General features: G+C 63.2%; 42 protein-coding genes, 1 tRNA gene and 2 riboswitches (2 of these 45 running past the window's edge). Of the genes, 18 read left to right on the forward strand and 25 right to left on the reverse strand.

Annotation, left to right across the window (positions count from 1 at the left end):
• Nucleotides 1–158, forward strand: the 3' end of a protein-coding gene (locus H3T92_RS00735) for a metallopeptidase family protein (RefSeq protein WP_144085692.1). Its footprint begins 277 nt before the window's first position; the window shows 158 of its 435 coding nt (coding positions 278–435); its start codon lies beyond the left edge, outside the window; its stop codon occupies nt 156–158.
• A gap of 10 nt (nt 159–168) precedes the next feature.
• On the opposite strand, the gene H3T92_RS00740 is transcribed toward H3T92_RS00735, so the two are convergent.
• The 3 genes from H3T92_RS00740 to H3T92_RS00750 are packed head-to-tail and all read right to left on the reverse strand — an operon-like array spanning nt 169 to nt 5,145.
• Nucleotides 169–1,692: a DUF5719 family protein gene (locus H3T92_RS00740; RefSeq protein ID WP_144085693.1), complete on the reverse strand. Its 1,524-nt coding sequence runs from the start codon at nt 1,690–1,692 to the stop codon at nt 169–171.
• Nucleotides 1,689–4,829, reverse strand: a complete 3,141-nt coding sequence (locus H3T92_RS00745) for a glycosyltransferase (RefSeq protein WP_198189232.1) — start codon at nt 4,827–4,829, stop codon at nt 1,689–1,691. The genes H3T92_RS00740 and H3T92_RS00745 overlap by 4 nt, the downstream gene beginning before the upstream one ends.
• A gap of 58 nt (nt 4,830–4,887) precedes the next feature.
• The gene (locus H3T92_RS00750; protein ID WP_144085695.1) at nt 4,888–5,145 is read right to left on the reverse strand and encodes a WhiB family transcriptional regulator; all 258 of its coding nucleotides are present in this window, start codon (nt 5,143–5,145) and stop codon (nt 4,888–4,890) included.
• A 304-nt stretch (nt 5,146–5,449) separates the two neighbouring features.
• Here H3T92_RS00750 and H3T92_RS00755 point away from each other — a divergent pair, with 304 nt between their 5' ends.
• From H3T92_RS00755 to H3T92_RS00770, 4 genes are all read left to right on the forward strand, one after another.
• The gene (locus tag H3T92_RS00755; protein ID WP_144085696.1) at nt 5,450–6,904 is read left to right on the forward strand and encodes an LCP family protein; all 1,455 of its coding nucleotides are present in this window, start codon (nt 5,450–5,452) and stop codon (nt 6,902–6,904) included.
• Nucleotides 6,905–7,029: 125 nt separating this feature from the next.
• Entirely contained in the window at nt 7,030–8,217 is a 1,188-nt protein-coding gene (locus H3T92_RS00760) for an LCP family protein (RefSeq protein WP_144085697.1), read from the forward strand.
• 94 nt (nt 8,218–8,311) lie between these two features.
• Nucleotides 8,312–10,285, forward strand: a complete 1,974-nt coding sequence (locus H3T92_RS00765) for an FtsK/SpoIIIE domain-containing protein (RefSeq protein WP_198189233.1) — start codon at nt 8,312–8,314, stop codon at nt 10,283–10,285.
• Between the two features lie 77 nt (nt 10,286–10,362).
• On the forward strand, nt 10,363–10,641 hold the full coding sequence (locus tag H3T92_RS00770) for a WhiB family transcriptional regulator (protein WP_015021978.1): 279 nt from the start codon (nt 10,363–10,365) through the stop codon (nt 10,639–10,641).
• Nucleotides 10,642–10,721: 80 nt separating this feature from the next.
• Here H3T92_RS00770 and H3T92_RS00775 read toward each other — a convergent pair whose 3' ends face one another.
• Nucleotides 10,722–12,209, reverse strand: coding sequence for a sensor histidine kinase (locus H3T92_RS00775; RefSeq protein ID WP_144085699.1), 1,488 nt, complete (start codon nt 12,207–12,209; stop codon nt 10,722–10,724).
• A gap of 169 nt (nt 12,210–12,378) precedes the next feature.
• Between H3T92_RS00775 and trhA the strand changes: the two genes are divergently transcribed.
• Nucleotides 12,379–13,299, forward strand: a complete 921-nt coding sequence (trhA, locus tag H3T92_RS00780) for a PAQR family membrane homeostasis protein TrhA (protein WP_144085700.1) — start codon at nt 12,379–12,381, stop codon at nt 13,297–13,299.
• A gap of 131 nt (nt 13,300–13,430) precedes the next feature.
• Here the strand turns inward: trhA and H3T92_RS00785 are convergent, their stop codons facing one another.
• The 13 genes from H3T92_RS00785 to H3T92_RS00845 all read right to left on the reverse strand — a co-directional run bounded on the left by H3T92_RS00785 (nt 13,431) and on the right by H3T92_RS00845 (nt 28,144).
• A complete protein-coding gene (locus H3T92_RS00785) occupies nt 13,431–13,910 on the reverse strand; it encodes a GreA/GreB family elongation factor (RefSeq protein WP_024627331.1) in 480 nt (159 codons plus the stop codon).
• A gap of 105 nt (nt 13,911–14,015) precedes the next feature.
• Nucleotides 14,016–14,423: an FKBP-type peptidyl-prolyl cis-trans isomerase gene (locus tag H3T92_RS00790; protein WP_144085701.1), complete on the reverse strand. Its 408-nt coding sequence runs from the start codon at nt 14,421–14,423 to the stop codon at nt 14,016–14,018.
• A gap of 90 nt (nt 14,424–14,513) precedes the next feature.
• Nucleotides 14,514–14,599, reverse strand: a tRNA-Leu gene (locus tag H3T92_RS00795).
• A 24-nt stretch (nt 14,600–14,623) separates the two neighbouring features.
• The gene (locus H3T92_RS00800; protein ID WP_186279408.1) at nt 14,624–15,625 is read right to left on the reverse strand and encodes a Ppx/GppA phosphatase family protein; all 1,002 of its coding nucleotides are present in this window, start codon (nt 15,623–15,625) and stop codon (nt 14,624–14,626) included.
• 11 nt (nt 15,626–15,636) lie between these two features.
• Complete coding sequence (locus tag H3T92_RS00805; RefSeq protein ID WP_232341989.1) at nt 15,637–16,227, reverse strand: DUF501 domain-containing protein; 591 nt, start codon at nt 16,225–16,227, stop codon at nt 15,637–15,639.
• 154 nt (nt 16,228–16,381) lie between these two features.
• Complete coding sequence (locus tag H3T92_RS00810) at nt 16,382–16,936, reverse strand: FtsB family cell division protein (RefSeq protein ID WP_045924572.1); 555 nt, start codon at nt 16,934–16,936, stop codon at nt 16,382–16,384.
• A gap of 101 nt (nt 16,937–17,037) precedes the next feature.
• Nucleotides 17,038–18,333 carry a phosphopyruvate hydratase gene (gene eno / locus H3T92_RS00815; RefSeq protein WP_144085704.1) on the reverse strand — a complete coding sequence of 432 codons (1,296 nt, stop codon included), beginning with the start codon at nt 18,331–18,333 and terminating at the stop codon, nt 17,038–17,040.
• 43 nt (nt 18,334–18,376) lie between these two features.
• The gene (gene mfd / locus H3T92_RS00820; RefSeq protein WP_144085705.1) at nt 18,377–21,979 is read right to left on the reverse strand and encodes a transcription-repair coupling factor; all 3,603 of its coding nucleotides are present in this window, start codon (nt 21,977–21,979) and stop codon (nt 18,377–18,379) included.
• On the reverse strand, nt 21,969–22,568 hold the full coding sequence (pth, locus tag H3T92_RS00825) for an aminoacyl-tRNA hydrolase (RefSeq protein WP_144085706.1): 600 nt from the start codon (nt 22,566–22,568) through the stop codon (nt 21,969–21,971). Before pth ends, mfd begins: the two co-directional genes overlap by 11 nt.
• Before the next feature lie 40 nt (nt 22,569–22,608).
• A complete protein-coding gene (locus H3T92_RS00830) occupies nt 22,609–23,139 on the reverse strand; it encodes a GNAT family N-acetyltransferase (protein WP_144085707.1) in 531 nt (176 codons plus the stop codon).
• Nucleotides 23,136–26,342, reverse strand: coding sequence for a UPF0182 family membrane protein (locus H3T92_RS00835; RefSeq protein WP_198189234.1), 3,207 nt, complete (start codon nt 26,340–26,342; stop codon nt 23,136–23,138). The genes H3T92_RS00830 and H3T92_RS00835 overlap by 4 nt, the downstream gene beginning before the upstream one ends.
• 9 nt (nt 26,343–26,351) lie before the next feature.
• Nucleotides 26,352–27,515, reverse strand: coding sequence for a glycosyltransferase family 4 protein (locus H3T92_RS00840; protein ID WP_198189235.1), 1,164 nt, complete (start codon nt 27,513–27,515; stop codon nt 26,352–26,354).
• The gene (locus H3T92_RS00845) at nt 27,512–28,144 is read right to left on the reverse strand and encodes an NAD(P)H-dependent oxidoreductase (RefSeq protein WP_198189236.1); all 633 of its coding nucleotides are present in this window, start codon (nt 28,142–28,144) and stop codon (nt 27,512–27,514) included. Before H3T92_RS00845 ends, H3T92_RS00840 begins: the two co-directional genes overlap by 4 nt.
• A gap of 132 nt (nt 28,145–28,276) precedes the next feature.
• Nucleotides 28,277–28,435, forward strand: a riboswitch (M-box (ykoK) riboswitch).
• A gap of 97 nt (nt 28,436–28,532) precedes the next feature.
• Between H3T92_RS00845 and H3T92_RS00850 the strand changes: the two genes are divergently transcribed.
• The 4 genes from H3T92_RS00850 (at nt 28,533) to H3T92_RS00865 (ending at nt 32,668) form a co-directional block, all read left to right on the forward strand.
• Nucleotides 28,533–30,272: an ABC transporter permease gene (locus H3T92_RS00850; protein WP_198189411.1), complete on the forward strand. Its 1,740-nt coding sequence runs from the start codon at nt 28,533–28,535 to the stop codon at nt 30,270–30,272.
• A 20-nt stretch (nt 30,273–30,292) separates the two neighbouring features.
• Entirely contained in the window at nt 30,293–31,645 is a 1,353-nt protein-coding gene (locus H3T92_RS00855) for an ABC transporter ATP-binding protein (RefSeq protein WP_390458251.1), read from the forward strand.
• 46 nt (nt 31,646–31,691) lie between these two features.
• A riboswitch (Fluoride riboswitch) is annotated at nt 31,692–31,764 on the forward strand.
• An 89-nt stretch (nt 31,765–31,853) separates the two neighbouring features.
• A complete protein-coding gene (locus H3T92_RS00860) occupies nt 31,854–32,276 on the forward strand; it encodes a FluC/FEX family fluoride channel (RefSeq protein ID WP_183129784.1) in 423 nt (140 codons plus the stop codon).
• A gap of 11 nt (nt 32,277–32,287) precedes the next feature.
• Entirely contained in the window at nt 32,288–32,668 is a 381-nt protein-coding gene (locus tag H3T92_RS00865; RefSeq protein ID WP_198189238.1) for a fluoride efflux transporter FluC, read from the forward strand.
• Nucleotides 32,669–32,701: 33 nt separating this feature from the next.
• Here the strand turns inward: H3T92_RS00865 and H3T92_RS00870 are convergent, their stop codons facing one another.
• The 8 genes from H3T92_RS00870 to H3T92_RS00905 all read right to left on the reverse strand — a co-directional run bounded on the left by H3T92_RS00870 (nt 32,702) and on the right by H3T92_RS00905 (nt 41,590).
• Nucleotides 32,702–33,709: a bile acid:sodium symporter family protein gene (locus H3T92_RS00870; protein WP_045924581.1), complete on the reverse strand. Its 1,008-nt coding sequence runs from the start codon at nt 33,707–33,709 to the stop codon at nt 32,702–32,704.
• Between the two features lie 122 nt (nt 33,710–33,831).
• Nucleotides 33,832–34,080, reverse strand: a complete 249-nt coding sequence (locus tag H3T92_RS00875) for a L,D-transpeptidase (protein WP_198189239.1) — start codon at nt 34,078–34,080, stop codon at nt 33,832–33,834.
• Nucleotides 34,081–34,294: 214 nt separating this feature from the next.
• Nucleotides 34,295–36,043, reverse strand: coding sequence for a DUF6119 family protein (locus tag H3T92_RS00880; protein ID WP_198189240.1), 1,749 nt, complete (start codon nt 36,041–36,043; stop codon nt 34,295–34,297).
• A 552-nt stretch (nt 36,044–36,595) separates the two neighbouring features.
• Complete coding sequence (locus tag H3T92_RS00885) at nt 36,596–37,396, reverse strand: L,D-transpeptidase (protein WP_198189241.1); 801 nt, start codon at nt 37,394–37,396, stop codon at nt 36,596–36,598.
• Nucleotides 37,397–37,450: 54 nt separating this feature from the next.
• Complete coding sequence (locus H3T92_RS00890; protein ID WP_198189242.1) at nt 37,451–38,251, reverse strand: alpha/beta fold hydrolase; 801 nt, start codon at nt 38,249–38,251, stop codon at nt 37,451–37,453.
• Nucleotides 38,248–39,354, reverse strand: coding sequence for a redox-regulated ATPase YchF (ychF, locus tag H3T92_RS00895; protein WP_198189243.1), 1,107 nt, complete (start codon nt 39,352–39,354; stop codon nt 38,248–38,250). The genes H3T92_RS00890 and ychF overlap by 4 nt, the downstream gene beginning before the upstream one ends.
• Nucleotides 39,355–39,396: 42 nt before the next feature.
• Complete coding sequence (gene proC, locus H3T92_RS00900) at nt 39,397–40,200, reverse strand: pyrroline-5-carboxylate reductase (protein ID WP_198189244.1); 804 nt, start codon at nt 40,198–40,200, stop codon at nt 39,397–39,399.
• A gap of 10 nt (nt 40,201–40,210) precedes the next feature.
• Nucleotides 40,211–41,590 carry an alpha/beta fold hydrolase gene (locus H3T92_RS00905; protein ID WP_198189245.1) on the reverse strand — a complete coding sequence of 460 codons (1,380 nt, stop codon included), beginning with the start codon at nt 41,588–41,590 and terminating at the stop codon, nt 40,211–40,213.
• 230 nt (nt 41,591–41,820) lie between these two features.
• Between H3T92_RS00905 and H3T92_RS08165 the strand changes: the two genes are divergently transcribed.
• The 8 genes from H3T92_RS08165 to H3T92_RS00940 all read left to right on the forward strand — a co-directional run.
• Complete coding sequence (locus H3T92_RS08165; protein WP_232341978.1) at nt 41,821–41,967, forward strand: hypothetical protein; 147 nt, start codon at nt 41,821–41,823, stop codon at nt 41,965–41,967.
• A 190-nt stretch (nt 41,968–42,157) separates the two neighbouring features.
• Complete coding sequence (locus H3T92_RS00910; protein ID WP_332460641.1) at nt 42,158–45,406, forward strand: RCC1 domain-containing protein; 3,249 nt, start codon at nt 42,158–42,160, stop codon at nt 45,404–45,406.
• Between the two features lie 875 nt (nt 45,407–46,281).
• Nucleotides 46,282–49,041 carry an InlB B-repeat-containing protein gene (locus tag H3T92_RS00915; protein WP_332460640.1) on the forward strand — a complete coding sequence of 920 codons (2,760 nt, stop codon included), beginning with the start codon at nt 46,282–46,284 and terminating at the stop codon, nt 49,039–49,041.
• Nucleotides 49,042–49,271: 230 nt separating this feature from the next.
• Nucleotides 49,272–49,418 carry a hypothetical protein gene (locus H3T92_RS00920; RefSeq protein WP_198189246.1) on the forward strand — a complete coding sequence of 49 codons (147 nt, stop codon included), beginning with the start codon at nt 49,272–49,274 and terminating at the stop codon, nt 49,416–49,418.
• Between the two features lie 193 nt (nt 49,419–49,611).
• A complete protein-coding gene (locus H3T92_RS00925; protein WP_198189247.1) occupies nt 49,612–52,863 on the forward strand; it encodes an RCC1 domain-containing protein in 3,252 nt (1,083 codons plus the stop codon).
• 474 nt (nt 52,864–53,337) lie between these two features.
• Nucleotides 53,338–54,372 (forward strand): LacI family DNA-binding transcriptional regulator, encoded by a 1,035-nt coding sequence (locus tag H3T92_RS00930; protein WP_198189248.1) that lies wholly within the window; start codon nt 53,338–53,340, stop codon nt 54,370–54,372.
• A gap of 54 nt (nt 54,373–54,426) precedes the next feature.
• Entirely contained in the window at nt 54,427–55,410 is a 984-nt protein-coding gene (locus tag H3T92_RS00935) for a ribokinase (RefSeq protein WP_101432793.1), read from the forward strand.
• Between the two features lie 680 nt (nt 55,411–56,090).
• Nucleotides 56,091–57,671: the 5' portion of a DUF7134 domain-containing protein gene (locus H3T92_RS00940; RefSeq protein WP_442859986.1), read on the forward strand. It continues 1,098 nt past the right edge of the window; the window shows 1,581 of its 2,679 coding nt (coding positions 1–1,581); the start codon lies at nt 56,091–56,093; its stop codon lies beyond the right edge, outside the window.

The following is a 57,671-nucleotide window of genomic DNA, read 5'->3' on the forward strand; positions in this document are numbered from 1 at the left end:
GCATCCCCGCCAGAATCGTCCTCTACCGGCTGCCCATCCAGAGCAAGACCCGAGACCGCACCGAGCTGGAGCTGATGATCCGCGACGAACTGGTCCTGCAACTGGCAGACCTTTACGGGCGCGACCCCGAAGAAATCGACCCCATGTGGGGACGCTGACAGCGGACGTTCAGGGCAGGGCAGTGAAGTCGGGGCCGGAGCGGATCAGCGTGGTGGCAGGCATGAGCCCGTCAGGAGCCATGACGGCCAGACCGGCCAGGCCAGCCTGGTTGACCGCGTCCACGCTCAGGCGAGCATTCCAGATCAGTCGGGAGGAACCATGCCCGGAATCCTCGTTCAGCCGCACAGCGGCCACCTGGTCGCCCAGATCGCGGGCTGAAAGCTCATGGGCCCGACCCGGCTCAACAGTCAGTGAGCGCTCATCCAATTTTTTGCCCTTCTCATCGAACCCGACCAGTTCGGCCTTGATCGGCTCCGTCGATGGGTTGACCAGGGTCAGCGCAGCCTGGGCAGGCTGGGATATGGTCAGGGCCGAGGAGGCGGCAGCAGTACCCGCAGGAATGAGCGCCAGGTCGGACTGCGACTGATCCTGGCTGCCCTGGCCGGTCACCTGCAGGACCGCGCGGACAGGCTGGTCGGCATGCACCTGCAGAGCCAGCTTGCCATCAGGCACGCCGCCCAAGTCCACCGCAGTGGCCCTGGAACCCTGCAAATCCACCCGCCGCAAGGATTCCCGACCATCTTCATCCATCCAGGACAACTCCACCGCAGTGGCCTTGGAACCTTGCAGAAGCAGGGTGGCCTGGTCTGCCCCGCGCAGGCCGGGAATAACCAGATCACGGCCGGGTGCCGGCAGGGCTGTGACCTGATCTGACCCGCGTGGATCGAGTCCAGCCATGACATTGACCGAGACCGACATGGCCACTGGCGCCTGGGAGCTGCGAGCCCGGACATAGATGGCCTGCTGTCCGGGAGCCGCCGCAGACAGGTCATATGAGGCATGGCCGCCAGGCGCTACAGTCATGGTGTTCCCGGTCTCCAAGGACAGGTTGCCGGAGGAATGCGAACCCTGGATCTCAAGACTGATCACCGTAGCCTTGGATGACGGGTTGTAGGCCACCAGCCGCTGTGTGGACCCTCGGCCGGTGGCGGGCAACAGGAAGTCGGCATCCATGACGGCCCGAGGGCAGGCCGACGCCTGAATCCCTCGCAGATCGCCCTTGGTGGCCCACGAGACCATGCCGACAGCCGCCCCCGTGCCCGGCTGGGACTTGAGCATCCGGGAATCGAAGGCCGTGGCCGAGGCGCCTGGATCGAGCGATGCAGCCATGGTCTTCTGCCCGTCCAAGAGATCGGGATCAGCCATCACGGTGCGTCGCCCGCCGCCAAGCGGGGTCAGGCTGGCACTGCCGATGGCTCCAAAGGCGGCGGCTGTGACACGGGCGCTCAGATCGCCCTCCGAGGCCTTGAACTGGTCATCGCCGACTTTGTCCTCATCCGCTACCGTCATGCGAGCCGGGCAGTAGGACGCTGCCTCACGTTGGCTGACCCGGGTGGCAACGACTGCCGAGCCCTGGGCCCCGTCGGCCAAGGAGGCCGGAGGCGTCCATACCGTCAGAACAGCAATCAAAACCGCCACCAGAGGCGCCGTGACCAGAGCAGCCACCAGGGATCCCTTGCTTCGTGCACTCATAGTTGCTCCCCTCCAAAGTAGCCAGGACGCGGCAGAGCCACCAGGCAGTATCCCAGCAGGACCAAGCCCAGGGTCCAGAGCCAGACCCTCCTCCAGGTGCTGGCCGCCGCCTGACGGGCCCCGGCCATGTTGACCCCCACATCCCTGCCGGATTGCGAGCTCAACCGGAAATAGGTTCCCTGGGCACTGGTCGCCACCTGCTGGGCGCCATCGCTGGCGGTGATGTTGGATACCAGGTCATCGTTGGGCGTGGATCCCATGCCGCCTGCACCAGAATGGTCGGCAGGCACATAGATTCCTCCGAAGCCCAGGCCGGATACAGCCGCTACAGCCTTGGAGTCGGCATTGGCCATCAGAGCCGCCGCCGAACGCGAGAGGACATCCTGACCGGCCATCTTCCCGCCGTTCACCATCTGGGCGCGCAGGGCAGGCGAGGCATCGATCAGCTCGCCTCGTGAGGTGTGCAGACCCGTGTAGGCCACGCGGCCGTGTGAGGGCGAGGTCAGCACCAGCACCCGGTGGGACGGATCCTTGTTCAGATAGTCCACCGCCACTGCCGGAAGCTGCCGGTCATCAGCGGACAGGGGTCCTCCGACTGGCGCCGCCAGACCAGCCGCTGCCACGCCTGCCGTGACCAGGGTCAGGATCAAACCCAGCAGGAGCCTGAAAATCCGTCCTCCGCCATCAGCCGCAGCTGCAGAGGTTGAAGAGGACTGCGCAGGAGACAGGGGCGGACGATCACCATCGCCGTCTGGATCCTGATCGTGCCCGGGAGCAAGAGGCGAGAAGGGACGGACGGCCCGGCCAGCCAGGAGGCCCAGACAAGCCAGCAGTCCCATGAGTGCAAGCATCACGCCGGGCAGGACCGAACCGGCCACTGGACCGGTCTCGTCCAAGCCGGTGCAGACCGCCTGGGAGATCAGCGCCAGAATCAGGCCCAGCAGAACGGTAATCCAAAGAATCCTGGCAGTCTTGAGCGCCCGAGGCACAACCAAGGCGATAAAGGCCAGCAGGGCCACCACCAGCAGAGCGCAGGCCAGGGTGGTCGGGCGCCAGAGCTCAGGTCGCCACCTGAGGGGCCATTGGGCCGAAACGTCCAGGTCCAGCAGGCGGGCCAGCAGTTGCCCCAGGCTCCCGGTTCCGGGCTGACCGGTCAGGCCCGTCGAGGGGATCATAAGATCTGCGAAAAGCTGTCTCCAAAGCCCTTGATGAGCATGGTGCAAGGAATTGACCAGGGTGGGCGCCAGGGCCAGCGCCGAGGGCAGCGGCACCAGGAGCAGCATGACCCGATGGGAGGGCACCAGGCAGATCGCCATAATGAAGAGCGGAATCATGGCCAGCATGAGCTGAGGTTCGGCAGCCAGGACCGGCAGGAAGCAGATAGAGGCCAGAGCCGCCTGCTGCACCGAAGCCTTGGGATGCACGGGAGCCTCGGTCTGATACAGCCCCACAGCCTTGAAAACAAAAGCGAAGGCGGCAGGCATGAAGGCCATGACCGTCAGCATGGGCAGCTGCAGGCCATCCACTATGCCCAAGGCGAATGCCAGACAAGCCCAGAGCAACCCCAGCAGGACGCGGATGGGATTGGACCTGGTGACCACGCCGGCCAGAGCCCAGAAAGACAGAGCGGCCAGCCCCGTCTCCGCCAGGAGCATCAGAGCCATGGCTTGGGATACATGACCTCCGGTCAGCAGCGCGAAGGGCAGGAGCACCAGGAGGAAGGGGGCAGGAACTGCGGGCTGTCCCACGCCTCCGGCCATGGACCAGGAGGTGGTGGCCGCCGTCAGCAGCCGGGACCAATCGGCTCCTGAGGAGGGCAGGGAGGGCGCGTGGATGGCCCCTCCCGAGAAGACGGCGCGGCAGAGGGGCCAATGGGTGACCACCAAGGCCGCCAGAACCGCCAGGGTCATCCCTGAAGCCCAGGCCAGGCGACGCAGAAACTGCTGACGCAGATGAGCCAGGGCCAGGTGGCTGAGCATGGGATGCTCCCGCTGATCATGAAAGGCCTGCCTGCGCTGCCGCCACTGCCGGATCTGCTGGCTGTTGGCCTGAAGAATGTCCAACCGGCGGGGGCTGCCATGGCAGGCGGAGGTCAGACGGCGGCGCATGGTCAGCAGCGCTGCAGGCCGAGCCAGGATCCGCCAGGGCGCGCACAGACGGCAGAGGGCCCTGTAGGGCCGCTTGCCCATAAGATCAACCGCCATGAACCACACTGCCGCCAGAACTCGCCAGAGCCAGACCAGCAGCCACCAGGGCAGGGCAAAATCGGTCAGCAGGTAGCGTTCCCGAGCCAGTATGGGCCCCATGGAGGCATCCAAAGGGTGGTCGGGCTGCACCGCCCGCCCGTTCCGATCACGCAACCCGCTCATACGGGCGCAGGCATGGGCCATCCGGGCGCTGGGCACGATTACCACCCGTCCCCCTGACAGGCAGATACGGCGGCAGAGATCGTCGGCCTGACCGAAAGTGCCAGCCCAGGCGCCTGGTCCGCCCAAGTCCTTCATGGTCTGCATGGGCACCAGGGCGCCGGCCAGGCTCACCGCGAAGACATCCTGACGCGCGTCATACTGCTGCTGGTCGGGTTCGCTGTCCACCACCAGGCTCACCGTTCGGTGATGGTAGGCATACCGACCCACGTCACGCAGCCCCTCGCCCTGCCAGTCATACTGCTTGGCACCCAGCAGGGAGGCGGTGGGATTGCTGTGCCAGGTGTCCACCAGCTCGTCCAGGCAGTGAGTATCCAGAGGACGGCAGTCGTCGTGCAGAAGCCAAAGAGCGCGGATCCGACCAGGCAGGCGGGCATAGCCAAGCGCCTTGTCCAAGGCATCGCCGAAGGAGGAGGCACCGCGCGCGCGAACCACCTGCACTTCCACCCGCGCGGGCCCATCCACCGGAAACTGCGCATAGAGAGGCTCTGCAGTAGACCCCGAACAGTCCGCGATGACCAGGACCCGCGGCAAGAGGCTCTGCCGCAAGAGGGCACGCAGGGTGTCCTGCAGGTAGGTCAGATCATGCTCGACCGTGATCACCGCCGCCACGGCATCCTCCACATGAGGACTGGCGGCGGGCGAACATTCGTTCATGACTGCAGAGAGGACCTGCCGGACATCCTGGGCTTGAGGCGCGACGAAACTCATACGTTCCAGTCTACGCAAACCAGGTCACCGAATGCCTCGCTCGGGCATCTGCGGCGATTCAGACTTGATGCTGCGCGCGCATCCTCTTCTTGTAACGGCGGCGCTCCCGTTCACTCATGCCACCCCAGATGCCGAAGCGCTCGTCGTGCTCGACGGCCCAGTCCAGGCACTGCTTGCGGACGGTGCAGTCGGCGCAGACCCTCTTGGCCTCCTGGGTGGAGCCTCCCTTGCCCGGGAAGAATGCTTCCGGGTCGGTCTGCGCGCAGAGCGCCTCGCTTCGCCAGGATGGTCCGACGTTGACTTCGAACCACTGCATCAGCGGCGTCAACCTGTTTTTAGTTGTACTGCTATACCGAGTGTCAACAAATCCACTCATAGCGACCCCCCAGTCCCTAGTGTGTTTACACACTTTTATTACAGCTGCTGCAGGGGTCTTCTGTCAACCCCTAAATATCTGCGAGCGCAACTGAGCAACACATGGAGGGAGCCGTATCGCCCGAAGAGGAGCTGCGGATGGGGGTCAGACTATACTATGACTGGTTCAAGCACGCTTCACCGCCATCCCGGTTCTTCCCGCCGGAATGAGCCCTACAGCGACAGCCGATGAGGAAGGCATACCATTGACGTCCCCAACCAGAAAGATGGGTCTGCCCAACATCAAGGCGGGCAGGAACGGCAAGCCCCAGCACAGTGATGGGTTTCGCAGCAGCCACCGTCTGCGCACGGGCATCTGCCTGGCCCTTACCTTCGTTCTCTGCTTCGTGGCCTCGACAGTGGCGGCCTTCTGGACCGACATCAACGGTCACATGCACGTGCTCGAGCCCGTCAGCCTGACTCAAGCCCACAAGGCCCCGGAAGACATCTACAAGGGCAAAACCCTGAACGTCCTGGTGCTGGGCCAGGACACCCGGGACGGCGAGGGCAATGCCGAGGTGGGCGGCAGCGGTGACGGCCTGGAAGAGAACCACCAGTCGGACACGGCCATGGTGGTCCAGATCGCCGCCGACCGCTCCTATGTGAATGTGGTCTCCATCCCCAGGGACTCCATCGTGAACGCCCCGGCCTGCACCACCAGCAAGGGGGAGACCATCCCGGCCCGCCGCCAGGTCATGTTCAACTCCATCTTCGCCGAGGGCTACAACCAGGGCGGCGATGCGAATTCGGCCGCCAGCTGCTCCATGGCGGCGGTCCGCTCCCTGACCGGCCTGGACATTCAGCAGTTTGTGGTGGCTGACTTCAACGGCCTCAAGTCCATCATCGACGCCCTGGGCGGGGTCGACGTGTGCATCCCCAAGGACACCTGGGACGGCTACACCGGCATCAACCTGAAGCGCGGCCTGCAGCATCTGGACGGAACCCAGGCCACCGAGTACGCTCGCATGCGCCACGGAACCGGCGCCGACGGGTCGGATATCATGCGCACCACCCGCCAGCAGTACCTGATCAAGAGCTTGGTCAACGAGGCCAAGACCGTCAACATCTATTCCGATCTGCCCAAGGCCTACCGTCTGGCCACCACCTCCATGTCCACCCTGCAGCTGAGCGAGGGGCTGGGCAGCTTCCAGACCCTGCTGGGCCTGGGCAATTCGCTCAAGCACATAGACACCACGCATATCTACGCCCGAACCATACCTGTCGAAGAATGGTCCCAGGACAGCAACCGGGTGGTGTGGACGGACGAGGCCGAAACCATCTGGCATCTGCTGCGCGAGGGCAAGCCTTTGACCCAGGCCAATGAGGCTGCAGAGTCAGCTTCCTCATCAGGCAACCAGGCCGGCAATGGTCAGGATGCCCAGAACGCCCAAAACTCACAGAGTGCCGCTCAGACGGCTGGCAACGGCTCTGACACAGGGGACGGCACCCAATCCCCATCTGCATCCGCCGCCGCTGCTCCCAAACCCGATCCACGCACTGGACTTATCACCATGCCCGACAAGACCCTGGTCGATCCGAACACGGGCGGGACCGTCGATCCGGACGACGGAACCATCAAGGATGCAAATACCGGACAGTACATCGGCATGGCGGACCGCTACCTGTTTGCTACGGTCTGTGCGGTTCCGGCGCAGAGATAGCCGATTAAGCCCCTCTGGGTCGTTCAGGCATGCTATTGCTTACCTAGTCGGCCATAGCTACGGAGGTTAAGGGTATGCGGACTGGATCAGACCAAGGCGGACAAGGGCAGGAGCCTCCTAGCTTCATGCCTTCCGGGCATCACCGTCCCTCGGCCGACCCCCAAACCCCGGGTACCGGGGCTAGACACAGCCGCAGCCAGACGCCTCCCAGCTTCTCCCCCTCTGCCGGGGCCGGACATCAGAAAGCCCGACGCACCAGCGGCTCCTCGAAAACCACACCCAGACCAGCGGCTGCAGCTGCACCTGTTGAATACCACCGGAACAAGGGCCATAACCGCGACATGCGGAACGGCACGGCTCTCGTCCGCAGACATCCCTTGCGCAGGTTCGTGGCCATTCTGTTGCTGGTCCTGCTGCTGGCACTGGCTGTACTGGCAGGTGGGGGATGGTTCTGGATCAATGGCAAGCTCACCCGCGACAGAATGCTGACCGATGCCCCTGGCTCAGAAGCCACCACCTGGCTCCTGCTGGGATCGGACCAGCGCGACGGATCGCCGGGGGCAGGACAGGACACCAGCATCACCGGCTTCCGCACCGACACCATCCTGGTGCTGACCAAGCCCCGGCACGGGGCCGCCTCCTTGATTTCAGTCCCCCGGGATTCCCTGGTCAAGCAGGATGGGGAGTACATGAAGATCAACGCCGTGGCCTACACATCGGGCTACCGGGCCCTGACCGGCCAGATCGAGGACATCACCGGTCATAAGGTCGATCATGTGGCCCTGATCCGTTTCGGAGGCCTCAGCAAGGTAGTCGACGCCCTGGGCGGCGTCAGGCTTTGCTATGACGCAGACGTCAACGACCCCAACTCAGGCATGGTATGGTCCCGCGGCTGCCATCAGGCTGACGGTGGCATGGCCCTGGCCTTCACCCGCATGCGCTACTCGGATCCCAAGGGAGACTTTGGGCGTGCCGAACGCCAGCGTCAGGCCATCTCGGCCATCAGCGCCAAGGCCCTGCAGCCCTCTGTCATGCTCAACCCGTCCAGGGCCGGCAAGGTCCTTTCGTCAGGGCTGGATGCCCTGGTGGTGGATGAGCGGGCCAACCCCATAGACCTTATGCACATGGTCCTGGCCTTCCGCAGCGCCAGCAGCAGCAATGGGGTCACCGGAAGCGTCTACTGGACAGATCCCGACTACTACCCGGGCGGGGGCATCGGTTCCACCGTCCTGCTGGATCAAGCCCGCAACACCGACCTGTTCAACCAACTGGCCCAGGGCAGTCATGCCGCTGGAACGGTCGGCGGCATGTAGCGCCCGCTTTGCGCCCATCGCCAATCCCTTCCACATTTGACCACACGGCAGGTCCGCTCTAGCGCTCCTGCGTCGGGCGTCTCATGCTGAAGGCATGATCAAGGCCAATTCATCAGCACCTGTATTCCCCAAGTCCGCAGCTGGGCCGACAGTCCCGAGCAATGCTGCAGGCGGCAATCGGCACGCCGCCGGCACCAAAGAGGGGAAGGCCAAAAGGGGAAGCGCCCAGGTCATGCTCACCCTGGTTGCACAGACGGCTCCGGCCCTGGCCCAGGCGGGCATGATCTGGTACGTAGTCTGCCAGGGCCGCTGGATCTTGCTCCTCCTCCTGCTGCCCAGCCTGACAGGCACCCTGGCCATGGTGCTTCTGAGCCTGCTGCGAATGCATCGCCGGTCATCGTCCGCTCCGCCGGCAGGCGCTCAATCGGCATACGGCACAGTATCGGATCGTGCATCCCTCTCGACAACTACAGAGAACGAGACCTTGCAGGACCTGGCTAAACTGGCCTCTGACCCCGGCCCTCAGCTCGAGTCCCGGCTCTTGGAATCAGGGCCTTCGGGATCGCAAGGTCCGCCCTGGCAGGGCATCGTCCACGCATGGCTTGCCGCATCAGGAACGTCGGCACCGGCAGTCATCGGCATCCGGCCAGATCTTGGTCCGCTGGTCATCGATCTGCCCCGCGACGGACCCCACGCCTTGGTGGCAGGCACCACCGGTTCGGGCAAATCGGTCTTCCTGCAGACCTGGTGTCTGGCCCTGGCCGCCAGCCAGCCGCCAGACCGGCTCAATCTGGTCCTGCTGGACTTCAAGGGTGGCGCCGGCTTCGGCCTCTTGGCCCGACTGCCGCACACCGTGGGCTGCGTGACCAATTTGGACCTGGAACGGGCCGTACGCGCGCTGAACGGCCTTCAGCGGGAGTTGGAGCGCCGCCAGCGCCTAGTCGCCAGAGCGGGGGTTGAGGACACTGCACGTATGGCCGATCCACCAGCGCGCCTGGTGGTGGTGATTGACGAGTTCCAGGCCCTGCGCCAACTTCTGCCTGACTACCTGGATAGGCTGACCTCGCTGGCCTCTCAGGGCAGATCCCTGGGCATGAACCTGGTGGCCTGCACCCAGCAGACCATGGGGCAGGTCAGCGCCCAGATGCGTGCCAACATGAACTTGGGCATCTGTCTGCGAGTGCGGGACCCCCTGCAGTCCAGGGAGCTGCTGGGCTCCTCCTGTGCTACGGCGATCGACCCTGCCTGTCCAGGTCTGGGCTTCCTGGAGCAGGGCCGGGGCTTGCAAGCCTTCCGCACCTGCCCAGCAGCTGACCCGCAGGCCCTGGTGGGCCAGATCATCAAGGCCAGTCGCTTTTGCGGCAGCCGACCGCCGGCACCGCTCTTCTCCCCTCCCCTGCCAGAGCATGATCCGGCCTGCGGACAGGTCCTCTGGCAGTCGGGACAGCCCCAGGTACCTCTGGGACATATGGACGACGGGGTTCTGCTCCATCTCTATCGCCTGCCGCTCAAGGGTCATACGGCCCTGATCGGGCCTCGAGGACGGGGCAAGAGCACCCTGCTGGCCCTGCTGGCTCGTTCCCTGCTCACCCTGATGAAGCCAGGAGCCCGACCAGAGCCGGGCTTCGACCTGCGCATCACGCGTCGAACAGGTCACGGCTACAGCAGTCGGGAATTTCCCGGCACAGTGCCGTCACCGCCTCATGGCCGTCAGGACGGCAGCCGTGCATTGATCTGGATTCTTGACGACGCCCAGGATCTGCTGGATCCGCTTTGTCAGGATCCTCTGGCCCCTCTTCTGCAGGAGGCTCTGGGACAGGAGGCCACCACGGTGATCCTGGCTGTGGATACGGCCAGCGCCCTGCGCAGACCCGAGCGTTTCAGCCGCCGTCTGGTGTTCCCCTGCGGCGAACGGGGGGCCGATCTGGCTGCTGGCATCCCCGCTGATCAGCTGGCCACCCTCCCCACCCGGCCCAGTGCCATTCCCGGACGGTGTCTGGTCCTGGAGGCGGGTCTCGCCATTCCGCTACAGGTGTTCTCTTTAGCCGTAAAACAAACGAACCCTTGAAAAAAGTCACCCATCGTGCTTATCTTGCATAGGGTAGTGATAAAGTATCGATAAAAACTTCTTGGAGGCTTAGGTAGATGAGTAATGCGTTTGATTGGCGCGCTAAGGCTGCTTGCCGTGACAAGGACCCTGAGCTGTTCTTCCCCGTCGGCAACACAGGTGCAGCCTATCAGCAGATCGAGGAGGCCAAGGCCGTGTGCCGGACCTGCAAGGTCATTGACGCCTGTCTGAAGTGCGCGCTGGACACCAACCAGGATTACGGCGTCTGGGGCGGACTGAGCGAGGACGAACGCAGGGCTCTCAAGCGCAGGGCCATGCGTGCGCGCAGGTCCCAGGCCATGCAGATGCAGTCCTGACACCTTCCCGATGGCGCAAAACAGCAAGGGGCGACGGCTTGATGCCGTCGCCCCTTGCTTTGCCTAAAAGGAGCCAGGCGTCACACGTCCTGGGCCACGCGCAGCTTGATGTTGATGACCACCCGGGTGCCGCCATCCCGGCGGGGCTCCCACTTGACCGTGCCGCCGAAGTCGTTGGTGACGAAGGTGTTGATGATCTGCGTGCCCAGCCCGGACCCGGTGGAACGGGCCTGGCCCTGATCCGACTCCGTGCTGTAGCCGTTGCCGTCATCCTCGACCACCACATTGAGGTTGTTGCCGCCCCGGCCCACCGATATGGTGATATGCCCTTCGTCACGGCCCTCAAAGCCGTGCTCGACCGCGTTGTTGACCAGTTCGGTCAGCACCAGCGACAGGGGTGTGGCATCCTGGGCGGGCATCATCCCGAACTTGCCCACGTATGAGATGGTGATGTGCTGGTCGCTGGTGGTGGCCAGATCCACGCTCATCTTCAGCAGGTTGGCGATCACCTTGTCGAAGTCCACAATCTCATCGGCGGTCTGGCTGAGGCCTTCATGAACCACAGCGATGGTCTGGACGCGTCGCTGGGCCTCTTCCAGCTCCTTGCGGACCTCGTCGGACTTGGTGCGCCTTGCCTGCAGCCGCAGCAGGGCCGACACGGCCTGGAGGTTGTTCTTGACCCGGTGGTGGATCTCGGAGATGGTGGCATCCTTGGTCTGCAGCTCCTTCTCCCGGCGGCGCAGCTCGGTCACATCCCGGCAGAGCACGATGGCGCCAATCCTGCCCTGTTTGCCATACAGGGGCAGGGAGCGCATGGAGACGGCAGACCCGTTGGCGTCCAGCTCCGAGTCCACGGCTGCCTTGCCCGTCAGGACCAGTGGCAGGGAATCGGGCACGGGATCGTTCTCCTTGAGCAGGGAGGTGCCGATCTCGCTCAAATACTGGCCGATCATGGTCTCCACTGAGCCCAGCCTGCGGAAACAGCTGATGGCGTTGGGCGAGGCGTACCGCACCACGCCGCTTGACGTCAGCACAAAGAAACCGTCGGCCACCCTGGCGTTGTGCCGTTGGTTGAGCACTGAATCCGCATAGGGAAACTCGCCGCGGGTGATCATCTCAAAGAGCTCCTTGCCCGCGTTGATGCTCTCGCTCTCGTAGCGGCCGTTGGACTCGCGGGTGGCCATGTTGGTCTCGCGGACCACCAGACCCAGGGTTCTGCCCTGGTGCCTGATAGGAGCATAGACGTCGCAGACCGTGGCACGGCCGATGGTGCGCAGCTTGGTGGACCGCAGCACCCCCTTGGACTGCATGGCCGCCTCCAGTTCCCCGCGCTGATCCGCCGGGAAGTGCTCCCCCACCACGTCTTCGGTGCGCAGGGACATGACCGTGGAGGGCCGGCACTGCTCGGCCACGGTGAACTCCCCCTCGCCGGTGCGCAGGAGGAGCAGCAGGTCTGCAAAGCTCAGATCGGCGATGACCTGCCAGTCGGCCACCAGGTGGTGAAGCCACTCGCGGTCCTCCTCATTGCAGTCGTCGCAGGATGCCAGAATCTCGGAAAAATCAGCCATGCCCTCCATCATACAAAGGGCCCTCGGAAGCAGGCAGGCGGGTCATGCCAAGGGCGATGATGGCATGCGCGTCCCATACACAGGTCTAGGGTAGGGTGGTTCACGGATGTTTCGCCCCCGGCAACCGAACCCGACAGGTCCGGACCAGTCAAGGGGCCAAGGGAGGGCCATGGCAACCAGGACCAGCGAGGACGGCAGACCGTCCGAGGATCAGGAGGTCGATCCCGATCTCGAACGCCGCCGTCAGCAGCGCCGCCAGGAGCTGACCTACCTGCGCCGGGATGCGGAGGTGGCCCACGAGGCCCATCTGCAGGCCAGGGCCGACGCGGTGCGTGCCAAGGCCAAGGCCAAGGCTGCGCGGATCATGGCCAAGGCTGAGATCAAGGCCTCGCGAATCGAGGGCATCCCCGACATGGAGATCGAGCGCAAGGTCCGTCTGGATGTCCACGGCCGCCCCAAGCCCATGCTGCGCGGCTGGATTCACGCCGTGGCCGCCCCCCTGGCCCTGGCCGCCGGCATCGTGCTGATCTGCCTGGCCCACGGCACTGGGCTCAAGCTGGCCTGCGCGGTCTTCATGGTCGCCTCACTGGCCCTCTTCGGCAACTCCGCCCTCTATCATCTGGGCGACTGGACCCCGGGGACCACGGACGTGCTGCGCCGTCTGGATCACGTCAACATCTTCCTGCTCATCGCGGGCACCTACACGCCGATCTCCTTCGCCCTGGACCCCTTCTGGCGGCGGATCATCATCCTGGGCATGTGGGGGGCCAGCCTGGTGGCCATGATCGTCCACGTCTTCTGGATCGAGGCTCCCCGCTGGCTCTACACCTTGGTCTACGTGGTCTTCGGAGTCTCGGGCGTGGGCTTTCTGAAGCTCTTCTGGGACTCCCCCATGGCCGGTCCGCCGGTGGTGTGGCTGATCGTGGCCGGCGGCCTGGCCTACATCCTCGGGGCAATTGTCTACGGCCTGCGACGGCCGGACCCCTGGCCACGCGTCTTCGGCTTCCATGAGATCTTCCACTGCGGGACGGTCATCGGCTACGCCTGCCATATCGTAGCCATCTACCTGGTGGTCTGCAATCTGCGCTGAACACATCACCAACCTGGCGGTCTGTTCATCACACACCATCCGACAAGAACCATAGAAGAAGCCGCTCTCCGTCGACTATGGCGGGAAGCGGCTTCATTCAGGCCGGGCTGGGACGGTGAGGGGTCGTCCCGCTACTTGAGGGGCTGGGCATCCTTGACGGTGACCGAGATGTCCTTGCCATTGGGTGCCTTGTAGGTCACGGTCTGGCCCTTCTTGGCGCCCATCAGGGCCGCGCCGATGGGCGACTCGGGGCTGATGACGTCGTAGTCGGTGGCCACGGTCAGATCCCTGGAGCCCAGCACATAGACCATTTCGTTGCCGGCCATGGTCAGGGTCACCAGGGAGCCGTTGCCCACCGTGCCCGCCTTGGGGGCCTTGAGGATCTTGGCGTTGCGCAGCTTGACGATCAGCTCGTTGATCCGCCCCTCGTTCTTGCCCTGCTCCTCGCGGGCAGCCTGGTAGCCGCCGTTCTCGCTCAGATCGCCCTCGGCACGAGCCGCCGCGATGCGTTCGGTGATCTCGTCGCGGTACTCGCCCTGACGGTGGTCGAGCTCCTCCTTCAGCTTGTCGTAAGCGGCCTGTGTCAGCAGAATCGTCTTTTCCTCAGCCATGTGATTCCTCCTTGTTTGATGCGCTTGTCTCGTGGCCCGACCTGAACTGCAAAGTCAAGGGTATGAAAAAGGCGCCGGCCCTCACCGGCGCCTGGAGACCCTTGTCTACCGTGTCGATATGATGTCGATCACGAAAACCAGGGTATCGTCGCCGCCGATGCCCGCCTGGGGCATCCCCTGACGACCATATCCATACTCCGGCGGAATGGAGACCACCAACCTGGACCCCACGTTGTGACCGGGCACTGTCTGGTCCCAGCCGCGAATGACCTGCCCCACGCCAATGCGGAAGCTGGCCGGCTGATGGCGCTGGAAGCTGGAGTCGAAGACCTGATCCGAACCCCAGACGAGGCCGTGATAGTTGACGGTGACGGTATCGCCCTTGCGGACGACCGGCCCGTCCCCCTCGACCAGCTCCACGGCGCGCAGCCCGCTGGGCGCCGGACCATGGAAGGCTATGGTCGGCGTGGCGCCGAATTCGGCGTTCACCTCGGGCATGGATTGGTCACTCATGACAACTCCTTTGGTTTTCTTGCGTACCAGAGTATCGGTTCGTCGGCCGGGTGACAAGTTGCGACACTGCCGTCCAAGCCGATGAGGCCTTGGTGCCCCGGGTGGGAATCGAACCCACAAGCCGGTGAAGGCGGCGGATTTTAAGTCCGATGCGTATACCATTTCGCCACCGGGGCCGTAACCCATAACGCCTTAGTATATCATTCGCGCAGGAGGGTCCGGCCGTAGTCCAGGACCAGGCCATCCAGAAGGCCGTGCTCGCTGGCCACATAGGTTCCCGAAGCCAGCGCACTGGGACTGGCCTGGCCCAGACGCTCCAGCAGACGGCTCCAGATCAGGGCGCCGCCGCCGATCACATCCACACGGCCGGGATGGATGGCCTTGAGTTCCCTGCGCTCCTGCCGACTCATGGTCAGCACCCGGTCGTCAACCCGGCGGGCCGCATCGACCGCAATGGACCGGCCATCGACGGCATGGCGATCGTAGACCTCGCATCCCAGGGCCAGGGCGCTCATGGTGGTCACCGTGCCGGAGACCCCGATCAGGCTGCCTACCCCGGCTACGGGAACCTGTTCGAAGGCCCGGTCGATCCAGCCGTCAACATCCTCCAGCGCCTGGTCGATCTGCTCCTGGGTGGGCGGATCGCCCAGCAGATGGCGCTCGGTCATCCGCACGGAGCCGATGTTCATGGAGTAGGAGGCCCTGACCTGGTCCACAGGCAGATCGCTCCCGTCCCCGCCCAGGACCAGCTCGGTGGAGCCGCCACCCAGGTCGACCACCAGGTAGGGCGCAGGAGGCATGTCGGCGCTGCCGCGCTGCTCCAGCACGCTGACCGCGCCCAGAAAACTCAGCGAGGCCTCCTGGGAGCCGCTGATGACCTCGGGCGCAACCCCCAGGATGGAGCGCACCCCCTCCTCAAAGCTTTCGCGGTTGTCGGCATCCCTGGTGGCCGAGGTGGCCACAAAGCGCAGGCCGTCCACCGGGTGTTCCCGCAGCTGCTGGGCGAAGAGCCGGCAGGCCTCAAAGGCGCGCTCCAGAGCCCGATCGGAGAAGCGGTGGTCGCGGTCCACGCCCTCCCCCAGCCGGATGACCCGCATCAGCCTGGGAGCCACCGGGTGCAGCCCCTGTCGGTCCACCTGGGCTATCAGCAGACGTATGGAGTTGGTGCCGCAGTCCACGCCCGCCACCGTAACCTGATCCATGGAAGCCCCCTTCATTGGTTTTCCTGCTGGCTCGCTTGCCCGGATGCCTCAGTCCAAGGCTGCGCGCACCGGCAGACCTGCGGGTCGAATACCCGACGCACCAGACTCAGAACCCGGTCGCCCAGGGGATTGACCCCAGGCCCCATAACCAGGGACTGGGCAGTCAGAGCGTGCAGACACTTGACCCTCTTGGGCATGCCACCGGCCGAGATTCCGGCGATGTGCCCCTCGTCGTCGCCCAGCCGCTGGGCCAGGGCGGAACGGAAGGCCAGATAGAGCTCGTGGGCCCTGCGGTAGGCGCTGGCCAGGTCCGGATCCGAACCAAGCTCGGCATTCCAGTCGGCCATGACGCCGTCGGCCTCCAGCCGGGAGACGGCCTTGACGGCCTCGGGGCTGGTCAGATAGCAGGTGGTCGGAAAGGGCGTGCCGTCTTCCAGCTGGGGCCGGGTGACCACAGCCAGCGGATTGCCGCAGACGCAGCGGGCGCCCACGGCCACCATGCCCCTCGGATAGCGGCCCAGCTGCCGGTTCACGACGGCTGTCTGCTCCGGCGTGGCCGGGGTCGCCAGAAGCTCCTGGATACGGTCTTTGACCACCGCCAGATCCCGGCCGGTAACCAGGCTGGAGGCTTTAGGCTCGACCCGGATCTTGTCTGCGGCTTGAGATTCCACTGCTGCCTGGGGCCTTTCCTGGGCCTTGATCACGCTGTCCTCATCTTCCCTGATTGTTTCCTGCTGCTAAGTTCATTGTCGGAGTTCACTGCGCTCCCCCGCCCTCGGATGGAGAGGGGCCATCAGCACCGCCTGGACTGCTTGAACCAGACGGACTGGCAGAGCCGGTCGGACTGGATTCCCCCTTGCTTCTGTCGGCAGCAGGATCCTGGTCGGCCTTGGCGAAGGAATAGGCCATCTCCTGATACCAGGGCAGGGAGTTCTTCCTGGGGGCCCGGACCCCCTTGCTTCCGGCCTGGTCCTTGTCCTTGCCACCCGTGACCGCCTCCGGGTGCAGGACCCGGATGGCCTCCTCGTCAGGGAAGACGAATCCCAGCCGATCCCGGGCTTGTGCGGTCACATAGGCCTTGTCGTCCCAGCGCCGGATCTGGTTCTCCAGGTCACGCTTGTGCTCGACAAGCTGGGCCTGCTGGTTGCGCAGGCCGTTGAGCTCGGAAAGATTGATGGCGTAGGCGTGGAAGGTGGAGACCAGCTGAATCAGCCCAAGGGCTACGATGATGACCGCCACAAAGAAGGTGATGGGTCCCGACGACCGCCTGCCTGTCCGCCGGTTGGCGCCGTCACGTTTGTTCTTGGCCATACCCATAAAAATACCCGCGGCAGCCGACGCGGACCGCCACGGGTGAAAGACTTCACAGTCGGGTCAAAACCTGCAAGGTGTCCGGCCCGGCTGGCAAGACCTTACTTGGTGTACTTCTTGCAGGCCTTGAAGGCGCTGTAGCCGGCGTACTCGGCGGTGGAGCCCAGCTCCTCCTCGATCTCCAGCAGTCGGTTGTACTTGGCGATGCGCTCGCCACGGGCCGGAGCGCCGGTCTTGATCTGGCGGGTGTTCTTGGCCACGGCCAGGTCGGCGATGGTGGTGTCGGAGGTCTCGCCGGAACGGTGGGAAACCATGGAGGTGAACCCGTTGGCGGTGGCCAGCTCGATGGCGTCCAGGGTCTCGGTCACGGTGCCGATCTGGTTGAGCTTGACCAGCAGGGAGTTGGCGGCCTTCAGGTCGATGCCCTTCTGCAGCCTCTTGGGGTTGGTCACCAGCAGGTCGTCGCCCACGAACTGCAGGCGGTCGCCCATGGCGGCGGTGATCTTCTGCCAGGCGCCCCAGTCCTCCTCAGCGAAGGGATCCTCGATGGAGACCAGCGGGTAGCGCTCGACCAGGCCCTGGTAGTAGTCCAGCATGTAGTCGGCGTCGCGGTCCTCGCCGTCGAAGCGGTACTTGTCGGTGTCCTTGTTGTAGAACTCCGAGGAGGCCACGTCCAGGCAGAGGCCGATCTGCTTGCCGGGCTCGTAGCCGGCAGCTTCAATGGCGTCGACGATGTACTTCAGGGAGTCCTCGTTGGACTTCATCTTGGGGGCGAAGCCGCCCTCGTCGCCCAGGCCGGTCTCGTGGCCGTCCTTCTTCAGGATGCCCTTGAGGGTGTGGTAGACCTCGACGCCGGCGCGCAGGGCCTCCCGGTAGGAGTCGAATCCGTAGGGGGAGATCATGTACTCCTGGATGTCGGTGGCGAAGTCAGCATGGGCGCCGCCGTTCATGATGTTCATGTTGGGCACAGGCAGGATGTGGCCGTTGGTGCCGCCCAGGTAACGGTAGAGAGGCAGCTCGGCGGACTCGGCAGCCGCATAGAGCGCAGCCAGGGAGACGCCCAGAATGGCGTTGGCGCCCAGCTTGCCCTTGTTGGGGGTGCCGTCCAGATCAATCATGGTCTCGTCCAGGGCGCGCTGATCGGTGGCGTCCATGCCGATGACGTTGGGAGCGATGGTCTCATTGACCGCCTTGACGGCGTCCAGCACACCCTTGCCCTGATAGCGCTTCTTGTCGCCATCCCTACGTTCCCAGGCCTCGGCCTCGCCGGTGGAAGCACCGGAAGGAACCAGACCACGCCCCTCGGCGCCGTCCTCGGTCTGCAGAACGACCTCGACGGTCGGGTTGCCACGGGAATCAAGAATTTCGCGCGCGAACACGCTTTCAATTGCTGCCACAACTGCTCCTTCAATAAGTTGTTGTGATGTCTCTTACAGGATACTAGTTTTGTTGGACGGGGGCGGGAACCGTTGGCGTGCCATCGTCGGAGGACTTGGGCAGCCCCCAGGCCAGGTCGTCCAGCAGGGTGTCCACCCAGGAGGTCATGGCCGCCGAATCCATGGGTCCTGAACCCAGGGAGCCCGCGAAGGGCGCCGGGATCAGCAGGGTCTGCGTCACCGGGCGGTACTGGCTGCCCTTGTATATTCTTGCGATCCTGGCCTGCAGGGAGTCGGGCATGGTCACGGGCCTGATCCGCACCCGGGAGCCCTGGGAGGCGATCTCCGAAATGCCCAGGGAGCGAGCCTTGGCCCGCAGCCTGGCCACCGCGAAGAGGGTATCGAACTGGGCCGGCGGACGACCGTAGCGGTCGGTCAGCTCCTCGTGCAGGTCGCGCAGATCATGCTCGTTGCGGGCCGAGGCCAGCTTGCGGTAGGCCTCCAGACGCAGCTTGTCCGAGTCGATGTAGTCCACCGGAATGGAGGCCTCCAGAGGCAGGTCGATGCTGACGGTGACCGGCTCGGTCCGTCCGGGCTCCTTGTACTCTTCCACCGCCTCGGAGACCATGCGCACGTAGAGGTCGAAGCCGACCCCCTCGATATGGCCGGACTGCTCGTCGCCCAGCAGGTTGCCGGTGCCGCGCAGCTCCAGGTCCTTCATGGCCACGTCGTAGCCGGATCCCAGGGCCGTGTTCTGGGCGATGGTGGCCAGCCGGTCGTGGGCGGTCTGGGTCATGGGCTTGCTGGGGTCGTAGAGGAAGTAGGCGTAGGCGCGCTCCCGGCCTCGCCCCACCCGGCCGCGCAGCTGGTGGAGCTGGGAGAGCCCGAAGCGGTCGGCCCGGTCCACAATCAGCGTGTTGGCGTTGGGAATATCCAGGCCGGTCTCGACGATGGTGGTGCAGACCAGCACATCGATGTCCCGGTGCCAGAAGTCGCGGATGACCCCGTCCAGCTGCTTCTCCCCCATCTTGCCGTGGGCCACGCCCACCTTGGCCTCGGGGACCAGGGTCTGCACCTTGGCTGAGATCTTGCCGATGTCCTCCACCCGGTTGTGAATGTAGAAGATCTGCCCCCCGCGCAGAAGCTCGCGGCGAATGGCCGCCGTCACCTGGGCATCCTCGTAGGCGCCCACATAGGTCAGCACCGGCAGACGATCCTCGGGGGGCGTGGCCAGAGTGGACATCTCCCGGATGCCGGTCACGGCCATCTCCAGGGTGCGCGGAATGGGCGTGGCCGACAGGGACAGGACGTCCACGTTGGTCCGCATGGCCTTGAGGGTCTCCTTGGCCTCCACGCCGAAGCGCTGCTCCTCGTCCACGATCATCAGGCCCAGATCCTTGAAGCGGATGCGGGGGTTGAGCAGCTTGTGGGTGCCGATGACCACGTCCACAGCCCCGCTGGCCAGGCCCTCCATGGTGGCCTGGTTCTCCTTGGCGGTCTGGAAACGGCTCATGGCGGCCACATCCACCGGGAAGCCCTCGAAGCGCTCGGTGAAGGTCTGGTAGTGCTGCTGGACCAGCAGGGTCGTGGGCACCAGAACCACCACCTGCTTGCCGTCCTGGACGGCCTTGAAAGCGGCGCGAATGGCTATTTCGGTCTTGCCGAAGCCTACATCCCCGCAGATCAGGCGGTCCATGGGCACCGGCTTCTCCATGTCGGCCTTGACCTCGTCGATGGCGGTCAGCTGGTCGGGGGTCTCCTGGTAGGGGAAGGCATCCTCCAGCTCCTTCTGCCAGGGGGTGTCGGGGCTGAAGGCGAAGCCCTTGGTGCGCTGCCGGGCCGAATAGAGCTTGACCAGGCCCTGGGCGATCTTGTGGACGTGCTTGCGGGCCTTGGCCTTGGTGGCCGACCAGTCGGATCCGCCCAGCTTGTTGAGCCTGGGGATCTCGGCGCCGATGTAACGGCTGACCTGGTCCAGCTGGTCGGCCGGCACGAAGAGCTTGTCTGGCGGGGCGTTGCGTTTGGAGGGGGCGTACTCCAGGACCAGGTACTCCCTGCTGCCCTTGCTGGGGCCCACGCCCACGCTGCGCTGGCGCATGCCCAGAAAGCGGCCGATGCCGTGCTGGTCGTGGACCACGTAGTCGCCGGGCTTGAGTTCGTCCAGGTCGATGGCCTTGCGCCGGCGGTTGGAGGTCTTGCTGCCTGCGGCCACGCTGGTGCGCCCGGTCAGGTCCCGCTCGGTCAGCAGGGCCAGGTGGGCGGACTGGTCCACGAAGCCGTCCACGGCCAGGGAGCGGTGATATTCCACCCCGACAACACCGGTGGTCTGCACGGCCCGACGCAGACGGCTGAGCGTCCCCTGGGCCGGAGCGGTCACCACAACCTGGTCGCCGCGCTCAAGCAGGGAGGCAATGCCCGAGGCGGCCCGATCCTCGTCGCCACGGTACTGGTCCGGCGCCAGGGCATCCAGACGCTCGGCCCCCTCCCGGTCCGGGTCCACCGAAAGGTCGGTCAGCTTCCAGACCTCCCCCTTGCGGTACTCCAGGGATGAGATGACCTCGTCGTAGTCCAGGAAGCTGGCCCTGTCGAAGCTGATGGGCGCGCCCGAGCCCTGCCCGGAGGCTGCCACATGCCAGCTGGCGGCCAGGAACTCGTTGGCCGTCTTGACCAGGTCCTGGGCGGAGCGGGCCAGCAGCTGCGGCTCCGACAGCAGAATCAGAGCGCCCTCGGGCAGCATGGACCCTACCGGCACCAGATCGTCGACCAGGGCAGGCAGGAGGGACTCCATCCCCTCCACCGGAATGGCCTGGGCGATGGACTCCAGCATGTCGTCGGCGTTGGGGATGCTCCCGATCAGGGAGCGGGCGCGGGCGCGGACCTGGTCGGTCAGCTGCAGCTCGCGGCAGGGCGGCGCCCAGATCCGGTCCAGGTCAGGGCCGTAGGTGCGCTGGTCGGAGGCGTGAAAGCTGCGGATGGTGTCCACCTCGTCGCCGAAGAACTCGATGCGCACCGGGTGGGCCATGGTGGGGACGAAAACATCCAGGATACCGCCTCGGACGGCGAACTGGCCGCGCTCCATGACCAGGTCCACCCGGGTGTAGGCGTTGCGGACCAGAGCTTCGACGGCCTGATCCAGGGGCAGGTCCTGGCCGCGCAGAAAGACCAGGGGCTCCACATCCTGCAGACCCTTGACCACCGGCTGCAGCAGGGATCGCACGGGCATGACCAGGATGCGGATGGGTCCGAAGTCAGGGTCGCCCTGGACCGGATGGGCCAGCCGCCTGAAGACGGCCATCCGGGAGGCCACGGTGTCTGCCCGGGGCGAGAGCCGTTCGTGAGGCAGGGTCTCCCAGGAGCGCAGCAGGGCCACATCACCCGGGTCGCCCTCATACCAGGAGCGGATGGCGCCGGTCATCTCCTGGGCGTCACGCTCGGAGGGGACCACCAGGACGACTGGGGCACGTCCAGCAGCTGCGGCCGCCAGGGCTGGCCTGATGCCCTGGGGAGCCTGGACCATGAGGGAGGTGTCGGTGTCGGCGGCAGGCTGGGAGTCTCCTTGGACCAATCTGGTGAAGGCAGCGTCTGCCTGCAGGTCGTCCAGGAGGGGACGCAGGGACCCGTTCAGCGATTCCTGTGACTCCGCCTTCTGGGTATGTTCATCGACCATTGAACTGCTCCTGAGCCTGGCTGAGGCCCTTGATGATTACGGTTTCCGCGGCGTCCGCGCCATCGGCCAGGAACTCGGGCAGACGCTTGCGCTGCTCGCCGGCAAAAGTGCCCAGAACCCAATCCACAGTGCGCCGATGGGCGTCAGGACCTCCTCGGGCATGCCCCACGCCCATGCGGACCCGGGCGTAGGCGTTGCTGCCCAGGGAGCGGTCGATGGAACGAATGCCATTGTGCCCGCCCGAGGACCCGCCGGCCTTGACCTTGATCCTGCCGAACTCCAGGTCCATATCGTCATGGATGACCACGACCCGGCCAACAGGTATGTGGTAGTAAGAGCAGATGGAGGCCAGGGCATCGCCGGAGTCGTTCATGAAGGTCAGCGGCTTGGCCAGGAAGAAGGGTATGCGGCGTCCGTCAAGATCCAGAGTGCCACGGCCCAGCTGGGCCAGGCCCTTGTGGTCGCGCAGGTTGACCGACCATCGTTCGGCCAGCAGATCGGCGCACATGAAGCCCATGTTGTGCCTGGTGCCCTTGTACTCGTCACCCGGGTTGCCCAGTCCGGCCATCAGCCAGAAATCGGATGCCATGTAGGTGATACCTCCTGCTCTCAAACGGGACGGTGAGATTCTACACAGGCTCCCCGACCCCGTTTCGCTCAAGGGACAGGCTCCAGTAGGAGACATCATGCAGGGCGAACCGGTCCCAGGCGGCCTGGGGCAGGAGGCCGAAGCGGCTGAACCCGAACCGGTGCAGCAGGGCCTTGGAAGCCGAGTTGTCATCGAAGATGATGGCCACGGCCAGACGCATGCCCACCTGCTGGGCGCGCTCCAGCAGGGAATGGACCATCAGGGCTCCCAGGCCACGTCCACGGCTGCCGCGGTCCACGTAGTAGCCCAGCTCGCAGGTCTCCTGGTAGCCGGGCCGGTCGTAGTAGGCCGACAGGGAGCCGAAGGCCAGCACCTTGCCCTCCTGCTCCAGGACCAGGACCGGATGGCCCTGGTCCGGATCGTGGTCCAGCCACCATTGCAGGCGCTGGTCCAGGCTGACCGGGGCCGTATCCGCCGTGGAACCGCCGTCCATGACCGCCTGGTTGTAGATGGCGGTGACCGCCTCCAGGTCCCCGCGGCGGCAGAGCCGGATGCGCGGGGTGGCGCTCACTTGTTGCCGCCCTCCTGGTCGGAGGCCTCCTTGAGGGCTTCGCGCAGACGGTTCTGCGCTTCGCCGTAGGCGCTGAAGTCGCCCTTCTTCAGGGCGGCATCGCCCTCGCTCATGGCCTGGTTGGCCTTGTCCAGGGCCTGTTTCAGTGCCTGCCCTCCTGTGGCCGATGCCCCGCCGGACCCGGTGGTCTTATCCGGGGCCTTACCGGATTGCTTGCTCTGGTCAGCCTCGGCATTGGTGCGTCCGGTGTTGTCGGCATCGCCGGCAGACGCGCCCGAATTGCCCTGGAAGGTCTTGTCAAGGGCCGCATCCAGGGTGGCGGACGACGACACCTTGTCCCCGAAGGCCACCAAAACCCGCTTGAGCAGGGGGAAGCTGGTGGCGCCGCTGGACTGGACGTAGACCGGCTGGATGTAGATCAGCCCGCCGCCTATGGGCAGGGTCAGCAGGTTGCCGCGTTTGACCTTGGTGGACCCGGACTGGAGCAGGTTGAGCTCGGTGGAGACCGCAGCATCCGAGTTGAAGTTGTTCTGCGCCTGACCTGGGCCGGGGACATTGGAATTCTTGGGCAGCTCCATCAGCCGGATGGTCCCGTAGTCGGGGCCTATCACCCCCTTGGTCGACCCGGCGTCGGAATCCACGGACAGGAACCCGGTCAGGATCTCCCTGGTGGAGGTGCCGGCGGGGATGAAGGTGGAGGTCAGCGAGAAAGCGGGCTTGTCGGTCCCCGGGGTCTGCAGGGTCAGATAGTAGGGGGGCTGCTTGACCCCGGCCTTCTGCTCCTTGCTGGTCCCGGTCGGATCCACGGGGGTCTGCCAGAAGTCCTCGCCGGAGAAGAACTGGCTGGCCGAGTTGACGTGGTACTGGGACAGGAGCTGGCGCTGCACCTTGAACAGGCTCTCCGGGTAGCGCATATGGCTCATCAGATCGCCAGAGATGGACGAGAGCGGCTTGAACTGGCCGGGGAAGACCTTCTGCCAGGCCTTGAGCACCGGATCCTTGGCATCCCAGGCATACAGATCCACCGAGCCGTCATAGGCATCGACCGTAGCCTTGACGGAATTGCGGATGTAGTTGGCCTTCTGGGAGCCCAGGCCCTTGACGGCCTCCGAGCTCAGGGTGGTCGTGTCCTGGGTGATGGGCCCCAGATCCACCTTCTGGGAATAGGGGTAGGCGTCGGAGGTGGTGTAGCCGTCGACGATCCACTTGACCCGTCCATCCACCACAGCCGGATAGACGCGTCCGTCCAGGGTCAGATAGGGGGCGATCTGGGCCACGCGCTCCTTGGGCGAGCGGTTGTAGAGGATCTGCGAGTCGGGGGTGACGCGGTCCGAGAAGAGGATCTGGTCGGATCCAAAGCGGATGGCGTAGAGGACCCGGGCCAGGAAGTTGCCCACCGAGGGGCCGCCGTTGCCCTTGAAGGTGTTGGTGGCTCCCTTGGAGCCGGTGGGATAGTCGAACTCCCAGCCTGAGGAGCCCTGGGGCGCGCCGACTATGGAGTACTCGGGCGCGTTGGGCGAGAAGTAGATCCTCGGCTCGTAGTGCTGGCTGTCGGTCAGTTTGCCCTTCGTGGGGATGTCCTGCTCGAAGAACTCGGGCTGCCCGTCCGGGGTGACCTTGTTGCCGTAGGCGGCCACGATCCCGTAGCCGTGGGTGAAGACCGTGTGGTCGTTGACCCAGTTGCGGTTATCGTTGCCCTCCAGGTCCAGCTCGCGGGCGCCGATGACCGTGTCCTGGCTGACTCCGTCAATGTCGTACTTGTCGACGGCCAGGGTGTCCTCAAAGGTGTAGTACTGCTTGGACTGCTGCAGCTGACGGAAGGTTGGCGAAACCACCTGGGGATCCAGCAGACGGATCTGCGCGGTGGTCTCGGCATCACGGGAGAGGGCGCCCGACTGGACCTCGGTAGTGGCGTCATAGGCCTCGGTCTTCAGCCTGTCCAGCCCATAGGCCTGGGCGGTGGCGGTGATGTTGCGCTGGATGTAGGCGGACTCCATCTCCTGGGCATTGGGGTTGACCCGGAAGCGCTGGACCAGCGCCGGCCAGAAAACGGTCAGCAGCAGGGACAGCACAACGGTGACGGCCACAGCAAGGACGGGAACCCGCCACTGCTTGACGGCCGACCCCAGCGATCCTGCATGGACACGGCCCGGTTCCAGGGTGGGCGATCTCAGAATCCAGACAGCCAGGATGATGCCTAGCAAAGCCATGACCACAGCCATGACCAGGGTCACGGGAATGGCCGCCTTGACCGAGGTGTAGGAGGCGCCGGTGATCCGATCGCCCTCCTCGGTCAGCCTGCCGAAGACGCCCAAGGCCGTATCGCCGGCCCAGACCAGCATGAACAGGACCAGCCAGACGGCCACCTGGCGACGGGCGGAACGGGTCATCTCCAGAATGCCGCGGCCCTGCACGGGCATGGTCAGCCGGATGCCGCCCATGAGGAAGTTGGTGACCAGGCTGAAGACCGTGGCCGCCAGCAGCATCATCAGCAGGGAGGAGACCAGCAGCCGCAGGCCGGGCAGGATGAAGACGTAGAAACCGTTGTCCAAGCCAAACTGGGGATCGCGCACCCCGAAGGATTGGGCGTTGAAGAGCAGGAGCACCTGCTTCCAGTCGGCGTTGAACTGGAAGCCGAAGAACACGCCGACGACCAGAGAGACCACCGCGGCCACCTTGAGCGCCTTGCGTGAAGAGACCCCCTTGCCGACCTCGATCAGATCGCCCTTGACCCTGATGGTGGATCCGTCAGGCGAATCGGGACGGCTGCGGATGGCCAGGACGGCCGAGAGCAGGGTCACCGCGGCCAGCAACAGGGCGTAGGCCAGCCACAGGCCCACCTTGATGCCCAGCTGGGTCCAGACGATCCGTGCCGCCCCCAACTGGGAAAACCACATGACATCGGTGATGAAACGGCTGAGCCCAAACAAGAGCAGGAGGACGACCAGGATGACGGCCACGACCACGCCCAGAATCCGCAAGCCCCGGGAAGGCCCTTCCCTATCATTTCTGCGCGCAGTCAACCTGGGGTCACCCGGTCCGGAGAAACGGAAGAGGGGCGTGCCGCCGCCTCCCTCCCCGGGACCCTCCCCATCGGTCTGCACATGCAGGATGACCGGGTCGTCGTCGTTGCGACGCCGGCCTGGTCCGCCCGGACCGCCCTCAGGGTCGAACATGGAACCGAAGAAATCGAAGAATGACATGTACCTAGCCTACATGAGACGGCGGTCCTGGATGGCTTGCCGGTAGACCTCCTCCACCTGATCGGCCACGGTGGTCACGTCGTAGCGATCCAAGAGCGCCAGCTGGTCATGGCGCACGTTCCGCCTCCAGGAGGGGTCCCCCAAGGCCTGAGCGATTCGCCGGGCCAGCAGTCCGGGGGTGTTGGGCGAGTCGACGGGCACCAGAGCCCGCTCGTCGCCCATCAGGGTGGAACGGTAGCCGGGATTGTCCCCGGCCAGCACAGGGGCCGTGCCCGAGGCGATGGCCTCCAGCAGGACGATGCCAAAGGACTCGCCCCCGGTGGAGGGGAAGACGGTCAGGTCGGAGGAGGCCAGCAGGGCGGGCTTGTCCTTCTCGTCCACAAATCCGGGGAAGGCCACCGGTGTGCGCAGGGCGGCGGCCTTCCGACGGCAGTCCTCCAGCAGCGGGCCCTTGCCGGCCATGGTCACATGCAGGCCTTCGGGCAGGATGCCGGCCCGCTCCCCCGCCTGGAGGGCTGACAGCAGAATCCCCGCCCCCTTGCGGGCCACGAACCGCCCCAGGAAGACCAGATGCGGCCCCTGGCCGTGCAGGCGCGCCACCTCCTGGTCTCCAGCGGCCTGACGGGCCCGGCGCAGGGCAGCCACGTCCACGGGGTTGGCCACCACCCTGCTGGACACCCCGGCAGTCTGCCGGGCATAGCTGGCCGCCACAGGCGAGACCGCGATGACCCTGTCGATGCGCCTGTGGGTCCTGCGGTTGATCTTCCCCAGCAGCCGTCCGCCCAGCAGCTGCAGGTTTCCCGTGGGGGCGATGTGGTAGGTGGCCACCAGGGCCGTTGCCGGGTTAGCGGCGCGGATGACCCGTCCGGCCAGGAAGGGGCTGTAGGGGGCCTGGACGTGCAGCAGGTCGAAGTGCCCGGCCTCCAGGACCCGGCGGATGGGCGCCTTGGGCGCTGGCAGCGGTATGCGCATCCTGTTGCCGTTGAAGGAGACCATGACATTGCGGGACAGGGAGTGGACCCCGTCAACCGGCGGGTGGGCGGTCTGGCCTACCAGGTACTGGACCCTGTGGCCGCGCCTGCCCAGCTCCCGTCCCAGGGTCAGCATGTGCTGCTGGACCCCGTCAAACACATCCAGGGTGTCATCGAAGACGAACCCGATGCTGAGTGTCACTGGGCGTCCTGGCCTGCTCCGGGCTCGGTCCCTGCGGCCAGCTGACGACCCTTGAGGGCCAGGGCCACCAGGTGCCGGTCGGCGGCCTCCCGCGCCTGCTGGTCATCGTTGCCCGAGTCCAGATTGTCCACATAGATGGTCTCCACCTGCGCGGCCTGGCAGTACTTGAGGAAGGTCTGCCTGCGCAGCTGGTTGTCCAGGGCCTCGCTGATGCCGCTGGACTGGTACCATGCCTTGTCGCCGCCGGTCAGCATGACCAGCTCCACGCGACGTCTGGCCAAGGCACCTGGGGTTCCGTCAGCGTGGTAAGCGAAGCCCCGGCAGATGACCCGGTCGATGAAGCCCTTCATGATGGCCGGCATGCTGTACCAGTAGACCGGGAAGACCAGTGCCAGCACGTCCGCATCCTTGATCCGCTCCTGCATGGCCTGGACATCCTCGGGCATGGGTCCCTGGCCCAGGTAATGGGTCCTGTCCTCCATGCCGAAGACGGGATTGAACCCCTCGGCGCAAAGGTCGATCAACTCGGTGCGAGCCCCGCCCTCGGCCGCCCCGTCCAGCAGGGCGTTGCCCGCCGCATCGGTCAGACTCTTGGGTTCGGGGTTGGCCGTGACTGCCACGATCTTCATAGGGATTCGCTCCTTACATTCATTTCGCGCCTGCACCGACTGCGTGCAGACCCTTGTCATTGTCAGTCCTGGCAAGGACGGCAACGCTGGTTTGGCAAATGCTTGACACGGCTCCTGGGCCCATCTATGTTATTGGGTGGTCGGTAGGTGAAGCTACCGCATGGACAAGGCATGCTGCCGCAAAGTGGTGGAGACACCCCGCGCAGGTCAACAGTCCCCGTCGGATCAAGGCAGGGACTAATGCAGGGCCAAATACCATGCGAAGCCGAAGCTTGAACGATGACAATGGTCGGCTCATGGCCGATCGCCACGCCGTCTTCGAGGCTGCCGACAGGGATGTTCCGCACCTTGGAGGGAGGCCATCGTGAATACTGTCGCACTGCCAGGAATGCTCCGTTCGCCACTGAACGACGACCGCAGCCAGGCATCGCGCTCCACCCGCATATGGACGGGCCTGGCCGTAGCCATAGGCGCCCTGGTCCTGCTGGGGGCCCTGGCCTATCTGCTGCCCGCCCTGGGCGCGCCCATCGGCCCCGCCGGCGTACCCTCGCACGTCTCCACCGACCCGGCCAACCTGCCCTACTACGCGCTGCGCTCCCTCTTCCGCATGTTCACGGCCCTGATCATCTCCCTGGTCTTCGCCTTCCTCTACGGACTGGCCGCCGCGCGCTCCCGTCGCCTGGGCGCCGTGCTCATCCCCCTGCTGGACATCCTGCAGTCGGTGCCCGTCCTGGGCTTCCTGTCGGCCACCATCTCCATCTGGCTGGTCCTCTTCCCCGGGTCCATCATGGGCGTGGAGGCGGCCTCCATCTTCGCCATCTTCACCAGCCAGGCCTGGAACATGGCCTTCTCCTTCTATAACTCCCTGACCAGCGAGCCCGCCGACCTGGACGAGGCGGTGAGGCTGATGCGCCTGACCCGCTGGCAGCGCTTCTGGAAGCTGGATGTGCCCAACTCCATGATCCCCCTGCTCTGGAACTGCATGATGAGCATGGGCGGCGGCTGGTTCTTCCTGACCGCCTCCGAGATGATCTCGGTCAACAACAGGACCCTGGCCCTGCCCGGCATCGGTTCCTTCGTGGAGGAGGCCACCGCCGAGCAGGACCTGGGCAAGGTGGGCCTGGCCATCCTGACCATGATCGTGGTGGTGCTGCTGATTGACTTCCTGCTCTGGAAGCCGCTGACCGCCTGGGCCGAGAAGTTCCGCTACACCAGCAGCCAGTCCACCGAGCCCCGGCGCAGCCTGGTGCTCACGGTCATCCGCCTGTCCGGGGTCAAGGACCTCTTGGGCCTGGTGGGCCATCCCCTGGCCGACCTGCTGGACCGGATCACCCGCCCCCTGGGCCGCACCGGGGCGCGCTGGAGCCGTGGCGGCGGACGCAGGCGGGCAAGCGACCTGGTCTGGTGGGCCTGCCTGGCCCTGATCGGCCTGTGGGGTCTCTGGCAGCTGGACCGCCTGGTCATCCGCCCGCTGGGCCTGGGCGAGGTCGGCCACGTCTTCCAGCTGGGCCTGCTGACCTTCCTGCGGGTGCTGATCCTGATGGTGGTCTGCACCATCGTCTGGGTGCCCATCGGCGCCCTGATCGGCATGAATCCGCGCATCTCCCGCTACCTGCAGCCCCTGGTGCAGATCCTGGCCTCCTTCCCCGCCAACTTCATCTTCCCCTTCGTCACCATGGTCTTCATCATCTGGCGGATCGACATCAATTGGGGCAGCATCCTGCTCATGGCCCTGGGCACCCAGTGGTACATCCTCTTCAACGTCATCGCCGGGGCCTCGGCCATCCCCGACGACCTGCTGGAGATGTCGCGCAGCCTGGGCCAGAACCGCTGGCAGCGATGGAAGACCCTGATCCTGCCGGCCCTGTTCGGCTCCTGGTGCACCGGCGGCATCACAGCGGCCGGCGGGGCCTGGAACGCCTCCATCGTCTCCGAGGTGGTCTCCTACGGCAAGACCGAGCTGACGGCCAAGGGCCTAGGTGCCTACATCGCCCAGGTGACCGCCACCGGCGACACTCCCCGCATCATCCTGGGGGTGGCCGTCATGAGCATCTTCGTGGTCCTGGCCGACCGGTTCTTCTGGTCTCCCCTGCAATCACTGGCACAACGGCGCTATTCCCTGACATGAGAAGTCTGAGAGGTTCGACAATGACCAAGATCAATTCCAACGGGATCATCACGGCCGAGCACGTGACCAAGACCTACCAGTCCGACAAGGGCGCGGAGCTGACCGTCCTGGACAGCATCGACTTCACCCTGCACGAGGGCGAGGTGGTGGCCATCCTGGGCCGCTCCGGCGCCGGCAAGTCCACCCTGCTGCGCATCCTGGCCGGCCTGGTCCCGGCCAGCAAGGGCAGCGTCGAATACCGGGGCAAGCAGCTGGACGGGCCCAACCCCGGCGTGGCTCTGGTCTTCCAGAGCTTCGCCCTGATGCCCTGGCTGACCGTCAAGGACAACGTGGAGCTGGGCCTGCAGGCCCGGGGCGTGCCCAAGAAGGAGCGGGAGAAACTCTCCCTGGCCGCCATCGACGCCATCGGCCTTGACGGCTTCGAGAGCGCCTACCCCAAGGAGCTCTCCGGCGGCATGCGCCAGCGCGTGGGCATCGCCCGGGCCCTGGTCCTCAAGCCGGACGCCCTCTTCATGGACGAGCCCTTCTCCGCCCTGGACGTGCTGACTGCCGAGAATCTTCGCCAGGAGGTCCTCAAGGTCTGGTCCGAGGAGGCGGGCAGCGTCAAGTCGGTCCTGATCGTCACCCACAACATCGAGGAGGCCGTGGAGATGGCCGACCGGGTCCTGGTCCTGGACTCGCATCCCGGCCGGGTCATCGCCGACGTGCCCATCAACCTGGACAGGCCTCGGGACAAGCAGTCCGACCTCTTCCAGTCCTGCGTGGACTACCTCTACTCCATCCTGACCGGCCAGCGCGACAGCGAGGACATCCGCCGCCGTCTGCAGACCAAGGTGCGCAACCGTCAGGCCGTGCGGGACTCGGTGCGGGACGAGGAGACCGCCGAGCGCAACCTGCCCGACGCCACCCCCGGCGGCCTGGCCGGTCTGGCCGATGTCATGGTCAACCAGCCCAACGGCATGGACCTGGCCGACCTGGCCGCCAAGCTCTCCTTCGAGGTGGACGACCTCTTCCCCCTGATCGACGCCGGGCTCATGCTGGGCATCTTCCAGGCGGACAACGGGCATGTCAGGCTGACCGACCAGGGCCGGGCCTGGCACGATGCCGACATCCTTGAGAGCAAGGAGATGTTCTCACGCATGCTGATGGATCATGTTCCGCTGATCCGCATCATCGACCGGGCCTTGAAGAACAGCGACGACAAGAGCCTGCACGGCTCCCTGATCCTGGATCTGCTGCGGGCCCACCACTCGGACAGGGAGGCCGTCCAGCAGTTCGACACCGCCATCACCTGGGGCCGCTACGGCGAGCTCTTCGACTACGATGCCGACGACGACCGGCTGACCCTGGACCCGGAAAACCACACCGAATGAGCAGTCTCGCAGCTGCGACGGCTGCGGTCCCCTTGGGCTCCTAGAATGAGCCTCGGGCGATGGAACCCGCCCGGGGCTTGAGCCCCGAACCGCAAACTGCTGATAGTTCCTGCACCATGATTCGACGACCCCGTCTATGGGCCGGGTGCAGGCGCATGCCATTCAGCCCGACCCTGCGGACGCTGATCCGTCGGGAACCGAGCCTTCAATGACCAAATCCCCTACCGGACCTGATATGGCCACAGCCCTGGTGGTGATGCTGGGCGGAACACTGGGCACCGGGTGCCGGTACGCCCTGAGCCTGCTGCCAGGCCAGAGCGGCCCACTGCATCCGGGAACCCTCCTGGCCAACCTGATCGCCTGCGCAGGTTACGCCCTGCTGACCGCCTTCCTCGCCGGACTGCCCAAAAGCGCACTTGAGCGCCGAAGGCAGCTGACCAACAAGGGCCTGGGTATGGGCCTGTGCGGAGGGCTGTCGACCATGTCCACGCTCTCGCTGGAACTGGTCCAAGGCCTGTCGGGCGGTCAAGTCCGGGCAACCCTTGCCTACCTGCTGGTCTCCTTTGCCGGAGGCCTGATGGTCTCCTGGGCCATGGCAGCGCTGGGAGCCCGTCTGTCCGCACACATCTAAGCAGGTGCGCGATGACCCTTACATTTACCTTGCTGATCTGCCTGTGCGGCGGCCTGGGGGCCGGACTGCGCTACCTGCTGGACACCCTGGTCAAGGCCCGCTGGCAGGTGGACCTGCCCCTGTCGACCATGATCATCAACCTGCTGGCCGGATTGGCTGCAGGGCTGGTGGCCGCCCTGGCCGCCTTCCACGGACTGCCTAACTGGGGACGACTGCTGCTGGCCACAGGACTGCTGGGCGGCTTCTCTACTTTCTCGACAGCGGTCTACGAGGTGCTGGCCCTGACCCGGCGGAGACGGCATCTGGCAGCGCTGGGCTATCTGGCAGCCTCAATGCTCCTGCCGCCCCTGCTGACGGCCCTGGGCTTCCTGCTGGCCGGACCGGGCCTATAGCAGATCCAGCCAGCGATCAAGGAGCTGCGGAACCTAGGCGCGAACCGGTTCCGGACGACCCTGGGCGGAGTCGGCGGCAATCCCCAGACGGTCGTCATGCCGACGCCACCAGGCGGACAGCACCGAGCCGGAGATGTTGTGCCAGACGCTGAAGAAGGTGGAGGGTATGGCCACAATCGGGTCGGCGGCGAAGGCCTGCAGGGCCAGGGTCGCGCCCAGTCCGGAATCCTGCATGCCCACTTCGAAGGTGATGGCCTTCTGCTGGGCGTAGCGGAATCCCTTGGGATAGAGGCGGTACATGAGCCGGCTGAAGAGGAAGCCCAGCCCGTACCCGCACAGGTTGTGAAGCATGACCACCGGCAGGACCAGGGCGGTGGCGGCGGTGAAGAGCTTGGCATGGTTGACGGAGACGACCACGCCGATGATGATCAGTATGGCGATCTGCGAGACCGCCGGCAGGGCCACGGTCACCTTCTGCACCTTCTCCTTGAATATGGCGTGGACGGCCAGGCCCAGGGCTATGGGGATCAGCACCACCTCAAGGGCCGTCAGGAAGAGCTGCTTGGTGGGGATGTCCACATACTGGCTGGCCAGCAGATTCATCAGCATAGGGATCATCAGGGGCGCACACAAGGTGGAAAGCAGGCCTATGGACACATCCAGGGCCACATCGCCGCGCGACAGGTAGGACATGACGTTGGAGGATGTCCCCGAAGGGCAGCAACCTACCAGGATGACTCCCACGGCGATCATGCCGTCCAGGCGGAAGATGCGGCAGAGGAGCACGGCCAGCAGGGGCATGATCAGGTAATGAGCTATGGTGCCCACGATGACCATGAGCGGCATCTTGAGGATTCGCTTGAAATCGTCCAAGCTCAGGGTCAGCCCCATGCCGAAGAGAATGATGCTCAGGAAGTAGTTGGTGTAGCTGCGGGCCCAAATGCTAATCTGCGGGACAAAGAAGTTGATGGCGGCCCAAGCCAGGACCACCAGGATGAACCACTTAGTCAACCAGTCACTGAACCGCTGCACCTTTTGCATGATTCCTGACCACTTCCTCTCGATAGTTCTCTCTGTGGTAGGGCAAAACTAGGAAACCCAAGGCGGGCACGCATGCAAATGGTCACATTTTGGACGCGGCTATCCCGGTTTACGAGAGGAATTCACTTGACCAATACGGGCGTGCCGGTGGGCACAGACTGCATGATCCACCGAGCGTCGGGCACCGTCAGTCGGATGCAGCCGTGGGAGCCAGGGCGGATGCCCAGCATATCGGCCTCCTCCTTGATGTAGCCGCCCTTGGAATCAGTGGGGACCGAGTGGCAATAAGCCAGATACTTTGGATTCCTTTTATACTTGATATAAGTTCCATATCCGTTGTTTTGGTGAGTACTCAGTCCCCCGTTTGGCACAGGCTACAACCGGGAGAATTATCTAAAGCGGCGCAAACAAACTAATCAATAATGTTAAGGACCTCGCTTGGGTCCGCTATTGTCTCATATTCAGGGAAACACAAATAATCTGCATTTTGCATATGAAACTGAGGAACATTCAAACCAAAGATCCTTGAAACAATAAGGTATGTAAGCAACTAGGGAAATCAAGTAACTACGGACATAGACAAGCTCACATAGGCTGCTTCTTTCGAACCACAGGAGCAATATTCAGTTCTACATTCATGCTGGCGAGTTCCTGGTCGTGTCTGACAAGATTTATTTTGGTGAATGTGAAAAGCGTACCGGCAGTTATCGGCTTATCATCCTTCGCTATAACAATAACGACACGACGAGGTTTCGTCTCATATTTCTGAAGGTCAACACCGCTTGGTGCGATTTCTTTAATCTTCTCTTGGAGAAGCTTCTGTGCTTCCTCGTTGGTTCGCAGTACTTCCGTTGAAACGAGAGCTTGAGCCAGCAGATGACTTGCCGGGGCAGAAGACGATACATTTTTAACATGGACGAAGACGCCATGAGGCATTAACACATCACAGGCTTCGATCCCTGAACCATGGTTTTCCGGTCGGATTAGCTGCTGGTCAAGACAGAGTCCGCCGAGTCTATTTGAGAGCTGCTTGTTGTAATTTAATTCAGCGTTTGCCTTCCTTTGAGCATTCCCATCTTCCGGTATTTCATATATAGGCCAATCGGGAAGGTTGTTAAAGTATGGCCCACGATCAAAGATTGTATTTACCTGTTTTTGAAGATTCGCAATGTAATCGCTGTCCATGACATACCAGCGATTGTTTTGCAAAAAATACCTCTTGTCGCCGATAGTTTTCTGGAATGTAAACCATTTTTTTAGAGGAATTTTTGGACTGCTAACATCTGAGTCGTCGGGACCCTTAAAAAGGACAATATATATCTTTTGAAGTCTATTTAATCGCTCCTTCTCATCTACTTCTTGAAGCGGCTTAAGAATATTGTTTAATGTAGGCAGATAATCATAATGCTGTCTATCTCCAGTACCAAAGATTCTGAAACTTTCGACTTGTCCGAAATCATCAATGATTTCATAGGGATATGAGAGGGCCACTTGGTCGCTCTTCTCTCCGATAGCTTTAATAAGACACCGATCGAGTTCGTTTTTCGTTGCCTTGTTTTTAACCAATGAAAGATGCTCTAATGCAGCGAGTTCAGAACTCGCGGGTTTTCGCTCAAGCACCGCCTTGATCTGCTGCAAGTTCATTAATAATTTTTCCGGTGACTTGGAGAGAGGAATGCTTAACGAGTCTGCCCCTCTGAGTTTTATCGGTTTCTTAGAGTCACCAATGCCGTCTATATGTGCTTCAGCGACAAGTTTTGTCGAAAAATCACCGAGTTCCTCAAATCCGAAACTTCTGAGTTCCGCACCCGCAGGAATCGTTGAGCGAATCATTTCAGGTCTCTCATCGAGAGTTGTCTTGCTAAGAACATTTAAACCAGCAGGTTTTGCACATCTAATTGCTACACGTAACCCAAACCTAGGATCTACGTATTGCGGTTCAAGCATCTGAAAACCCATTCCAAAGGTTATTGCCCAAGCAGAAAAAGAAGTTGTTTTCTTACCGGTCTTAGCCGAATCATTGTCGTAGCTTGATTCAGTGCCCGATACCAACTCAGCTCCTGATACAGACTGAGTACTATCTGCATCTGGAATAATGAGAACTGCTGAGGCTGTAGCATTCCCCACTCTCAGTTCTTTTTTAGTAAGCCCTTTTACGGTATCAGTCCAATTAGCCTGATCATGATTAACAGTGCTCCAGTAAAGATAAGCCTCTGTTTCCGCAACATAGACAACTTCTTCACTATTGTCATATTCATCATTATCTGACTGCTGATATTTAGCGCGTATCGCGGCATCATATGAGGGCAAGCCTATGAGGCGGTACAACGTCATACGAGTTTCTGTGCTGGGCTTCCTTGCCAATCTGTGTTCCCCCTTCAGTATCACCAAAGATTTGCTCTTAATTTATTAGGGCAGACAATTAAGTGAAAATTATCATGCTGCACCTACTATAAGGCTTAATTAGTAAATTTTGGCAACTAGGGAGACGGTAGATAATCAGAATTAGTTTTAAAACAAGCTTCGCAATTATACGAGAATACGCGGCTATCCGGAAAACAAGAGTTACAAATACTGATATAGTAACTTATGGTGCTCACAATGACGGTAAATGTCGTAAACATAAAGCATTCAACATCATCTAAACATAAAAAAGATCATATTTCAGAGAATAGGCAACGAAACAAGTTAAGCTCTAGTCGACTCTGATGCGAATTTGCTAAATGTGACAAACGATTGTTCAATAAAATGACATCGCAGGACGTATACTTCCTAGTCATTTTTCTATTGTTCTCTTTTGGCAAATGCAAAATCAGAAACCCAAGGCACATGCGTCAGCACATAATCCCGTGTTGTTGCTGCGGACTGCACAGAGGGCTATGGAATTCACTTGACCAGGACGGGCGTGCCGGTGGGCACGGACTGCATGATCCACCGAGCGTCGGGCACCGTCAGCCGGATGCAGCCGTGGGAGCCAGGGCGGATGCCCAGCATATCGGCCTCTTCCTTGATGTAGCTGCCCTTGGAATCTGTGGGGACCGAATGGAAGAGGAAGACCCCATGGTTCAGAAAGCTGGTGTAGTAGCGGGCGCCCATCCCCTCGCCGGGGTTGTAGAAGTGGTCGCCGCGCTCAGACTGGATGTGGAAGCTTCCCCTGGGCGTGGAATCATCCATGCCCGTCGAGGCGTACATGGTGTAGAGCAGTTGAGACCCGTCGCGCACATAGACCCGCTGGTCCTGAAGGCTAACCTCCAGGGAGAGGCCAGGATGGGCTGCAGGATCCGGGTAATCGACCTGCTGCGAAGGCTTGAGCCAATCGATGGGCTGAGTGGAGGAGCCATCAGAGCCTACCTTCTTAGCCTTTGTCTGTTGCTTTTTCTGCTCCTTTGGCGCTGGAGAGGAGGACTTGGATTTGCTCGAATGATGCGCCTTGGGAAATTGTCTCGCCGAAACAGTGGCTGTGCTGGAAGCGCTCGCACCTGCTGATCGTTCCGCATGAGCCGCATCCACTGGCTGGATCAGGTTGATGATCAGGACCGTCAGCAGCAGCGTCAGCAGAGCGGTTGTCACTACCACAGGCGTACGGCGGACAGGGTCCAGCAGCCAACGGAGCATGGCAAGCGCACGCCGCTTGAGGCGTTTGCTATCCAATCCCCAGACAGCCATGCCCTTCCCCTTCGTCGCCATTGAACGAACCTGTATGCACAGTTCATTGTAGTGACAGACTAAACCGGGAGAGACTCAGCCTTTCAGCACCTGCCTAGCCCAGTCCTCCAGCAGGTCGCAGACCAGGGCGGTCTGCTCGATCTGCACATTGTGTCCGGCCCGGTCCAACACCGAGTAGGAGGCTCGAGGGAAGCGGCAGGCCAGGTCGAACTGGTCCAGGTAGCCCACACGGTCATCCTGGCGGCCGCAGACAAAGAGCACAGGGGCTATGAACCCGTTCCAGGCTCGGTCGAAGTCCATATCCAGACGGTAGTGCCCCTCCATTCGAGCCACCGTGTCGGCATCGGCCGAACGAACACCGGGCATGATGGTGCGCTGGTAGGCCTCAAGGTGCTCCCGGGACTCGACCACAGCCATCTGCCGGTATGCATGCCTGGTGAACTCGTCCACCTCGGCCAATCCCTGGTCGTCCCGGACCAGCACCTGACGCGGGGGCAGGCGTCTGTGGGCGGTCACCGGATCGACCACCGAGGAGAGCAGGGCCATCCCCCGGCAGCGGTCCAGTCGACCGGCGGCGGCATGGCGACTGAGCAGCCCGCCCAGGGAGTTGCCCACCAGGGCGAAGGGACCGCCACCGCTGAAAATGTCCACCTGCTCATCCAGCCACCGGGCCAGACCGTCCAGGTCGAGAATGGACGGGTCGGGCGGCGTGCGACCGAAGCCGGGCTGATCCAGGTAGATCCGTTCGAATCCGCCCACCCGCTCGAAGACGGGGTCCAGGTCATCAAAGATGTGGTGGTCCACACCGGACCCATGCACGAAGATCAGCGGGAGTCCATGACCCCGGCGAATGGCGAACCCGGGACGGGCGCTCACTTCTTGGAGCCGGAGGGGATGCCGGTCTTGAACTCCACGATGTCGCCGTCCTGCATGACGTAGTCCTTGCCCTCAAGGCGCATCTTGCCCTCCTCGCGCACCTTGGCGTAGGACCCGTCGGCGGCCACAAAGTCGTCGTAGGAGACCACCTCGGCCTTGATGAAGCCCTTTTCGAAGTCGGTGTGGATGACCCCGGCGGCCTGGGGGGCGGTCCAGCCCTGGTGAATCTGCCAGGCGCGCACCTCCTTGACCCCGGCGGTCAGGAAGGTCTGCAGACCAAGAATGTCGAAGCCCACCCGGGCCAGCTGGTCCAGGCCAGACTCCTTGAGCCCGGCGTCGGTCAGCATCTCACGGGCATCGGCCTCATCCAGCTCGGTCAGCTCGGACTCGAACTGGGCGTTGAGGAAGATGGCGGGCGCCGGAGCCACGGAGTCGGCCAGCTGCTTCTTCATGTCCCCGTTCTGCAGCTCGTCGTCGTCCACGTTGAAGACGTAGATGAATGGCTTGGCGGTCATCAGATGCAGGTCGTAGAGCTCATCCTTGTCGATGTCCCCGGCCTGGGCCGCCTGGTCGATGGTCCGGCCCTGGCCCAGAATCTCCTTGGCCTTGCGGACGGTGTCCAGGTAGGCGGGCTTGATCTTGCCGCCGCGCTGATCCTTCTCCAGCTTGGGCAAGGCCTTGTCGATGGTCTGCATATCGGCCAGGATCAGCTCGGTGTTGATGGTGTCGATGTCGTCGGCCGGATCCACCTTGCCGTTGACGTGGACTATGTCGTCGTCATTGAAGGCGCGGACCACCTCGCAGATGGCGTCAGCCTCGCGGATGTTGGCCAGGAACTGGTTGCCCAGCCCCTCCCCCTCCGAGGCCCCCTTGACGATGCCGGCGATGTCCACGAAGGTGACCGTGGCGGGCACGATCTTGTCCGTGTGGACCAGCTTGGCCAGTACGGGCAGCCGGTCGTCGGGCAGGGGCACGATGCCGGTGTTGGGCTCGATGGTGGCGAAGGGGTAGTTCTCCGCCAGAACGTTGTTGCGGGTGAGGGCGTTGAAGAGTGTGGACTTGCCGACGTTGGGCAGCCCGACGATTCCTATGGTTAACGACATATCCACCAGTCTATTGCCCGGACTGCCCCGGCGTGGCTCCCCCTAGTCGCCGCGCTCCACCGCATCGATGGCCTCGATGACCGCTCCACGGAAGCCGTGCTTCTCCAGGGATGCAACGCCCTTGATGGTGGTTCCGCCCGGCGAGCAGACCGCGTCCTTCATGGCTCCGGGGTTGGTGCCGGTGGCCAGGTAGAGGGCTCCGGTTCCCTCCACCATTCGCGCCGCCAGCCGGTAGGCCGCCTGTCTGGGCAGCCCGTGCTCCACCCCGGCGTCGGCCAGGGCCTCCATGTACATGGCCGTGTAGGCGGGCGCGCATCCGGCGATGGTCGTGCCCACCGAGACCAGCTCCCGGGGCAGCCGTTCGATCATGGCCACCGGATCGAAGACCTGGGTGAAGAGCTCCCGCTGCTGGTCGGTCAGGGTATCGTCCTCCTGGGTGACCAGAATCCCCTGCCCTACCGAAATGGGGGTGTTGGGGATGGCGCAGATCAGGTGGGTGCCCTCCTCCAGGAGGTCGGCATAGTCCTCAAGGGTCATGCCGCCCACCACCGAGAGGACCATGCGGTCCGGGTCAGCCAGCTCATGGCGGATGGGCTCGCAGACCTGGGCCACCTGCCCAGGCTTGACGGCCAGAATCACCAGATCGGCGGCCGCAGCCACCTCGGTGCCGGAGTGCATGGGCCGCACCCCCAGCTGGGCCGTCCGCTCCACCAGCCGGTCGTAGTGGGCTGCGCAGGCCACAATCCGGCCGCCGGGCAGCACGCCCGCGTCGACCAGGCCCTGGGCCATGGCCTGGGCCATGTTGCCGTATCCGATGAATCCGAGAGTCAATGATTCCGTGTTCATGCCCTCAAGTCTAGCCGCGCGCCGGGAAGAGCCCCTCCAAATCGCCGCGCTCCAGGGCCAGCCGGTAGAGGTGGGCGAAGACCCTGTCCCCGTGCAGCCCGTCGTGCTCGAACTCGTTGGTCACCCAGGCATGGGCGTGGCCCACGCGCGAGAGGGTGTCCAGCTGAAGCTCGGAGGGCACGTAGAGGTCGTCGGCATAGACCGCGGCCTGCAGGGGTACCTGATTGTCGGCCAGACGCTCGGGGTTGTACAGGTGGCCCCAGGAGCCCTCCTCCATGAGCTGGCTGACCGCAGGGCCGAAGGGGCGCAGGGCCGACTCCTGCTCGAACATCCAGGGGAAGATCGCCTCCCCGGTGAACATGAGCGGGCGGGCAGCGGTGTCGAATTCAGGACGGGCATCGCGCACCCGCTGCGCAGCCCAGCGCAGGGGTTCGCAGTCTCCGTCGGCGTAGATGAACTCCTGCAGGGGCCAGTAGAGCGGCGTAACGGTAGTGGCCGCCCGCACACCCTCCAGGAAGGTCTGCGAGAGGGTGGCCCGGGAGCTGCTAGAACCGGAAGCGGGCAGGCTGCCGTCGCCGTCCAGGAAGGCCGTGTCCAACAGCCAGTGGAGACGCTCGAACCCACCGCTCTTGCCCAGGTCGGCGCCCAGGGTCTGCAGCCGCTCCACGCTCAGGGGGTCGCCTCCGGGCAGAACCACATCGCCCTGTGACAGCCGGTCGGCAATGGCCGCCACACGGTCCTGGTCCCCTGGATAGCGCTGATAGAAGATCTGGGACCGCTGGGCCATCTTGGTGAAGGTATGGGAATAGAGCTCATAGGCATCAGTGGGAATGTGCGGCACGCCCCCGGTCGTGAAAGCCGCAGCAATACCTTCGGGGAAGTTCGACAGGTAGGCCATGGTCAGGAAGCCGCCGAAACTCTGCCCAAGGGTCACCCAGGGACGGCCGGCGAAGACCGTGTGACGCAGGTGCTCGAAGTCCCGGATGATGGAGTCCGCCAGAAAATGCTTCAGATAGTCGGCCTGGGCCCGGGGCTCGCCCAGGGAGGCCATGGTGGAGCCGTCGATGGCGCTGGACCGGCCCGTACCCCGCTGGTCGGGCAGGACAATGCGGAAGTGGCGCAGGGCCTCGGCCATCCACCCGTCGGCGGTGGCGTTCAGTGGCCTTGGGGCGCCCGAGCCTGGTCCGCCCTGCAGATAGACCAGCAGCGGCAGGTCATCGTGGATGTGCTCGGGGGCGCAGACCACGCGGTAGAAGCAGCGGATGACCGCCTGGTCCGAATGATCTTCGGCTCGCCAGACGCCAGGTTCACTGCCTGCCCAGTCCAAGGGAACGGGGATGGACCCCTCCCGAACGTAGAGTCCCGGCAGATAGTATCCCTGGTTGGTCATTCGCTGGCTCCTTTCTTTCAGGTCAGTCGGGTTCATTGTCTCCGGGCGGTTGGACCTGGCTCGTGTGTTGTTTGCGGGCTGGGTGGTAGGGTGAAAGGCGGGGGATGTCGAGAAGACGGCTGGCTTCGCCATTGGCTCCTGCGATTTGATGCAGGGTGGGCGCTGGCAGGCAAAAACTTTGGCAAACGGCGTTGATTCCGTTTGGTGTTTGGTGAAGGGGTTTTGGTTTGATGCATCTGGTTTCCCGTCTGCGTCGCACCTTGGCGATGACGATCGTCCTGCTGGGAATGCTGGCAGGCCTGGGCGTCGCATCCGCCCAGGCGGACGCTCCCATCCTCACCGGGGGGGGGGGGTCGTCAGACCCCTCGCGTAGCTGAGCAAACCCCCGGCATTTCCCCCAGCAGCGCACCAGGCACCCCACTGCCCTCGCCGATACAAGCCGCCACACCATTAAGCCCAGCATCATCCAAGCCCGGCACCCCGTCATCGACGACGGGAACGCCTGACAGCGCAGACTCGGCTCCGTCCAAGCCATCCAATAAGACAGACAATCAAGCCACACACACAGTGCGCTTCGACCCGGCCGACGGCAGCAAGCCCACCCAAACGACCGTGAAAACCGGGACTCTCGCCGCTCCCCCGCAGCAGAATCCGCAGCGACCCGGCTTCCAGTTCGACGGGTGGATGCTTGACGGCCAGCCTTTCGACTTCCAGGCCCCCATCCTGCAGGACACGACCCTGAAAGCCCAGTGGTCGAAGACCACGGATTGGACGCTGAGCCCGGACCACGGGCCCGCTTTCGGCAGCAAGCTGACCATCAGCCCGCCCGACAGGCAGGAGACCCAATTCGCCAGCCTTGATGCCGCCGGAGACCAGACCGTCGGCCTGACCGGCGACGGCAGCATCTACACATGGATGCAGGACAGCCCGCCCAAGCAGGTGCCCTTCCCTGCCCAGGCTCCCGACGGGTTCCGCTACCTGCAGGCCGCAGCCGGCAGCCGCCGGCAGGCGGCTCTCGGATCTGACCAGCGGATCTACACCTGGGCCGGCCAACAGCCCACGCCCACCCTCCTCGACACCAGCCGGAGCGGCAGGTTCACCAGCATCAGCATGAACGACAACCTCCTGCTGGCCGTGGACCGGCAGGGACAGGTCCACGCCTATCAGGCCAGCAAGGCCGACAGCCAGAATCCAGAACTTATCCAGCAGGCCACGCTCAGCCTGCCCGCTCAGGCGCCGGCCGTCACCGCCGCCGCCTCCGCCAGCCAGGCTCTCATCGTGGACGCGGACGGGCAAGCCTGGACCTGGGACAAGGCCAATTCTGGAAACGCCAAGCCCGAACGCGTCAAGCAGGACCCGGGCATGCGCTTCACTCAAGCCCAGGCCCTCAATCAGGGGTTCCTCCTTCTGAATGAGAACGGGCAGGCCTATCACCTGGCCGACGGCAACAACAGCCTCACCGCTGTCAGCCTGCCCGGCGGCGCGCAGATCGGCAGAATCAACAGCGGCGACAATCAGGCCATGATCGTCGGCACGGACGGCCATGCCTGGGCCTGGCAGCCCGGCAAGACGCCCACCCGGGCGGACGACGGGAGCCGGCAGTACATGCAGGCCGTCAGCGCCGGCGGCAGGGTCACCGCCATCAGCAGGCCGGGCAGCATATACGGGTGGAGCCTGGACGGGCAGGGCCAGGCAGGACGGCCCGCGAGGCTCGACACCATGCAGGCGCCCATCCTGGAAACGGCCAGCCTGGACGGGCAGGCATTGACGCTCACCAGGAGCAACGGCTCCTGGCAGGCGGACATGCCCGCACGCCAGCCGGGACAAGCGACTATCCTCATCACGGGCAGGCAGGACGATAAGCCGTTCAGCAGGAGCCTTGCGTACACGGTCGACCAGCCGCTGGCACGGGCTGCGGAGCCAGCATCCGCGTTCACGGCCCGCTTCGACACAGGCGGCGGAAGCCCCGCACCAGCAGACCAGCATGTCTCCGCCCCGTACGGCCGGGTGAAGCGCCCCTCCCCCGACCCTGAGCGGGAAGGCTACCTGTTCGACGGCTGGTTCACCGGTCAGGTCGCCTATGATTTCAGCAGGCCCGTCGGCAAGGACCTGACCCTGGCCGCCCACTGGACGCCGGCAGGCCGGAACAGCAGGTGGAGCATCAGCCCTGATAAGGGCAGTCAGCTGGGCAGGGAATCCACGACCATCACCCCGCCCGACAACGCCAGCCGGGGCATCAGATTCAGCCAGATCAGCGCATCAACAAACTCCACCTATGGTTTTTCCTTGGCGGTGGGCAGCGACGGGAACGCCTACGCCTGGGGATCCAACTACTATGGCCAGCTCGGCGACGGGACGGGCGGCGGCAGCCGGAATACGCCGGCCATGGTGCCAAAGCCTGCAGGCACGCCAGCGGACTTCACCTACCTGCAGGTCAGCGCCGGAGGCTCTCATTCGCTGGCCCTGGGCAGCGACGGCAACGCCTACGCCTGGGGATACAACGCCGATGGCCGGCTCGGCGACGGGACAAGCAGCGACCGGAATGCGCCGGTCAGGGTGAAGACGCCCGACCGCAGCACGTACCCGGACCTGCCAGTGGACTTCACCTACCTGCAGGTCAGCGCAGGATACTGGCATTCGCTGGCCCTGGGCAGCGACGGCAACGTTTACGCCTGGGGATTAAACGGCAATGGCCGGCTCGGCGACGGGACAACCACCACACGGTATGCGCCGGTCAGGGTGAAGACGCCCGACCGCAACACGTACCCGGACCTGCCCAAGGATTTCACCTACGTGCAGGTCAGCGCCGGAAACGATTTTTCGCTGGTCCTGGGCAGCGACGGCAACGCCTACGCCTGGGGAGCCAACTACAGTGGCCAGCTCGGCAACGGGACAACCATCGAGCGGCATGCGCCGGTCAGGGTGAAGACGCCCGACCGCAACAAGTACCCGGACCCGCCCAAGGATTTCACCTACCTGCAGGTCAGCGCCGGAGGATGGCATTCCCTGGCCCTGGGCAGCGACGGCAACGCCTGGGCATGGGGATACAACTACAATGGCCAGCTCGGCAACGGGACGAGCAGCAGCCAGCACACGCCGGTCAGGGTGAAGACGCCCGACCGGAAGACCTACCCGGACCTGCCGGAGGATTTCACCTACGTGCAGGTCAGCGCCGGAGGCGATCATTCCCTGGCCCTGGGCAGCGACGGATACGCCTGGGCATGGGGATGCAACTGGTATGGCAACCTCGGCAACAACACCGCCAGCGGGACCAGTGACACGAATCCTGTTCCTAAGCGCGTGCGCGACCCCGCCAGTCCCGCCGACAAGAGCCAAGGACAGCAAGCCACACAGGTTAGCGGCGGATACCATCTTTCGCAGGCCCTGGGCAGCGACGGCAACGCCTACGCCTGGGGATACAACTGGTATGGCCAGCTCGGCAACAACAGCTACCGCGATTCGACTGTTCCTGTGCCGGTGTCGTTCAACCTGGCTCTGGTGGTCACCGGCGTCAGGTTCGACCAGACCCCCGCATCAGGGCTGACGCGCGGCGACGGCAGCAGCGTCAGCGTGACCACGCCCGCACACCAGCCGGGCACGGTCACCGTCAGCGTGGACTACACGCTGGGCGGCGCACCACAAACGCCCGACACATCCTTGAAGTACACGTACCTGCCAGCAGGCGCGCTCCCCCAGGCAGGCGGGGAAGGCATCCTGCTCGCCCTCATCACCGGGACTGTAAGCATGGGCGGGGTCCTCGCCTCACGCCGCCACCGGAAGGAAACACGCCAACTATTGCACGCTTCGCACGAGTAAGAGCGGCCGGGCGGCGTATCAATCCCCCCGCCCCCGGCCCACATAGGGGGAGCAGGGAGGAAACGTGCCAATCAAGGCTCAAACCCCAAGAGAGCCGACACTTCCCTCCCGCGCCCCCACCACACTTCTGCAGGCGGAAGCCGAGGGCAGGCATGCACGCCCCCGTATCCGCCTGGGAGAGGAGGAAACACGGCCGGGCAGGCCAGAAGGCCTGACAGCCACCAGCCAGCCTGGCCGCTGTTCATCTCCCTATCCCAAATAATTAATATAAGTGGCCGCTCTTTCCCAACCGCCTGGACGGGGATTTGGCCGATGCCTATAGGTTCAGACGGTATGATTTTTGTGGGGATGTTGAGGGGTCTTTCGTCTTCTGACTGCATCAGCGCAATTGGCGCCAGATCAGCCTTGAATGGCCGAGAGACTCCTCTGCAAGTAAGACGTGGCAGTGGTGTTGGCCGGCCGTTGGGGAATAACAGATGGCAGGCAAGCCTGTTGTTGGGGAAGAGGTTTGTAAGTCATGCGTATAGGCTCCCGATTGCGTTCACTGACCTTCGCGATTATTCTTCTGCTGCTCCTGTCAGGCTTGGGCATGATCGAAGCCGAAGCTGAAACCGACGCTGGTACTGAATCTATATTGATCGAGGGGGGGGGGGGGTCGTCAGACCCCTCGCGTAACTAAGCAAACCCCCGCCACTCTTCCCAGCAGCACAACCGACACGCCGCTTCCCTCGCCCTCGCCTCTGACAACTGCCTCGCCCCTGAGCCCCACGACATCAAGCCCAAACACCCCGTCATCGCCGACAGACAGTCCAAGCAGTGCAGACTCCGCTTCAACCAGGCCATCCCGGCAGACAGATGATCAGGCCGCGCACACGGTGCGCTTCGACTCAGCCGACGGGAGCAATCCCACCCAAGCGACAGTGAAAACCGGGAACTTTGCCTCACCTCCGAAGAACAATCTGCAACGTGAGGGCTCCCGGTTCGACAGGTGGACGCTTGATGGCCAGCCCTTCGATTTCCAGACCCCCATCCTGCAAGACACGACGCTGACCGCCCGTTGGACCAAGGCCACGGACTGGACTCTGAGCCCGGACCACGGACCCTCCTCAGGTACACAGCTGACCGTCAGTCCGCCCGACAAGAAAAAACCCTATTACACGAGCATCCACACGGCAAACAGCCAGTTTGTCGGTCTGACAGGCGACGGCAACATCTACATTTGGACACAAGACGGCACACCAAAACAGGTTCCTCTCCCTGCCCAGGCTCCCGAAGGGTTCCACTACCTGCAAGCCGCCGCCGGCAGCCAGTGGCAGGCGGCCCTCGGATCCGACCAGCACATCTACACCTGGACCAGCCAACAGCCCACACCCACCATCCTCGACACTGATCGGAACATCAGGTTCACCAGCATCAGCACAAGCAGCAACCGGCTGCTGGCCGTGGACCAGCAGGGCCGTGTCCACAATTTCCAGGCCAGCCAGGCCGACAGCCAGAACATGAAACCCACTGAGCAATCCACGATCAGCCTGCCCGGGCAAGCTCAGGCGATACTCGCCGTCGCCTCCCCCAGCCGGACACTCATCGTGGACGCGGACGGGCAGGCATGGTCATGGAAGCCAGACCAGGCAGAAAACACGAAGCCGTCACCCATCATGCAGACTGCAGCCCTCAACCAGGGGCTGCTCCTGCTGGACGCTGACGGGCAGACCCGGTACCTGGCCGACAGCACGACCAGCGCCAAAGCCGTCAACCTGCCAGAAAGCGCGAAAGCCAGCCGGATCAGCGCCAGCAATGACCAAGCCATAATCACAGACAAGGACGGGCACCTATGGTTATGGAAGCCAGGCGAGGCGCCCATGCGCGCAGGCAACGGGAACCAGCACTACATGCAAGCAGTCCGCATCGGCAACGAAATCGCCGCCCTAGACAGGCAGGGCAGCCTATATCAGTGGAGCATCGATGCCCAAGGCCAGCCCGGTAAGCCGGCAAAAATCGACTCCACCACAGCTCCCACCCTGGAATCAGCCAGCCTGGATGGCCAAGCGTTGACACTCAGCAAAACCGGCGACGCCTGGCAGGCAGATGTTCCCGCCCGCAATCCCGGACCGGCCGTCATTACCATCACCGGCAGGCAGGACGATAAGCCCTTCACCAAGAGCCTCAATTACACCGTCGACCAGCCGCTGTTAAGGGATGCTCAACAGGATTCCACCCACACGATCACCTTCGATACAGCAGGAGGAAGCCAGGCACCCCAACCCCAGCAAGTCGGCTACCCCTACGGTAGGGTGAAGCGGCCCTCCCCCGACCCGACGCGCAATGGTTACCAGTTCTACGGATGGTTCATCGACAACGTCGCCTACGACTTCAGCAAGCCTGTGACCAAAGACCTCAGACTTACTGCCCATTGGTCGTCAAACAAGTGGACAATAAGCCCTGATACGGGCAGCCAAATCGGCGGTGAAAGAACCACCATTACCCCACCAACCAATACAAACGGTATTAAGTTCAACCAGATCAGCAGCTCAAACACTGGTTCATTCTCCCTGGCTGTGGGCAGCGATGGGAACGCGTACGCCTGGGGAGACAACACGTATGGCCAGCTTGGCGACGGGACGGCCAAAAACTCCAGATATACGCCGGTCATGGTTCAGAAACCTGATCGCAAGACGTATCCAGACCTGCCAGCGAATTTCACCTACGTACAGGTCAGCGCCGGAGGCCGGCATTCGATAGCCCTGGGCAGCGACGGATACGCATACGCCTGGGGATACAACAGCTCTGGCCAACTCGGCAATAACACGAAAACGGATTCGCATGTTCCTGTGCCCGCGCGTGACCCCGCCAACCCTACTGATACGAGCAAAGGACTGAAAGCCACAAAGATCAGTGCTGGATACTGGCATTCGCTGGCCGTGGGCAGTGATGGATACGTGTACGCCTGGGGAAACAACGGAAACGGTCGGCTCGGCGACGGTACCACCAACGGCAAGTTAGCTCCCGTGTCGGTGATGTTCAACCCGCAGCCGGTGATCGCCGCAGCCAAGTTCGACACCAGCCCTGGCACGCATCTGACTCCTGTCAGCAACAGCAACAGCGTCACAGTGCTCACGCCCGCACATCTGCCAGGCACGGTCACGGTCAGCGTGGACTACACGATGGGCGGCGCGGGAAACACACTGACCGACACGTCCCTCAGATACACGTACACACCTGCAGGCGTGCTCCCTCAGGCCGGCGGTGAGGGCATTCTGCTGGCCCTGGCCACCGGCATGACGGGCATGGGTGGGGTTCTGGCATCCCAGCCGCCATCGGAGGGAAACACGCCAACTGTCACAAGCTTCGCACGAGTAAGAGAGGCCGGGGGCGGTGTATCAATCCCCCCCGCCCCCGGCCTACACAGGGGGAGGGGACAGGGAGGAACGTGTCCATCAAGGCTTAAACCTCAAGAGAGCCGACACCCCCTCCCGCACCCCCACCACACTTTTATCTGCTGGAGTTCAGGGCAGGCATGCACACCACATTCGGAAAAAGGAGAGAAACAGAGAAACACAGACAGGCCGACATATAAAGCTTACAGCACTCAGTCAGGCAAGTCGCCGTTCATTCCCTACAACCTCATAATTTCGTAAACAATCGCTTTTCCCCAATTGCCACGCTCATTGTCGCCGGACGATTGGTTCTGGCTTGTGTGTTGTCTGCGGACTGGGTGGTAGGGTGAAAAACGGGGGACGTCGAGAAGACGACTGGCTTGCGCCATTAACTCATGCAATTTGATGCAGGGTTGACGTTGGCAGGTAGAACTTTGAATAGGCAAGCGGTGTTGATACCGCTTGGTGTTTGGTGAAGGGGTTTTGGTTTCATGCATCTGGTTTTCCGTCTGCGCCGCATCCTGGCGATGATGACCGTCCTGATCAGCCTGCTGGCAGGCCTGGGCGTCGCATCCGCCCAGGCGGACGCTCCCATACTCACCGGGGGGGGGGGGTCGTCAGACCCCTCGCGTAGCTAAGCAAACCCCCGGCACCCTCCCCAGCAACGCAACCAACACACCACTACCCTTACCATCACCGATACAGACCACCACACCGTTAAGCCCAACAGCAAGTCCAGAAACCACGTCATCGACGACGGGAACACCTGACAGCGCAGATCCCACTCCGGTTGAATCAGCCGAACAGACAGATAATCAAACCACGCATGTAGTGCGCTTCGACCCGGCCGACGGCAGCAAGCCCACTCAGTCAACCGTGAAAACCGGCACCCTCGCCACTCCCCCACAACAGAACCCGCAACGTCAAGGCTTCCGGTTCGACGGGTGGACACTCGACGGCCAGCCTTTCGACTTCCAGATCCCCATCCTCCGGGACACGACCCTGGAAGCCAAGTGGACCAAGGTCACGGACTGGCGGCTGAGCCCGGACCATGGGCCCGCTTCCGGCGCACTCCTGACCATCAACCCGCCCAGTCCGCAGGAACCCTATTACACCAGCATCCAAGCCAAAGATGAGCAGATCCTTGGCCTGACCGGTGACGGTCGCATCTACACCTGGACCCAAGACAGCACACCCGTGCAGGTTCCTTTCCCCGTCCAGGCTCCTGCCGGGTTCCACTACCAGCAGGTTGCAACCGGCAGCCGATGGCATGCAGCTTTGGGATCCGACCAGCACATCTACACCTGGTCCAACGGACAAACAACGCCCACCATCCTCGACAACAGCCAGAACACCAAGTTCACCAGCATCAGCATGAATGGCAATCGGCTCTTGGCAGTGGATCGGCAGGGACAGATCCACACCGTTAAAAACAGCCAAAACCAGACTTCAAAGCTCCCGGAACAAGCCACATTAGGCCTGCCCGAACAAGCGCAGACTGTCACCGCGGTCGCCTCCGACACTCGGATCCTCGCCCTGGACTCTGACGGGCAAGCATGGACCCGGGACACAGGCAAAACTGCTAGCGTAAAGCCTGCACGCATCAAACAAGACCCAAGAATCCGCATCATCCAAGCCCAAGCCCTCAACATGGGATTCCTGCTCCTGGACGTGGAAGGGCAGGCCTACTACCTAGCCGACAGCACCACCAATCCCACAGCTCTCAGACTGCCAGATGACGCACAGGCCAGTCGGATCACAGCCAACGGCAGCAAGACCATTATCACAGGCAAGGACGGTCACCTCTGGGCTTGGGAGCCAGACGATACACCCGCCAGCGCATGCAAGGGACAGCATGCCTACACGCAAGCTGCCGCTGCAAACGGGAGAATCACCGCTATAAGTGGTCAGGGCATCCTATACCAGTGGAGCTTAGACAAGCAAGACCAGCCAGCAAGACTCAACACCACCCAAGCGGCCCTCCTGAAATCAGCCAGCGTGGATAGCCAAACATTGACGCTCAGCAGGAACAACAACTCATGGCAGGTGGAAATCCCCGCCAGCAAGCCAGGACAAGCAGCCATCACCATTACCGGGGAGCAGGACGGCAAACCTTTCACTCGAAGCCTGAAATACACCGTCGACCAGACCCTGACCAGAGATGCCGAGTCGGAAACCAGCCATACGGTCGACTTTAATACAGGCGAAGGAGGCCCGACACCGGACCCGCAGCAGGTCCCCTACCCGTATGGCAGAGCGAAACGGCCTTCGCCCAACCCGGTACGTGAAGGCTACCTGTTCGACGGGTGGTTCATTGGCGAAGTCGCGTATGACTTCAGCAAACCAGTCACAGGCAACCTCACCCTCACCGCCAAATGGACACGCCAAGACCCGAACAACACGTGGAGTATCAGCCCGGACAAGGGTAGTCAGCTGGGCAAGCAAACCACTGCCATCACCCCGCCAGCGACGAGAAGCGGCATCAGATTCAGCCAGGTCAGCGGGTCAACAGAAACGCCAAGTTTTTCCTTGGCTGTGGGCAGCGACGGCAACGCCTACGCCTGGGGATACAACCAGTATGGCCAGCTCGGCAACGGGACAACCGGCGGCTATCAGACTACGCCGATCATGGTGAGGACGCCTGACCGCAAGACGTATCCGGACCTGCCAGAGGATTTCACCTACGTGCAAGTTAGCGCCGGAAACGCTCATTCCCTAGCCGTGGGCAGCGACGGATACGTGTACGCCTGGGGGTTTAACAACTATGGCCAACTCGGAAACAACACCAGCGGCACCTATTCATATTCGTCTGTTCCTGTGCGTGTAAGCGACCCCGCCAACCCCACAGACACAAGCAAAGGACTGAAAGCCATACAAGTCAGCGGCGGTTACTCGCATTCGCTAGCCGTGGGCAGCGACGGATACGTGTACGCCTGGGGGCTTAACAACTATGGCCAACTCGGAAACAACACCAGCGACACCTATTCATATTCGTCTGTTCCTGTGCGTGTACGCGACCCCGCCAACTCCACAGACACAAGCAAAGGACTGAAAGCCATACAAGTCAGCGCCGGAAGCTGGCATTCGCTAGCCGTGGGCAGCGACGGATACACCTACGCCTGGGGATTAAACGAAGATGGCCAGCTTGGCAACAACAAGTCCCGCAATTCGTCTGTTCCTGTGCGTGTGTGCGACCCCGCCAACCCCACTGACACAAGCAAGGGACTGCAAACCGTACAGGTGAGCGGCGGAGGGGATCACTCGCTAGCAGTCGACAAAGATGGACAAACATGGTCATGGGGAAGAAATGATCATGGTGAGCTCGGCAACGGCACCACCACCAGCACCCGCAGTGCGAATCCTATTCCCGCGCGTGTTCGATATCCTGCGAATGCGCGCGCAGTGGCAGCCACCCAGGTAAGCGCCGGGACCTTTCACTCGCTTGCAGTCGACAAAGACGGAAACATCTGGGCATGGGGATACAACTACTTTGGTCAGCTCGGCAACAACACCACGAGCAATCGGCCTATCCCAGTAAAGGTGTTCGCTTCCGCGCAATCCACTAGCTCAGCCGGACCCTGGCTAAAAGCAGCGCAAATAAGCGCCGGAGGCTATCATTCGCTGGTGATAGGCGCGGACGGATACGCCAAAGCATGGGGACGCAACGGCTATGGCCAGCTCGGCAACGACAGCATCCCCACTGGGGAATATAACAGCAATGCTAGGAGTAGTGTTCCTGTGCCGGTGATGTTCAATCTGCAGCCGGTGATCACCGGCGTCAGATTCGACCAGACCGCAGTACCAGGCCTGACGCGCGGCGATGGCAATAGCGTGACCGTGCTTACACCCGCACACCAGCCGGGCACGGTCACCGTCAGCGTGGACTACACGCTGGGCGGCGCAGCCCAAACGCCGGACACCTCCCTCCGATACACGTACTTGCCCGCAGGCGTGCTCCCCAAGGCCGGCGGGGAAGGCATCCTGCTCGCCCTGGCCACCGGCATGACCGGCATGGGCGGAGTCCTGGCATCCCGCCGCCACCGGACGGAAACACACCAACTGTCACACGCTTCGCACGAGTAAGAGCGGCCGGGCGGCGTATCAATCCCCCCGCCCCCGGCCCTACATAGGGGGACCAGGGAGGAACGTGCCAATCAAGGCTCAACCCCAAGAGAGCCGACACTTCCCTCCCGCGCCCCCACCACACTTCCGCAGGCGGAAGCCGAGGGCAGGCATGCAGCCCCCGCCCCAGCCCGGGAGAGGAGGAAACACGGCCAGGCCAGCCACGGGCAAAAACCCAAAGCCAGCCCGGCCACTGTTCATCTCCCTATCCCAGCATAATCGCGCAAACAGCAGCTTCATCCTCGAGCATTTAGCCGCGCCCTCCTTCACCCACAGCCAACCCTCGACGGTCCATGCTGTGAAAGTTGCGGTATCGTTACCGCACTGATATAACTGAAGGCTGTCAGAACCGTTCGCCTGCCCATGGCGGCGGTCAGGCAACCGCCGAGGTCGGCAGTCCGGCCCGGCGGCCGACCACTTCGACGAAAGGCCATGATGGCGTACGCGACGATCAGGGATGTGGCCCAACGGGCCGGTGTCTCCGTATCGACGGTCTCCCGAGCCCTCAATGACTCCGGGCGCATCTCCCCCGCCACACGGCAGCGCATCAACCAGGTCATCCACGACCTGCACTATGTGCCGGACTCCCGGGCCCGGTCCATGCACTCCGCCCATTCGCGCACCATCGGCCTGCTCATCCCCGACATCCGCAACTCCTACTTCGCGGATCTGGCCTATCTGATTCAGGGCCAACTGCTCAACCACGGCTTCCAGACCCTGATCTGCACCTCCACCCAGGGCGACCCCGGCGAGGATCGGGCCCAGGTGCGCAACCTGCTGGGCCAGCACATCGACGGAGCCATCATCGTGCCCGGGCCGCGTTCCTCGCACACCCTGGAGGAGCTGACTAGACGCGGGCTGCCCCTGGTCTGCGTGGACCGTGCCGCCGAGGGTGCCGCCGGACGCGACGGGCGGGCCATCCCCTGCGTGGACGCCGACCCCGAGCCCGGCCTGCGACAGGCCCTTGAGGATCTGCACGCCCAGGGCCACCGACGCATCACCCTGGTGCCCGGGCCCCTCAAGGAATCGGCCACCTTCCGCGAACGCCTGGGCGTATACCGGAACCTGCTGGCAGGCATCGAGGGCATGGACGACCCCCTGGCCGACCAGGTAGAGCCCGGCACCTTCGACCCCGACATGATCGACCTCTGGGCCCGGCAGGGCATCACCGGCGTGCTCTTCGGATCCTCCTTGGATGCCATACGCGCCATCAAAACGGCCCAGTCCCGAGGAATCGGCATCGGCGAGGACCTGTCCATGATCACCTTCGACGACCTGCCCGTCTTCCGCATCCTGACCCCGGCCGTGTCGACCATCTCCCAGCAGATCGACACCATGGGGACCCGCTGCGTGGACATGCTCCTGGCTCTGATGGCAGGCTCGCCCGTGCGGTCGGTCCGGCTGCAGACCAGCTACCGCCACTGCGCCTCGGTGGGGCGGCCGCCCGCGCACACCGGCCAGGATCCCTGAACCTGTCACAGCGTGATCATCAAGGCGGACAAGCTCATCAAGGAACGGAGAAACATGATTCAAGATATGGCGGCGGCACCCGACCAGGTGCTCAAGGGACTGGATACCATCACGGGGTCCATCTCGGTGGTCGGGTCCATGAATGCGGACTACACCGTCAACACCGACCGGCTGCCCAAGCCCGGCGAGACCATCAACGGCGGTCCCCTGCAGGTGCTGCCGGGGGGCAAGTCGGCCAACCAGGCGGCGACCGCGGCCCGCATCGGCGCCCAGGTCAGGCTCTTCGGGGCCGTGGGATCCGACTCCAACGCCGACTTCCTGCTGGGGCAGCTGGGCAATGCCGGGGTGGACGTCTCCCATGTGATGACCGTGCCGGGAGCCAGCGGAACCACAGTCATCACCGTGGATGCGCGCGGCGAGAACACCATCGTCTACTCCCCCGGCTCCAACGGCAAGGTGGATGTGGACTACGCCCACCGCTCCCGCCAGGCCCTGACCTCGGCCAAGGTGCTGGGCCTGTGCCTGGAGAGCCCCATCGAGACGGTCACCGAGGCCGCGCGCATGGGCCACGAGGCCGGCATGACCGTGCTGCTCAACGACTCCCCCTTCCGCGCCGACCTGCCCGCCGACTTGATCGCCAACTCGGACCTGATCCTGGTCAACGAGCATGAGATGGCCCAGCTGCTGGGCATCGACGAGCCCGAGGACGGCGACTGGCTGGGGGCCGACTGGGACCGGATCAACCAGACCATGCAGGACTTCGGCTTCCACCGGGCCATCGTCACCCTGGGCGGCGAGGGCTCCATGGTGCTGGACCAGGGCCGGACCTACCGGATTCACGCCGTGCATGTGGACGCCGTGGACACCACCGGCTGCGGAGACGCCTTCATGGGCACCGTGCTGGCCGGCCTGGCCTCCGACATGACCCTGGTTGAGGCCGCCCAGCTGGCCTCCTACGTCTCCGCCTACGCCGCCACCGGGCAGGGGGCGCAGGCCTCCTACGGCACGGCCGAGCAGATTCGGCTGCGTTTCTCCTGAGATTGGGTGCCCTCCCCTGCGTTGTCAGGCCGACGAACCGTTGCGGAATACACGACGATTCGTCGGCCTGACTGGTATCTGTGGAATACAGGCTGGATGGATGGATATGGGATGCATACTTGTTGCCGGTTGCCAATTGCCGGTTGCCGGTTGCCGGTTGAGCACAAATGTGGAATCCATATGGAATCCATACTCACTGCCAACTGAGCGCAAGTCTGCGATCCGCTCTTACTGCCTGCTGAATCCAAGCATGGAATCCGAACTTGTTGCCAGTTAAAGCCCTCCAAGGGTTGGGATGGGCATTTGGGCACGCATATGTCTCGGCCGTGTATGCTATGCAGAAAGCCATTCCATCTAAGAATGCGTGTACAGCACCATGGCAAGGAACGGTATAGGCCTCCCAAGGCCAAAGCGGCCAGACCGATAAACGGCAATCGCCATCTGCAAAGCCGCCATCTTCCGGCTCACTATCTCCCAACTCACCATCCTCCGACTCGCCATTCAGCACCCATTCCCGATCACGACTGCTCCGACTTATCCACTTTGGGAGAGCCTGGGACCACATTTGACCACATCATCCCTCGGACTGATGGCACCTTCCTCCTTCCCTGAATAGTGTTGATCCCATGAGCACAGTCAGTCAAACAGCGCAGCGACCAATCACCAGGTCCAATAATCGAATGCTGCTGACTGACGCTCTCTTCGCCATCCTTCTGTTGCTTCTATTGAGTGGCTCCACCGCCAATCTCAAAGATGGGGCCCTGATCCCCTTGCAGGAAAACCTAATCCTGATGTGGACGGTCCTGCTCATAGCTCCTGTCGTTATCCGTCGTCGATTTCCCGACCTGGCAGCCTGGCTCTTCGTTGCTGTGGCTCTGGCTCAGCTTTTGTTGGGGCCAGCCATCATGCCCGCCGATGCAGTCTGCCTGGTTATGGTCTATTCATGTCTGCTCTATGGACGCCCATCCTTGCGTCGACTCTACCTGACCTTGGCCTGGGTCATGACGCCCTTATCCTGCCTTATCTTCACATTGGTCGATTTGGGGTTTCTGCCTCCGGGCAGAGCACAACCGGACCGCACCTCAATGTGGCCGATCTCATTCAGAGAACTGGCGACCACCTTCCTATCGAATTTTCTGATCGAAGGGCTTTTACTGCTCGTAGCCATCGTCACAGCCTACTGGACGCGGACCAGGCGAGATGCCCTTGACGAGGCCCGGCGACGCAATCACGCTTTGGCCCTGCAGGCAGAACAGAGCGCCGCCCTGTCCGCCAGTGCTGAGCGGGCCCGCATAGCGCGTGACATGCACGATGTCGTCGCCCACACACTGTCCATCGTCATCGTGCAGGCCGATGCCGGCAGATACGCAGCCACTGCCAATACGAGCCTGGCCTTCAAGACCATGCGCACAATCGATCAAGAGAGCCGTCGAGCCCTACGCGAGCTGAGCTCTCTCTTCGGCAAACTCAAATCACCGACCAACCCAGCGGCCGCAACCAGCCAAAAAACATCGGATTCTCCTCCCGGCCAGCACCCGTCTTCCCCACCACCAACGGATCCTGCCGACATCCATATCCTTGACCAATCTCAAGCAACTGCCCAAACGAATTCCCCTCGTCAACCCGCGAACGCTCATGATCCGGATCCAGCCGAAACAGATCGCACTCAGCCAAGCCAAGCCAGCGACTATCTTCACACAAGCAAAGAAACTCCAGCTGCTAACACTGCCAAGGCCAACGTTGATACGGCCGACAATGCGTGTATTTGGCCCTCAGGTGCCACCTCTTCAAGCAATCCGCCGACCAGCTACGGATCATGGACAAACTTGATAGATGCCGCCCAACTTGCTCAGCCAGAATCTCAATTCAACCGACGCCTCGAAGGCCGACCCCACCCAGAAAAGTTGGATCGCAGCCGCGCCATAACTGCTTATCGGATCCTTCAAGAAGCCTTGACCAATGTTCGCAAGCATGCCGCTTCGGCTTCGGATGTGCTGATTGAAGAACAGTGGCTCACAGACGGTCTGTGCCTCACCATTGACGACCACCCGCTCGACCACGCCACTACCAATTCAGATTCTCCGCCGCAGATGGATCAACCTGAGCATTCAGGTTTCGGCCTTTTGGGAATGCGCGAACGACTGACTTCCTTGGGAGGCAGCCTCCAAGCTGGTCCCAAGTCAAAAGGCGGTTACCACCTCCAGGCATGGATTCCCTTTGCTTCTCCGCCAAAATCCGACCCTGAAGGAGGAATACATGCC

It is taken from the genome of Bifidobacterium sp. W8112 (assembly GCF_016101425.1).
GTDB lineage: Bacteria > Actinomycetota > Actinomycetes > Actinomycetales > Bifidobacteriaceae > Bombiscardovia > Bombiscardovia apousia.

Excerpts from the sequence above, each read along its gene's own strand:
- H3T92_RS00920 (WP_198189246.1), top strand. The coding sequence starts at position 49,272 with ATGCATCTGGTTTTCCGTCTGCGCCGCATCCTGGCGATGATGACCGTC.
- H3T92_RS00855 (WP_390458251.1), top strand. The coding sequence starts at position 30,293 with ATGACCAAGATCAATTCCAACGGGATCATCACGGCCGAGCACGTGACC.
- H3T92_RS00765 (WP_198189233.1), top strand. The coding sequence starts at position 8,312 with ATGATCAAGGCCAATTCATCAGCACCTGTATTCCCCAAGTCCGCAGCT.
- H3T92_RS00745 (WP_198189232.1), bottom strand. The coding sequence starts at position 4,829 with ATGAGTTTCGTCGCGCCTCAAGCCCAGGATGTCCGGCAGGTCCTCTCT.
- pth (WP_144085706.1), bottom strand. The coding sequence starts at position 22,568 with ATGGCATCCGATTTCTGGCTGATGGCCGGACTGGGCAACCCGGGTGAC.
- H3T92_RS00835 (WP_198189234.1), bottom strand. The coding sequence starts at position 26,342 with ATGTCATTCTTCGATTTCTTCGGTTCCATGTTCGACCCTGAGGGCGGT.
- H3T92_RS00790 (WP_144085701.1), bottom strand. The coding sequence starts at position 14,423 with ATGAGTGACCAATCCATGCCCGAGGTGAACGCCGAATTCGGCGCCACG.
- trhA (WP_144085700.1), top strand. The coding sequence starts at position 12,379 with ATGGCAACCAGGACCAGCGAGGACGGCAGACCGTCCGAGGATCAGGAG.
- H3T92_RS00860 (WP_183129784.1), top strand. The coding sequence starts at position 31,854 with ATGACCAAATCCCCTACCGGACCTGATATGGCCACAGCCCTGGTGGTG.
- ychF (WP_198189243.1), bottom strand. The coding sequence starts at position 39,354 with ATGTCGTTAACCATAGGAATCGTCGGGCTGCCCAACGTCGGCAAGTCC.
- H3T92_RS00905 (WP_198189245.1), bottom strand. The coding sequence starts at position 41,590 with ATGACCAACCAGGGATACTATCTGCCGGGACTCTACGTTCGGGAGGGG.
- H3T92_RS08165 (WP_232341978.1), top strand. The coding sequence starts at position 41,821 with ATGCATCTGGTTTCCCGTCTGCGTCGCACCTTGGCGATGACGATCGTC.
- H3T92_RS00775 (WP_144085699.1), bottom strand. The coding sequence starts at position 12,209 with ATGGCTGATTTTTCCGAGATTCTGGCATCCTGCGACGACTGCAATGAG.
- H3T92_RS00800 (WP_186279408.1), bottom strand. The coding sequence starts at position 15,625 with ATGGATCAGGTTACGGTGGCGGGCGTGGACTGCGGCACCAACTCCATA.
- H3T92_RS00750 (WP_144085695.1), bottom strand. The coding sequence starts at position 5,145 with ATGCAGTGGTTCGAAGTCAACGTCGGACCATCCTGGCGAAGCGAGGCG.
- H3T92_RS00845 (WP_198189236.1), bottom strand. The coding sequence starts at position 28,144 with ATGAAGATCGTGGCAGTCACGGCCAACCCCGAACCCAAGAGTCTGACC.
- H3T92_RS00935 (WP_101432793.1), top strand. The coding sequence starts at position 54,427 with ATGATTCAAGATATGGCGGCGGCACCCGACCAGGTGCTCAAGGGACTG.
- mfd (WP_144085705.1), bottom strand. The coding sequence starts at position 21,979 with ATGGTCGATGAACATACCCAGAAGGCGGAGTCACAGGAATCGCTGAAC.
- H3T92_RS00810 (WP_045924572.1), bottom strand. The coding sequence starts at position 16,936 with ATGGCCAAGAACAAACGTGACGGCGCCAACCGGCGGACAGGCAGGCGG.
- proC (WP_198189244.1), bottom strand. The coding sequence starts at position 40,200 with ATGAACACGGAATCATTGACTCTCGGATTCATCGGATACGGCAACATG.
- H3T92_RS00870 (WP_045924581.1), bottom strand. The coding sequence starts at position 33,709 with ATGCAAAAGGTGCAGCGGTTCAGTGACTGGTTGACTAAGTGGTTCATC.
- H3T92_RS00770 (WP_015021978.1), top strand. The coding sequence starts at position 10,363 with ATGAGTAATGCGTTTGATTGGCGCGCTAAGGCTGCTTGCCGTGACAAG.
- H3T92_RS00760 (WP_144085697.1), top strand. The coding sequence starts at position 7,030 with ATGCCTTCCGGGCATCACCGTCCCTCGGCCGACCCCCAAACCCCGGGT.
- H3T92_RS00885 (WP_198189241.1), bottom strand. The coding sequence starts at position 37,396 with ATGGCGACGAAGGGGAAGGGCATGGCTGTCTGGGGATTGGATAGCAAA.
- H3T92_RS00785 (WP_024627331.1), bottom strand. The coding sequence starts at position 13,910 with ATGGCTGAGGAAAAGACGATTCTGCTGACACAGGCCGCTTACGACAAG.
- H3T92_RS00930 (WP_198189248.1), top strand. The coding sequence starts at position 53,338 with ATGGCGTACGCGACGATCAGGGATGTGGCCCAACGGGCCGGTGTCTCC.
- H3T92_RS00850 (WP_198189411.1), top strand. The coding sequence starts at position 28,533 with ATGCTCCGTTCGCCACTGAACGACGACCGCAGCCAGGCATCGCGCTCC.
- H3T92_RS00880 (WP_198189240.1), bottom strand. The coding sequence starts at position 36,043 with ATGACGTTGTACCGCCTCATAGGCTTGCCCTCATATGATGCCGCGATA.
- H3T92_RS00740 (WP_144085693.1), bottom strand. The coding sequence starts at position 1,692 with ATGAGTGCACGAAGCAAGGGATCCCTGGTGGCTGCTCTGGTCACGGCG.
- H3T92_RS00865 (WP_198189238.1), top strand. The coding sequence starts at position 32,288 with ATGACCCTTACATTTACCTTGCTGATCTGCCTGTGCGGCGGCCTGGGG.